The sequence below is a fragment of the Verrucomicrobiota bacterium genome (assembly GCA_016200005.1).
GTDB lineage: Bacteria > Verrucomicrobiota > Verrucomicrobiia > Limisphaerales > PALSA-1396 > PALSA-1396.
Map to the genome: position 1 here is coordinate 1 of JACQFP010000045.1, position 57,671 is coordinate 57,671.

The window sequence follows — 57,671 nt, forward strand, 5'->3', positions numbered from 1 at the left end:
GCGCCTGATAAATCGGGACAGTGCCGATGGGCACGGGTGAGTTGCGGAGAATCCATTCGCGCGTGGCGTGGATGTTCTTGCCGGTGGAGAGGTCCCTGACGGTGTCCGCGCCCCACTTGGTGGCCCAGCGCATCTTCTCGACTTCCTCTTCGATGCTCGACGCCACGGCGCTGTTGCCTATGTTGGCGTTGATCTTCACGAGGAAGTTGCGCCCGATGATCATCGGCTCGGATTCGGGGTGATTGATGTTGGCCGGGATGATGGCGCGGCCGGCAGCGACTTCGTCGCGCACGAATTCGGGGGTGATCTGCGCGGGAATGCGCTGGGGAAATTTGCGGAAGACGGAGGGCGTGTAGGGATTTACGATTTCCGAATTACGATTTACGAGTTGGCTGCTGCCCGCATGCTGCTTGGCGAGATCGTTGCGCTTCGTGTCGACGCGTAAATCGTAAATCGTAAATCGTAAATCGGCCCGGCCCATGTTCTCGCGGATGGCGATGAATTCCATCTAGGGCGTGATGATGCCGGCGCGGGCGTAGGCGAGCTGGGTGACGACCTTGCCCGCCTTCGCGCGGAGCGGCTTGCGACGCTGGCCTAACAAGCCGGGGAATTCCACGAGCCGATTCTTCTCTGCCTTGCTGGCGAACTCCGCGTGCTTCCCAGAGAGATAGCCGTTGTCCATCGGCTTCACTTCGCGACCATCGATCTCCTCCACGTCGCCGCGCTTGAGAATCCAGTCGCGGCGCAACGCGGGCAGGCCCTGCTCGGACGTGCCGGTGAAGGCGGGATCGCCCCACGGACCGGAGCAATCATACACGCGCACGGGTTCATTCGTTTCGACCGTGCCGGTGTAAGACTTGGTCGGCGTGAGTTCGATCTCGCGCATCGGCACGCGGATATCAGGATAAATCGTGCCTTCAACAAGAATCTTTTTGCTGTTGGGCAATTGTTCGCTGCTATGCGGTTCAAACGAATCTTTGGTCGCGATCATAGGACTATCTTTCAGTAGCCGATGGTCGAGGTCGAATCCCGAGACATCGGCAGTCCAGGAAGCTTGGTGAAGTGAACGTCCCTTCGCCAGCATTACCTGGAGCAGGTTCAACGGGTCTGCCGCGCTCCCGCACAGCACTCTCAGCCTTTGTCTCCCGCGACTGCGGAAGGCCGGTTGGCTCCCCTTACACGGTTGAAAATAGATTCGTAATACCAAAGCGTCAAGGAAACGAAATGGTATTATTGGAGCAAGGTATGGCGCAAAATCTGGTAGGCGACATTGAAGTAAATGATTATTCCGGTGACATCAACCAACGTCGCAACAAACGGAGCGGAGGATGCCGCCGGGTCGAATCCCAAGCGGCGAAGGACAAACGGCAACATCGAGCCAACGACGCTGCCCCACAAAACCACACCCACCAGGCTGATGGATACCGTGAAAGCCACGAGCGCGTAGTGCTCGGTGTAAAGCGTTTCCTTGTGCGGCCATAGGAAAATACGAATCAGAACAATCGTGGCGAGCACGGCGCCCAGCGCTACTCCAGCAAGCAGTTCGCGCCGTAACACCCGCCACCAATCGCGGAGGTCAACATCACGCACCGCCATAGCCCGAATGATCAGAGAAGTAGCTTGCGAACCCGAGTTGCCACCGCTCGAAAGAATTAACGGCAGAAAAAGCGCCAGCACCGCCGCTTTGGCGATTTCACCTTCGAAGTAGCCCATCGCCGTAGCGGTGAACATTTCGCTGACAAACAAAATGGACAGCCAGCCGGCGCGCTTCTTGATCATCGAGAGCAGACCGATCTTGAGATACGGCGCGTCGAGCGCTTCCATACCGCCGAGCTTTTGGATGTCCTCGGTGGCCTCCTTTTCCGCCAGATCCAGCACGTCATCGACAGTGACGACGCCTACCAAAACATCTTTCACATCCATCACGGGGAGAATCGTAACGTCGTATTTCTTAAACGCCGCAATGGCGGTTTCCTGGTCATCGGTGGCGCGTAGAGCAATGTTGCGGTTTTCAAGAAGCTCCACCACCGGCGTTGACGGTTCGGCCACCACCAGATTGCGCAGGCGCACCCAGTCCACCAGTTTTCCCTTTTCGTCCACGACATAGAGTTGATTGAGCGATTCGCGCCTCCGCCCTTCCCGGCGCAAGTGGGCCAGGACTTCTTCCACCGTCCAGGTTTTCTTGATGGCGACATACTCCGGCGTCATCCGGCGGCCGATGGAGTCCTTGGGATAGCCGAGCAGATCAGCGGCGATCTTCCGTTCTTCCGGCGAAAGCAGATTCAAAAGTTTCTGCGTTGCCGCGGCCGGCAATTCTTCGAGCAGCGCAGTGCGGTCGTCCGGCGAAAGGTCGTTTAAGATTTGCGCCACTTGCTCGTTGCCCAATGCATGAACGAGTTGTTCCTGATCCTCCAGGCTCAGATACTCGAAAACGTCCGCCGCAAGCTCATGTGGCAAGATGCGGAGCAGGACGGCCTCTTCATCCGGTTTGAGGTCAGTGAAAATCTCAGCGAGGTCCGGCGGCTTAAACCCGCAGAGGATCTCGCGGAGTTGATTGAAATTCCGTTGTCGAATCAACTCGGCAAGTTCCGGCTGGAGCAGGTTGCCAATCATACCGCTGCCGATTAAAGCCGCAGTTGAACTCGGATGCCAAGAATCAAAAAAGCCGTTCCGCATCACACGGAACGGCGTTGTTAAGCCGCGGCAGATTTGCTATCCTGTCCCGGCTTCGAAAGATTTACCGCAACCACAGCTTTGGCGCGCGTTGGGGTTGGAGATCTTGAAACCACCGCCGGTCAACGCGTCGGAAAAGTCGATCACGGTGCCGCGCAGATAATTGGCGCTGAAGGGATCAACCAGCACGGAGACGCCGTGAAAAGCACTGACCAGGTCGTCGGCCCGCGGTTCGTCGAACACCATTCCGTATTGCATGCCGGAGCAGCCGCCGTCCTCCACGTAAACCCGGAGAGATTTGCCGGCGTTTTCCGGTTGCTCCTGCAACATCTCTTTCACGTGGCTGGCCGCGCCTTCCGTCAGACTGACAGCGGATTCATTTGAGGTCACGGTTTCCATTGCAAGGAAAATTAACAGTCGAGGTTGCCGGTGTCAATCTGAGCAGTAAACAAATTTTACTTTTTTTGGAGCTGAAAATGTTCCTCGGCTTTTTTAATTTTAATTTCCAGCGCGGTCCGCATCGGTGGCAATAGATCCAGCATGCGCTGGTAGAGCTTCACAGCCTGTTCCCATTGCTTCGCTGCCTCGGCAAGATTACCGGCGGCGAGACCGGCCTGCTTGAGCCAATAAAGATCGGGCTTTTCTTCTCCGCGCAGATTATGTCCGTAAACCACGTTGAGATAGCGGTTCAGCGCGAGTTCCAACAGTTGCTCCCGTTCCGCATCAGATTTAAGAGCTGCCTGCTTTTCGAACACCATCGCCAGCTTCACTTCCGCCTGACTGCGCACTGTGGCGTCGGCATACGCGTTGGTCAATACCTGCTGAAAGTAGCTGGCGGCCAGATCGTAGCGCTTGGGATCATCCGCCCCGAGTTGGAAACAGCACTCGCCAATCTGGCCCAGCGCCAGAGCCGCCAGGTTGGTTGGAAAATCCTGCACCACACGTTTGTAAGCATTGATTGCTTGGGTGAAATCATCCGGCGATTTCACCTGGTCAGTCTTGAACTTCTCAAAAATCGTGTCTCCCAGTTTCAGATACGCGTCGGCCAGCAGTTCCGGTGGGCTGTTGGTTTTTTCCACCAGAACATTGATCAACTTGGAAAAATAGGCGCTCGCTTCGGAATAATTCTGGCGGGCAAAGGCCGCCTTTCCCGCGAGCATGCGCGCCCGAAAGATCAACTCCGAGGGCGGCCATTTCTGGTTTTGGTACAAGAGCTGGGCATTATTCTCCGCATTTACGAAATCGCCGGCATTGAAGTAATGGTCAGCGACCCAATACTGGGCGAGCGGGGCGAGATCATTTGTTGGAAAGCGGGCGACAAAACCGGTGAACAGCGTCAGCGCATTGGTTTCGTTGCCGGCCTTGTAATTTGCGCTGGCGCGGGAATACTCCGCGCCCGCGCGCGCTGCGTGATTGGTGAATTCGGTCAGCCAGGCGTCATATCGGCTGATCGCCGCGGGCCAGTTGCCTTCCTGTTCGTAAGTACGCGCAATCGCCAGCTCCACTTCTGGCAGAAGGGACGAATGGGGAATCAGTTTCTCAATTTGGGAAAACAACTCGCGCGCTTTGGCGGGATCACCCTGGCTGTTTAAAGTCTGACCGACCAACAACAATCCGCGATCAACGTAAAAACTGGCCGGATACTCGGTGAGGATTCTCGTCAGCGCATTGGTCGCACCGATCAGATTGGTGGTCGCCAGACTGGCCCGCAACAGTTGGTAAAGCGCCGGTTCGAACAAATTGGTTTTGACCTGTGGCAGCGAGGTATATCGGTCGATGATCAAATTGTAGTTGGTTGCGGCGCCGGCAAAATCTTTAATCTCGAATTGAGCGTCCGCCAGTTTGAAGCGAGCGACGGCCTGATCGTAGGACGCGGGCAATTTTTCAACCGCACTTTGGAACGCCGCCTTGCTTTCCGGCACCTTGCCTTCCTCCCACAAACACCAACCGCGATCCAACTGTGCTTTGCCAAAAAACTCGCTGTTGGTGAAAACCGTGACGAGCCGGTCGAAGTGCGAGTGCGCCTGCTGGAGCAGATTGGTGCTGGTGGCGCGCAGTCCGGGGTCTCCGGACTTCGCGTCGCGCTCCCGCAACGAGCCGTACTCCTTGAGGCGCAACTCGCCAAGAGTCAGCAGGGCCATGTCTGACAGGGCATCGTTGGGATATTGATTCAAAAATTTTTCCAACCGGCTGATTGTGTCCGCGATCTTATTTTGCGCCAGTGACAACTCGACGACTTTCAAGAGGGCCTGTCGGCGCCGTTCAACTGGGAATTCCGGCGCTATGTTTTGATCATAAACTGCCACGGCTTCCGCCAACCTGTTCATGCCCTCTAAAGTCTCCGCGTGAAATGCCACACTCTCCGCCTGCAAAACCGGCTGTCCAGAAGCCGTGGCGAGGGCCACCAGATTGGTAGTGCTGGCCAGCGATTCCGCCGTCCGCCCAGCCGCCCGTTGGATGCGGCACAGCAAGAATTGCCTGCGCCAGTCGAGGGTCGGGTTCATTTTGATTTTAGAAAGTGGTTGAACCGTTTCCTCGGCGGACTTGAATTCCTTTAGCGCCAGCAGCGCCTCACTCAGCAGCAAATCACCGCGCACCACGGATTCGCTGTCCGGCCTGGCCTTGGCCGCCTGCTGAAAGACGCCATTGGTCTGGCGCAGCCGGTTGGTGACCCCGGACCAGTCCTTCAAATTAAAACGCGCCGCGGCTTCACCGATGCTTGCCTCCAGACGATTTGTCGAAGCAGGAAAATCATTGACCACTTTGGCGAAAGCATCGGCGGCGGCCTGATAATTCCCACTTTCGAACGACGCCTGCGCCAACCAGTAATGATATTGGTCGGCCCAGGCGCCCGCTTTGCCCAGATTCGCGGCCAGCAGGTCGATGACGCCAGTGTAGAGCTTGAGTTTGAAACGAGCCTCGCCCTGTAACAAGATGGCTTCCGGCTTGCGCTCGGAGTTTGGGAATTGGATCGCGAACTCGCCAAACTGTTTTTCCGCCCGATCCCACCAGTGACCATCAAACGACTTGGCGGCGTCATCAAACGCATGTTTTTCCGCCTGACTCGCGGCAGACAACGGCGCTTCCGCCAAAGCGAGCGTCAACAAAATCGCAATCAACCTGAGCATGGCCACGCGACAAACGTAGGCACAACGAACCGGAAACGGAAGAGTGAAATTGGAAAATGATGCGCTGGTGGAGAGTGTTCATCCTTCGAACCACAAACCTAGATTTCGACAACCACATTCGGCCGCGACAAGAGGACGCGGCTCAAGTACCGGCCGGTGTAGCTCTCAGCGCATTCGGCAACTTTGTCCGGCGTTCCTTGGGCGACAATTCTCCCGCCACCATCGCCGCCCTCCGGTCCAAGGTCGATGACCCAATCGGCGGTTTTGATCACGTCGAGGTTGTGTTCAATGACTAAAAGCGTGTTGCCGGCAGCACGCAGCTTAAAGAGCACTTCGAGCAGCTTCGCCACGTCGTGGAAATGCAATCCGGTCGTCGGTTCGTCCAGAATGTAAAGTGTATGGCCCGTCGCTCGGCGGCTCAATTCGGCGGCGAGTTTGATGCGCTGCGCCTCCCCACCGCTCAACGTGGTCGCGGATTGGCCCAAGCCGATGTAGCCCAATCCGACCTCGGCCAGCGTCAGGCAAATCTCATGAATCTGCGGCACGGCACGGAAGAAATTGACCGCTTCATCGACCGTCATCGCCAGCACATCGGCGATGTTCATCCCCTTGTAAGTGATTTCGAGCGTCTCGCGATTGTATCGCCGACCATTGCATGACTCGCACGTGACATAGACTGGCGGCAGGAAATGCATTTCAATTTTGATCAACCCGTCGCCCTGGCATTTTTCACAGCGACCGCCTTTGACATTGAAACTGAAGCGCCCCGCGCCATAGCCGCGGATTTTTGCGCCGGGCAACCGCGCGAACAGATCGCGTATGTGATTGAACATGCCGGTGTAAGTGGCCGGGTTGCTGCGCGGCGTGCGGCCAATGGGGGTCTGGTCGATCACGATGACCTTGTCGAGGTTTTCAAACCCGCGCAATTCGCGATGCGACCCAGGACGTTCCTTCGAGCCGTGGAACTTCCGAAACAGCGCGCGGCGCAGGATATCATCCACCAAAGTGCTTTTTCCCGAACCGCTGACACCGGTGACACACGTCAGCACGCCGAGCGGGACGCGAACATCGATGTCCTTCAGATTATTTTCGCGCGCGCCGAGAACCTCCAGCCAGCCGCGGTCGGCGGACGGTTTGATTCGTTTTTTAGGAACCGGAATCGACAATTCTCCGGTCAGATATTGGGCCGTGAGCGAATGCGGGTTGGCCAGAACTTCGTCCGGCGTTCCGGCGGCTACGACTTCGCCGCCGCGCACGCCCGCGCCCGGACCGAGGTCGAGCAGATAATCGGCGCGGCGGATCGTTTCCTCGTCGTGCTCCACCACCAACACCGTATTGCCGAGGTCGCGCAAACCCTCCAGCGTCGCCAGCAACCGTTCATTGTCGCGCTGATGGAGGCCGATGCTCGGCTCGTCCAGAATGTAGAGCACGCCGACCAGCCCCGCGCCGATCTGGGTCGCCAGCCGGATGCGTTGCGCCTCACCGCCGCTCAACGTGCCGCTTTCACGGTTGAGCGTCAGATAACCGAGCCCAACGTTTTTCAGGAAACCAAGTCGCGCCCGAATCTCCTTGATGATGTCGCCGGCGATTGTTTGTTGAAACTCGGAGAGCCGAAGCGTGGAGAAAAATTCATCAGCCTTCTCGACGGAGAGGGAGCAGACGTCCATGACTGAGAGTCCCGGTATGCGGAATTTTTTCGATGGTTGTGATTCGCGCTCGCCCTCACCCCGGCCCTCTCCCCCGGGGAGAGGGTGAATCGCGCTCCGTCTCTCGGCGTTTCGAGACGTACCAGATTCGGTGACAGGCTGGGATAGATTCTCCCTCTCCCCGGGGGAGAGGGCCAGGGTGAGGGGAACGTTTGTGTCTCCCAAAGTGACCGCGAGTATTTCCGGCTTCAGCCGCCGCCCGTTGCACGCGTCACAAAAGCGCGGGTTCATGAACGCCTTCAACCGGTTCCTGGTGAACTCGCTTTCACTCTCTTGATAAAGGCGCTCTAGATTGGGAACCACGCCTTCGAACGGACGCGTGATTTTGCTCATCTTGCCGGCGCGCCAGAAATGGAACTCGATCTCCGTTTCGCCCGATCCTCGCATCAACACCTGCTGAAATTCCTCCGATAAATGTTTGTAAGGTGTTTCAACACTCTGCTGATAGTGCTGGCAGATGGCGCGCAACATCGCCTTGTGGTAGGTGATCATCCGTTTCCCGCCGCGTCGCCATGGGAGAATCGCGCCCTGCTCCAGCGATTTCTCCGGGTCGGGCACGACCAGACTCTCGTCGAAGACCATCTTCTGTCCGAGCCCGTGGCAAACCGGACACGCGCCGGCGGGCGCATTGAAAGAAAAATGTTTCGGCGTCAGCGGCTCGTAACTTTTGCCGGTGGCGGGCGAATACGTGCGGTTCGAGTGTAGGGTTTCGAGCCATTGAGAGGAGTCCGTAGTCCGTGGTCCGTAGTCCGTGGCATTTGCGGCGGGCGCGGCTGCTCTTGCTACTGACTTCGAGCTAATGACTGGTAGCTCGTGCAACGTCCGCATCACGCCCTCACCCCATTTCAACGCCGTCTCCACCGAATCGCTCAACCGCACCCGGATCTTTTCGTCAATCACCAGGCGATCCACGACGACTTCGATCGTGTGCTTCTGTTTGGGGTCCAGTTTGATCCGCACGTTGGCGGCCAGCTCCATCAACTCTCCATCAATCCGCGCGCGGACAAAGCCATCGTGCGCCAGTCGCTCCACCACGTCGCGAAACTCGCCCTTCTGTTCGCGCACCACCGGAGCGAGCAGCATCACCTTGGTTTTCGGCGGCAACGCGAGGATTCTATCCACGATGTCGCTGGTGGTTTGCGCCACGATGGGCGCGCCGGTGTCCGGACAATGAGCCTGGCCGACGTGCGCGTAAAGCAGCCGTAGGTAATCATAAATTTCGGTGGTCGTGGCGATGATGGAACGCGGACTGGTGCCGGAACTGCGTTGTTCGATGGCGATGGCGGGAGAAAGTCCTTCAATGTAATCCACATCCGGCTTATGCATCTGGTCGAGAAACTGGCGGGCGTAGGCAGAGAGCGACTCGACGTATTTGCGCTGTCCCTCGGCGTAAATCGTGTCAAAGGCCAGCGACGATTTGCCCGACCCGCTCAAGCCGGTGATGACCACGAGTTTGTCGCGCGGGATGGAGAGCGTGAGGTTTTTAAGGTTATGCTCACGCGCCCCGCCGATCTTGATGAAATCTTTTGCCATGAGTTCCGGGTTTCTCGAATTAAACAATCGACAAGCTTAGGAAAAAACCGGGAGCGTGGAAAGCAAAGAAGTCAGGAAGGCAAACCCGCAAACCCGGTACCGCTTGAAGGCGGGAGTTCAAACCTTCCGGCGTGCGCGGATTCTTGCAGGTTCGCAGGTTTGACTTCAGCTACCCGGACGCGGCGGGCCGCTGTAAGGTGCGGCCACCCGGCGTGAGCTGCTGCGTGATTCATCGGATGTGAGCGCCCGGTTCTGCGTCTTCGGCGCTTCGATGAAGCCGTAATACCGGCCCATCCAGTAATCCTCGAGCCAGCCAATGGGCGGCGTTACCGATCTGTCACCACCGCCGCCATCAAGCTGTATGGCCGGACGACTGCCCCACTTCGCGCCCGACTCCCGCGGCGAAATGGCGCGCGTGCCGCCGCCGTAGGGTACGTAGCCGCGTTGCGGTGCCAGGTCGCTGCGGTGGGAGTTGTGGTAGCTGTGGTTCACCAGGTCCAGCGACCACTCCCGCAGATGTTGCACAGCCTGGGGCGCATCGCAATCGTTGCCGGTGAGCGCACCATAGATGAAATTAAAGAACGGCAACTGTTGCATCCGCTGGACCTCCCAACTCCGTTCGATGCTGCGCAGGTAAATTGAACGCAACTCCGGGTCCTTCGCGTAGCGGAGCAGCGGATGGTAGCAACGAAAGGCGAGTTCGTCGTCCCACGGCACCACTTGCTCGGGTGGGAAGGTCAGCTTCTGCCGCACCGTGTAGGTGTGATAACGCCACTTCAGGAGTTGCTCGAGTCCTTGCTGAAACTTCGCATCACCGGTCAAGGCGTAAGCCGTGTGCATGTAGGTCTGGGCTTCCATGCCGTTCAGTCCGCGCGACTCGAAACCGTAGGGACGTTGCAGATATTCCGGGTCCCACCGGCCCCAACGGGTCGGCTTGCCGTCCATGTCGCGCAACACCCAGCCGTTGTCGATGATGTGCGATGAAATGTTCGCGATGTGCCTGGCGGCGCGTTCCTTCTCCGGCCCTTTCGCCGCCAGATCGTGGAAGAGGGAGACGGCATACATGTGACCATTCACTTCGTCGCTGGAGGTGTCGCCTTTCCAGAACCACAAACCGTCCGAGGTGGGATACCATTTGGCCGGCAAGCCGCCTGAGCCGCGCGTCGAGCGCTGTCCCTTGTCGCCCTTGACTGACCAGATGGCGCGTGCGATGAAACCCGGCTTGGGCGTGATGTCATCCAGCCACACCATTGCCTTGAACGCTTCGACCGCTTCTTGCCGCGCTTTCTCGTCGCCAGTGGCGGCGTACTTGAACGTCATCGCGGCGAGGTAGTGGGCGGTGTGCCCGCCATCGTTGTCGCTGATCTCGCGCAACCAGCCGTCGCCGTCGCCCGCCCAGTAAAGCAGGTGAATGAAACCGAGTCGCTTGAAACCCCACTCATTCAACTCGCGTTCGAAGTAAGCCGCTTTCTTGAGCAGTGTGTAGGGTTCATAACGAATGATGCCCAGCCCGCCGTCGGTTGCGATGCAAACCAACCGTTCATCCACAGCGATGTCGCGCACGTTGTCACCGGGCAGCCAGTTGTGAGCGCCAAAGTAATGAAATTCGTCGCCAACCTTGCGGATGGCGCCGCGCGTGGTGCCGATCCACAAATCACCGTCGAAGCCGGCGGCAAGACAGGTCGTGTCTTCATACGGGAGACCATCCGGGCCGCGCAACGTCGTCATGGCCATGCCGCGCACGACTGCGAGACCGCGATCCGTGGCGACGTAAAGGCGGCTGCCTTGCGCGAGCATGTCGCGCGTGACCGGCGACGGCAACGCGCCCCAGTCGATTGGGTCGGGTACGAAGATTTTTCCGTCGAGCAGCGAAACCCCGCCCGAACCCAGTAGATAAAGCGTCCCGCTGTAGGAAGCGACGCGTTCCACTGGCCCGATTTGCACCGGGTCGGCGAGCACCTGGCTGAAATCTTCCATCACGACGGTGCTGTCACTGGACAAGTAGCCGCCCGCCGGCTTGATGTTGACGAAGCCGTGGTTCTCGAATCGGAAAAGATCGTCACGCGTCGCGCCATAGACCTGACCGAGGTGCACGCAGAAGTCGGTGAACGGTTGCGTGGCGACGTGCTTCCAGTTGTTTTCCGCGAAGCGATATACGCCGTCCTCGGTCGCGGCCCAGAGCGCGCCGTCGAGCGAACGCAATCGTCGAACGCCTTTCGGTGCGCCAGCCGAATCCTGAAATACTCCCTTTTGCAGTGTCTTGACCGAACCGCCAATAACGGCATGGACTATTTTGTCGTGGATCGCAACCGAAGTGACTGGTTGCGTCGTCGTGATTTTCTCGCCCACTTCCTGAAGGTACGCTTCGTCCGCGACTGGTTTCCACAAAGGACGTCCGTTCGTATTGACCCCCGTGCCTGCGGCGGCCGATAAACTGACGCACACGGCGGCGAGCCACCAGCGCATGACGCGCCATTCGCGGAAGCAGGGAAGCGCCAAAGAAGAACGTCTGGTGTGGTTGCGCGTGGTTAGGATTCGGGAATCCAGCGTCGAAAAGGATTTTGTTTTCATGAGAAGCTGGAGGGTAGCCCTGCTGTCGGTCCTGGGAAAGGCAATAATCGGGCTGCCACGCCGCCAACGCCTCGGATTGAAGGACGGAATAAACTTTATGCCACAGCGTTTTGGCGGTAATCTTCGTTTCCCTGATGAATCGTGGTCAAACAACTTGCGCAGCAACGCCGGGTCGCGTCCAACCTGAGAGCGAAGCATTCCGCCTTCCCGAGTTGCTCGCTCCCGCTGGCGATTGGGAGTGCGCCAAGGCCGCCGTCGAGAACGGCGCGGACGCGATTTACTTTGGATTGGAAAAGTTCAATGCGCGGATGCGGGCGCACAATTTCACCGGTGCCGATCTTCCAAAGCTGATGGAGTTCCTTCACCGGCGCGGCGTGAAGGGCTACGTCACGTTCAACACGCTCGTCTTCGAGAACGAGATGGCGGAGGCCGGGGAGCATCTCCGCACAATGATCGCCGCCGGGGTGGATGCCGCGATCGTGCAGGATGTGGGGATTTGCCGGCTCATCCGCTCGCTCTCGCCAGATTTTCCGATTCATGCCTCGACGCAGATGACGATCACCAGCGCGGCGGGCGTTGAATGTGCGCGCGAACTCGGCTGCAACCTCGTCGTGCTCGCACGGGAGTGTTCGATCAAGGAGGTTGAAAAGATTCGTGAAGCGCAGGTTTCCGTCTCTCAACCTTCAACCCTCAACTCTCAACTTCCGCTGGAAATCTTCGTCCATGGCGCGCTCTGCGTTGCCTACAGCGGCCAGTGTCTCACCAGCGAGGCGCTCGGCGGCCGTTCCGCCAATCGCGGCGAATGTGCCCAAGCGTGCCGCATGCCCTACGAATTGATCTCCGACGGCAAACCAGTTCCGCTCGGCGACCGAAAATATCTCCTCAGCCCGCAGGACCTGGCGGGACTGGAAGTGTTGCGCGAGTTGGTTCGCACCGGAGTGGCTTCGCTGAAGATTGAAGGCCGGCTCAAGACGCCGGAATACGTGGCGAACATCACGCGGATTTACCGCAAGGCGTTGGATGATTTACGATTTACGAATTACGATTTGCGCGACGACCACAATGACGCTCGTCAATCGCAAATCGTAAATCGTAAATACGAAATGGAAATGGCCTTCTCGCGCGGCCTTTACACCGGCTGGCTCGGCGGCATCAACAACCAGGAGCTTGTTCACGCCCGCTTCGGCAAGAAACGCGGGGTTTATCTTGGCGAAGTGCAGAAAGTCTTGCGCGACGCCGTAATCGTGAAACTCGAAGGTTCCCTCAAACCCGGTGACGGCGTGGTGTTCGACGCGGGCCATCCGGACCAGGAAGAAGAGGGGGGGCGGGTGTATGAAATCAGAAACCCGAAATCCGAAATCCCAAACGCGGAGCTACGCTTCGGTCACGATGACATTGATTACTCGCGTGTTCACAGCGGCGACAAGTTGTGGAAGACGGACGATCCAGAGTTGAATCGCAGATTGCGCCAGAGTTTTGCGGGCGAGGCGCCGAAGTTTCAGCGACCCATTGAAATGGAAGTGCACGGGGTCGTCGGCAAGCCGCTCACCCTGATCGCGCGGGATGAGTTTGGCCACGTGGCAAAGTTAGAATCCGCCATGCCGTCGACGCAGGCGGAAAAGCAGCCTCTGACAACGAATCGACTGCGTGAACAACTTGGCCGGCTTGGCGGAACACCATTTAAGCTCGGCGAACTGGAAAATAATCTAGCCGATGATGTGATGCTGCCGGTCAGCGAGTTGAATCGGTTGCGGCGCGAGGCGGTGGTGGAATTGGAACGACAGCGCACGCAGCCCAAGCGGTGGATGCTGACTGGAAAATCCGAAATCCGAAATCCGAAATCCGAAATTGACCAGAGCCTCCTCACGTCGGCTGCTACGAACGCGGAGTTGATCGTCCTCGTCCGCAACCTCGCGCAGCTCGAAGCCGCGCTGAAGTGCGGCGTCACTACGATCTATTGCGACTTCGAGAATCCGAAAAAATATCGCGAAGCCGTGGCCAGTGTGCGGGAGCGGAATCTCTCAACCCGCAACTCTCAACCCTCAACTATTTTCGTCGCTCCACCGAGGATTTTCAAAACGGGCGAAGAGTGGACGCTCCAGCAAGTCCGTTCATGCAACGCCGATGGCTACCTCGTCCGCAACTACGACCACCTGAAATTCTTCGCCAACGAACGGCGCGTTGGAGATTTTTCGTTGAACATCGCGAATTCTTTGAGCGCGGACTATTTCAAGAACAAGTTTGGCCTGGAGCGCGTGACGGCGAGTTACGACTTGAATTTCCAGCAACTTGAAGCGTTATTGCGGACCGCGCCGCCGGAATGGTTTGAGATCACGATTCATCAGCATATCCCGATGTTTCACATGGAGCACTGCGTCTTCTGCGCGTTTCTTTCGAGCGGCAAGGACTATCGCGATTGCGGTCGCCCGTGCGATGTGCACGACTTGAAGCTCCGCGACCGCGTGGGCGCGGAGCATCCGGTGAAGGCGGACGTGGGCTGTCGAAACACCGTGTTCAACTCGCTGGCGCAAACCGGCGCCGAGTATGTGGAGCGAATGTTGGTGCTGGGCGTGCGCCACTTCCGCGTAGAGTTTGTGAATGAAACGCCGGAGCAAGTCACGCAGACCGTCACGAAGTATCGCCAACTGTTGCGCGGCGAAATTACCGGCTCACAACTTTGGCGAGAGTTGAAATTGTTCAATCAACTTGGCGTGACGCGCGGGCAGATGGCGGGTTAGCGGCGGTTGCGCGCCAGTTGCTTCGCCAACCGGATCGCCGAGATCATGCTGGAAGGATTCGCCTTGTTCTGTCCTGCGATGTCGTAAGCCGTGCCATGGTCTGGCGAGGTGCGGATGAACGGCAGGCCGAGTGTCCAGTTCACGCCGGTTTCGAAGGCGATCAACTTCAGCGGTGCCAATCCTTGATCGTGATACATCGCTACGACCACGTCGTAATCACCGCGAAAAGCGTGGTGAAACAATGCGTCCGCGGCGAAGGGGCCGGCAACGTTTAGTAGCCGTCGCCGAGCAGCGTCAACGGCGGGAGCGATGATGGTTTGTTCCTCATCGCCGAGTTCGCCGCCTTCGCCGGCGTGCGGATTGAGGCCGCAGACACCGACGCGCGCGCGCGACAATCCAAGATCCCGGCAGGCTTGTGACGCCAGTTCAATCGCCAGTTCGACTTTTGTCTGCGTCAATTGCCCGGCGACCAATTTCAAAGGCAGGTGGGTCGTCGCCAGCACAACGCGCAGCCAGCGGCCGCGGTCATCATGACCAAGCAGCATCATGGCGGTGCGCTCCGTGCCCGCGAGTTGGGAAAGAAATTCAGTCTGGCCAATGAACGGTTGGCCGCTGCGCAGGATCGATTCCTTGTTGAGGGGCGCGGTGACCAACGCGTCCAGTTCGTGGCGCAGACAACGCTCGGCACCGTCCTTCAACCACGCCAACGCCGCCCGTGCTGCGGCCGGTGAACCGGCGGTCAAACCGGCGGGCAGCGGTTCAGGCAGGGGGTTGTGCAGAATGAAGCGGTCGCCCGCGTTCGCGTCGGAAAGCAGTTGGAGCGGTAGCTTCAGACCGAGCTGGTCATTGAGTCGGCGGGCGCATTCCAGGTCTCCGATCAACAAGTAACGAGTGTCATCCAGTCGTGATTCCGACGCCAACGCCTTGAGCGTGACCTCGGGTCCAATGCCGGTCACGTCGCCCAATGAAATGCCGATCCAGCCAGTCATGGTGAGGGTGATGCGCAGTGCGTGTTGCGCGAATCAAGCTGAAGCAAATCCGTGAAAGTTTCACGTTTCACGCTTCACGTTTCGCGTTTCAAAAATATCTGACGAACGATTTGTTCTTCAGGCGATCGATCCACTTCTTTTGCAGCCGGGCGCGTTCCTGCACCAGGAGGTTCTTCTCAATTTCATCGCGGACTTCACCGAGCGACTTGGTGTGAGCCGGACGCCGGTCCTCCACGAGCATCAGGTAACAAGCGTCAGCGGTCTCAATCACCCCACTGCGCTGGCCGGCTTTGAGCGCGAAGGCGACGTCGAACAATTCCTTCCGCAACACCGGCGAACCGTCCTTGTTAAACTTTTCCACCCAACCCCAATCGCCTCCTTGTTTGGCCTGCGAGCCTTCGGAATGAATCGTCGCCATTTCAGCGAACGAGGCTCCCTCTTCGATCTTGGCCAGGATTTCCTGCGCCAGCTTTTTGGTCGCACCCGCATCATCAGACGAAGCACGGTTCAGCACAATCATGCGCAGCTTGACCTGGTCCTCGACTTTGAAATCGTCCTTGTGCTGGACGTAATATGTTTCGATTTTGTGCGGGGAAATGATGATGGCCGAAGAAATATTCTTCGCCCGGAGCGCCTCAATGATGAACTGTTCGCGAACCCGTTGGCGAAAAGTTTCAGACGTGATGCCCTCGGCTTGAAGGGTCTTGGTCAGAGTCATCCGGTCGCCGTAACGTTTGCGGATGCGATCCTGGATTTCTTCGTCGATGATGCTTTCGGGCAGATTGTAACCGGCGGTCTTGAAATCGTGCAAAATGAGTTGGTGCTCCACGAGTAGTTCGGTGCGGTTCTCTTTGAGCTTGCCGACCTTTTCCTCAAGAAGTTTAGGCTGGGTGCGGTACTGTCGTATCAATAAATCGACTTCGGGGGCGACCGAACTTTCCACCTCGTCCATTGTAACGATGGCGTCGTTGACGATCACGGCAATGGCGTTCACCAATTCCGCCCGGACACCTGGACCAGAGGCAAGAATAATTCCGGTCAACAGCAGGATGTAAAGAATTCTCATGCGCAATATGCTTGAGACTAAGGAACGTTCCTGTTCGGGTCAAGAAACGTACAGAGGGAATTTCTGTCGCCTTTTGCGATCCGAGATTCAACGTTGACGCCGGGCGGCGCTCTGTTAGCTTCATTCCATGAATTCAGGCACTCCTCGATTTAGCAGCGCGTGGGCCGGGATGTTCTATCATCTCCCGGCCCGTTGCTGCTTGTGGCTGTGTTAGACTAAACACTCAACCTTTGCCGCAGGTCGCCACCTGCGGTTTTTTTGTGGAGACCCGGCCAGCACCCAAAAAATTATGATCATTGTCCTTCGCCCGAACATTCCGAAAAAAGAAGAAGCCGCCGTGCTTAAGGAAATCCGCAAGCTCGGCTACAAACCGCACATCATGCGAGGAGTGGCGCGGACGGTCATCGGTGCCATCGGCGACGAGCGCACCCACCAAAGCCTGGAAACCCTCACCTCCTGGAAGCAGGTGGAGAGCGTCATGCCGGTGCAGAAACGTTACAAACTGGTCAGCCGCGAGGCGCATCGCACCGGTTCGACCATCAATGTGCGCGGGAACATCATCGGCGGAAAGAAAGTCCAGATCATGGCCGGACCTTGCTCGGTGGAGAGTGAAAGGCAACTGCTCTCCACGGCCAAAGCCGTGAAGAAGGCCGGCGCGACCATTCTGCGCGGCGGCGCTTTCAAACCGCGCACCTCCCCCTACGAATTCCAGGGACTCGGCGAGAAGGGATTGAAGCTGCTGGCGAAGGCGCGCCACGAAACCGGCCTGGCCATCATCACCGAACTGCTTTCCGAAGACCACGCCGACATGATCGCCGAATACGCTGACATCATTCAGATCGGCACACGCAACGCCCAAAACTTTCAACTGCTCATCGCCGCCGCACGCACCGGCAAACCCGTCTTGCTCAAGCGCGGCCTTTCGATGCGCATTGAGGAATGGATGCTGGCCGGTGAATACATCCTGGCCAACGAAAATCCGAATTTAATGTTTTGCGAACGCGGCATTCGCACCTTCGAATCTTACACGCGCAACACGCTCGATCTGTCCACCATTCCCATCATCAAACAGGAATCGCACTGTCCCATCGTGATCGATCCCAGCCAGGGCGCGGGCCGCTCCGACCTGGTGTTCGCCATGTGCAAGGGCGCCGTCGCCATGGGCGCGGACGCGCTATTGATCGAAGTGCATCCCAACCCGGCCGAGGCTTGGAGTGATGGCGCGCAACAACTTTCCCTCGATGGCTTTGCCAGGCTGATGCAGGAGTTGAAGCCATTCATCAGCGCAGCCGGTCGGGAGTAAATCCAAAATTCAGACGGCTTGTCGAAGCGGACGGATTCGGATCGCGAAATGCAGTTGCAAAAACATTTAGTCCCCTGCCAGGGAAGCGGTCTGACGCCATCGCGCGCAGCGCATTCCCCCAGCAAGGGACTTTTCCTAACCGATGGTTTTCCGGCAACGCCGAGGCGGTGACGGACCATGTTTAGTTCTTTCCTGTCAGGACAAATTTGAATTGGCATCGATCAGACTGGGAGCTGACCGCGCCTGTTTCTCAGCTCGGGTTTTCCCACTGCCCGTCAGCAACGGACTCAGAGACCTGCTCGCCAACATGAAACCCGCGCTCGTCCTGATAACCCACCGGAGCCGACACAACCGCAAACAACTCGGCAATCAGCCCGCTGGCGAAGATCGTTCCGGCTACGATTATCAAGGTCTCGTTCATCTCAGATCCTTTACCAGCAACACGAGTGCCAATGTGAAAAGTGAGTAAATCTGCGAGTGGCGACTGGCGTCGTGTCCAGTTTCGGAAGATCGGTTTCGTGTTCAAGACAGCGCAATCCCTCCCAATCGCGTTCAAGGAAGTGAATGTGGGTTTACAGAAGTTGCCGGAGGGACACAGCAAAGCATGTCCGCTTGTCGTTACAAAGAAAAGGGCGGCAGGGAGATCTGCCGCCCGTTGAAAACAACTCGTGTTCTATTTCGCCCGCAAGATGTCGCGGATCTCGGTCAGAAGTTTTTCCTCTTTGGTCGGCTCTGGCGGTGCGGCGGGAGCGGGGACCGGTTTTTTCATCAACGTGTTCATGCCTTTTACAACCATGAAAATACAAAACGCCACGATGACAAAGTCGATTACGGTGTTAATGAACTGGCCGTAGGCGATGACTGCCGCGCCAGCGTCGGTAGCGTCAGCCAAGGTTTTGACTGCGCCTTTCACCTTGGTTAACTTGTCTGGATCGAGGTTGATGAAAAGGTCTTTGAAATCCACTCCGCCCATCATCTTGCCGATCGGCGGCATCAAAACGTCCTTCACTATCGAAGTAACAATCTTTCCGAACGCGCCGCCGATGATGACACCTACCGCCATATCGACGACATTGCCCCGCATAGCAAACTCTTTGAATTGTTTAAGCATAGACATAGTTGGATTCCTTTCGCATTGGAGGTCCGCGCGTAGCATGCGCAAAAGGTCATGGGGAAGCAAGCCCTGAACAAGGAAAGTTGGATTCTTTGGCCCTGCCGCGCAGCAATTACTCAGTTGGTTTCCGATCCAACAACACGACACGCACGCCGCCTTCTTTCGGTTTGGCAAAATTATTAAGCAGGTTCGAGTTGGAAGCAGGAGCGCCTGGTTGTTGCGACTTTGCCTGGCCGCTTTCAGGATCGAGCGCCGAACGCAATGCGCCTTCGACGAGTTGCGCGCAATGAATTTTCATCGGCGGCAACGGCCCTAGTTCGCCGGCCAACTCTTCGGTTTTCATTGCCAGTGCCTCTTCCGCAGTTTTACCGCGAATCAACTCCGTGGCGAGACTGGCCACGGCGATGGCGGTCTCACAACCGAAGGACTGAAACGTGGCGCGGTCGATGACTTTCTTGCCCTTCTCTTCCTTGTATTTGATCCACATCCGCAGCATCTCGCCGCACTCGGAATTGCCCACCGTGCCGATGGCGTCCGCGTTCGGCAGTTCACCCATGTTCTGCGGGTTTGCTATCGCCTGCTGAATTCGTTTCTGTAGATCGTCGTTCATTTTTGAAATGGAGTGTTGGAGTATTGGAGTGATGGAACATTGGCAAAGCAATGCTCCACCACTCCATCACTCCACTACCCCAGCTTGTATCTCCGCATCGTCGTATCCACTTCCTGCGCCCAGGCGTCGATGCCGCCGCGCAGACACCTCACGTTGGTCAGACCGTGCCCCATGAAATAGGCCGCGGCGTCCAAACCTTGCTTGCCCTGATGGTCGATAACCACTAGCGGACGTGAGTTCGTTCCTTCCGCCATGATTTCCTGCGTCACAGGTTGCGACATCAAAACCGCGCCGTTGATATGCACCGCTTCGAATTCCTCGCGCGACCGCACGTCGAGCAAACGGACCGTTTTGTCGCGTTTCAGCAACTCGGCTAGTTCCTTTGGCTCGATCAGAATCTTCGCGTCCTGCTCATGGCTGGTTTTGATGTGCTCCAAAACCTCGTCCACGTTCTTGATACTGTTTCGCTGACAAACTTGCTCCAACGTTTCCGTCGGTTGAAACCCGCAACTGGCGCATCCGCCGATGTGGTAACGGCGGAACAACGCCCGTTGCGCGCCAGGAAATACTTCGAGCACCTCGCTCATGGGCGACTGCGGACCGATGGGTTCTGTTGTCATGGCTTTCTGTTACACAATTCAATCAATTTCCAAAAAACTTCTGAATCTCCTGCACCACTTCCACAAAGCGATCTACCTCGGCTTTGGTGTTGTAAAAATAAAAACTCGCTCGCGCCGTTGATTCGACGCCGAGTTTCCGCATAAGCGGCTGAGTGCAATGATGTCCGCCGCGCAACGCGATGCCGCGTTGGTCTGCTACGGTCACAACATCGTGGGCATGCACGTCTTTCAATAGGAAGCTCACCAGCCCAGCCCGGCCGGTCTTAGGCCCGAACAGTCGAATCGCATTGATGCTCCTCAGTTTTTCGTAGGCGTAGTTGGCCAGTTCCTGGTCGTGCTCGAAAATATTTTTGCGCCCGAGATTGTCCAGGTAATCCATCGCCGAGTGCAAACCGATGGGGCCGGAAATGTCCGGCGTGCCGGCCTCGAACTTGTGCGGCGCGCGTTTGAACGTGGTCTTGTGGAAATCGACGCTCAAAATCATTTCGCCGCCGCCTTGCCACGGCGGCATGCCGTCGAGCAGTTCCTGCCGCCCATACAGCACACCGATGCCGGTCGGGCCGCAGATTTTGTGACCGGAAAACGCGAGAAAGTCGCAGCCGATCTCCTGCACATCTACCGGGCAATGTCCGGCACTCTGGGCCGCATCGACCAGCGTGAGGATGCCACGCTCGCGGGCGCGCTCGCAAAGTTTCGCCACGGGATTCACGGTGCCGAGAGAATTGGATATGTGCACCATGGCGAACAGCTTGACCTCGCTCGTCAAAAACTCGTCGATCTCGCGCAGATCGAGATGACCTTCGTCACCGGTGACAGGCAGGTAAACCAGTTTGGCGCCGGTGCGTTCGGCGAGCAGTTGCCACGGCACGATGTTGCTGTGATGCTCCATCTCCGTGAGCAGGATTTTGTCCCCGTTCTTGATGTTCCTCGGTCCCCAGGCTTGCGCAACCAGATTGATGCTTTCCGTGGTGCCGCGGGTGAAAACAATTTCCTCAGCGTTGCGGGCGTTGATGAATTCGGCTGTGCGCGTGCGGGCCGCTTCAAATCCCGCCGTGGCGCGATTGCTCAACTCGTGAATGCCGCGATGCACATTGGCGTTATCGCGCTCGTAATAGTTGGTCAGCGCTCCAATAACCGCGCGCGGTTTCTGACTCGACGCCGCGTTGTCGAAATAAATCAGCGGATGGCCATGGACTTTCTGGTTCAGAATCGGAAAGTCATCGCGCAACGATTCCCAATCGATCGTTTTCTTCACGGTTCTTGGTTCTGTTGTTTCGGCGATCATCGGTCCATTTCTCCATCACTCCAATCCATCACATCAACCCCAACTGCAACTTCGCCGCTTCCGTCATCATGCCCTGATTCCACTGCGGCTCCCACACCAATTCCACATTGGCTTCGTCGATTTCCTCGATCGACAGCAGCCGGTTCTGCACGTCTTGCGCGAGCGTCGGCCCCATGCCGCAACCCGGCGCGGTCAACGTCATCTTCACGTCGGCCTTGTAACTGTTGCTCGCGCCGATGGGCGTCAAATTGCAATCGTAGATGAGGCCGAGGTCCACGACGTTGACCGGGATTTCCGGGTCGTAACACGTTTTGAGCTGGTTCCAGACTTCCTTTTCCAGATCCTCTTTGCCGCGCGGCGCGCCGGCAGACGCGGTCGGTTTGGCCGCGATTTCAAGACCGAGTGCGTCGGCGTCCTTGCCGTCGATACGGAACATGTTGCCGTTGACGACGACGGTGTAGGCGCCGCCGAGCGATTGCGTGACGTAAGCCTGCTCGCCCTTTTGCAGCGTGACCTTTGTGCCGACGGGGACGACGGCGGCCTCAACGTCGCGGCTTAAGATTTTTGAATCGTTGTTTTGCATAATCGAAACATAACAGGTTCGTCGTGCTCTGTCGTTTAATAATCACGATTTAAGTAGAGCCGCCACATAAAGTCTCGGTCGCGACAAGTCTGTTTCCAGCAATTCCATGTTGTCAAATATTCCAACGATTCTGAAGTTCTTTTCCGCCAATAAATGTTCAAGTTCGGCGGGAAAAAACAAACGGTACTCGCAAAAGTCCTCGGCAGCAACCTGGCCGGAAATGTTCCATGTTCGACTTCTCACTAAAAGTTGCCTAGGGCGGTCAAAGCTATTCACTGAAACAGCATGCGCTGAAAAATCCAGCGAGTTCACTTTGAACTCGACGTACTTTTGAAAATGGTCGCTGCCAAGATAACTCGATCCATTGTTGATATCGAGGAAGAGCAAGGTGCCGGCGTGCGAATGCACCACGAAGGTTTCAAGAGTTTTCTCAACGTCGGCGTTTGACAGCGCGTACATGAAGGTCGAACCCATGCACAAGATGGCATCAAAAGTCCGCCCCAAACGTATGGTGCGCATGTCGCCAACCTGAAGACGCAGGTGCGGCCGTCGTTGCTGAGCGTACTCCACCATCGCCTTGAGGTAATCAACTCCCCAACATTCTCGATAATCACGAGAAAGCGCATCCAAGTCTCGTCCTGTTCCGCAGCCGATGTCCAAGATTGAAGTTGGTGGTTTTCGCAAGAAGCGTGAAAATATGCGCCGGCACATATTCGGCGTTTCCTCATTTGGTTCCGGATAAACCAACTCGTAATACTGCGGATTTCTGTAGAGGAAATTCTTTACCTTTGCGTCCATGCGCGATCGTTCATAAAACTGAGCTTAGCCATCTCGTCACATATCCTCCGTCTCCGTGCTCACCGGCTCCTGCTTGCCTTCGACCGCCGCGACCACCGCGTGCCACGGCAGGATGGCGCATTTGACGCGCGCAGGAAACTTATGCACGCCGGCGAACACTGCCAGCTTGCCAATATCACCGCCGTTGACATTCCCAGTCGTCACCATGTCGTGGACTTTGTCGAACAGCGCCTTCACTTCGGCCTTGGTTTTGCCCTTTAATGTGTCGGTCAGAATCGAAGCAGACGCTTTCGAAATCGCGCAGCCCGAACCTTGGAAGCTGAGGTCTTTGATCACGTCGCCATCCATCAAGGCATAAATCGTGTAGTTATCGCCACAAAGCGGGTTGTGGCCTTGCGCCGCGCGGTTCGCGTTTTCCAGCTTGTGGAAATTGCGCGGGCTTTTGCTGTGGTCAAGAATGACCTGCTGATAAAGGTCTGTTAAATCGTCGAACATGGTGGAAAAGCATCCAAGCACCCAAGCACCCAAGTACCCAAGTACAAAGTTTGGGTGTTTGGGTATTTGGGTCCTTTGGTATTTTGGTAATTCATTTCTTCTCCGCCAGATGCGGATTTGCCTCCAGCCGCTCCCACACGAGCTTGTCCAATTCCTCGCGCGCCGGTTCGCATTTCACGCGGTCGATGATTTCGCCGGCGAAGGCGTGCATCAACATCCGCCGCGCTGTTTCCAATCCAATGCCGCGCGCGCGCAGATAAAAAATGGAATCCTCGTCCATCTGGCCGACCGTCGCGCCGTGTGTGCATTTCACGTCGTCAGCGTAAATCTCCAATTGCGGTTTGGTATCGACGGTCGCCTCGTCGGAGAGCAGCAGATTCTTGTTGGTTTGCTTCGCGTCGGTTTTTTGCGCGATTTGCTGCACGAGAATGCGTCCGTGAAATACACCCTTCGATTTGTCGTCGAGAATGCCGTTGAAATACTCGTGGCTGGCGCAATGCGGTTGTGCGTGCTCGACGATCATGTGATGGTCGGCAAGCTGTTCGCCCTTGGTCAGATAAAGCCCGTTCAAAATACATTCGAGGCCTTCGCCAGCGAGGTTTGTGCGAATGTCGTTGCGCGAAAGCCGCGCGCCGAGGGCGATCGAATGTGAAATGAAACTGCAGTTCCGGCCCAGGTGCGAATGGAGCGTTGCCAGATGAAACGCAGCGAGACTTTCATCCTGAAATTTCAAGTGCTCGACCACGGCATTGTCGCCAATGACAAACTCGGTGACGGCGTTGGTGAAGTAAGGCGCGTCCACGGTGCTGACGTAACTTTCGATGACGGTCAGCCGGCTTTGTTTCTCCGCGATGATCAAATTGCGCGGATGCGTCGTCGCACCGCTCTCTTTGGCCGTGGAAATAAAAACCAGTTGGATGGGTTCGGTCACGATCTGTCCGGCGGGGACGTGGATGAATGCGCCGTCCTGAAAAAACGCCGTGTTGAGCGCAGCGAAGGCGTTCTCGTCGCTTCGGGCGTAACGGGCGAGGTGTTTTTCAATCAGGCTGGAATCGCCGGCCAGTGCCGCGGTGAGGCTGCTGACTCTTACGCCATCGGGCAGCGCGCCAACCGTGGATAGCTCTTTTGAGAAATGGCCGTTGACGAAGACGAGCCGACTGCCGCTCAGACCAGCGAATGTAAACCGGCTCAAGGTTTCAGTCGTGACGCTGATGTCGCCGTCTTGCAAAACTGGTTTGAACGGGAGTTTGGTGAGGGGAGCCACATTGGTGAAGCGCCAATCCTCGAGCCGGGTGGTGGGAAACCCGAGTTCGGCAAAGCGGGCGATGCCGGCCTTGCGAATCGGGAAGAGCCACGAGGGGTGTTTCGCCTCCTTCTCGAATCGCTCGAATTTCTCCAGGAACGGATCGGTCGCCTTCATGTCCAGTCTGTCAGTCGCTTGAACCATATTGCTGCGCGTTTCAATTGTGTTTCGCAAGCTTGTTAACTTGCAGTATTCATGTTCCCACGCGGCACCGCGCAACGCAAGCAGATAGCCGTTTAGATTTTTCACCCAGGGGGAGTCGTGAGTAAGTGATTTCGATTGAGGCGCTCGATGGAAATGAAATTGGCGCTCCAAACACCGCTCCGTCGATCAACGAAACCGCCTTCTGACCATTCGAAAGTCAAGGAATGTGAATCTGGTAGAAGGCCAGCCAGCCGGTCGTATCTTTGGAGCCGACGTCCACTTCGCGCGAGCGATACCAACTGACGTGCCCATCTTCGAACAGGAAATTCCCACCGAGCGGTTCGCCACTTCGGATTGTGTGACTGGAAAGCGATGCCGAGCCGCCCCACCCCCCCGGATTTACCTGGGCATTTTTCCCATCCGAGCCGACGGTTCCTGCGGCCAGTTTCAGGTCCATGAGCACGGGCGCGTTTTTGAAATCAGCACCCAACTTCTTTTTGTAGGCCCAGCCTCCCAGACCCAGGCTGTTGTAATTCCACTTGGAACCGTCAACTCGATGGGGCAAATAGAAAAATCCACACAGGACCCGCCCATTACCGTCAACTATGACACCATCGGCATCCCGGAGATACTTTTGCGTTGGGCAAAAAATCACGTGGAACTGGCTTTTGTCAGCGCCGCGTTCTTGTTTGATAAGGTAGTCGGCCCAAAACTTCTGAACCGTTTTGCCGCACCAACTCACATCGATCCCATCGGTGTTATCCGGGAAGAAAGTCCGATTATCGTTCCCATACAGATTCAACGCGACGCCCCATTGCCGCATGTTGCTTGTGCAAAGCGCCTTCTTTGCCGCAAACCTGGCCTTGGCCAGAGCCGGTAAAAGGAGTCCAGCCAGAATGGCAATGATGGCAATGACGACCAACAACTCAATCAACGTGAAGCCTCCGGTCGCGGACGAACAAGTTGCGGGCCGCTCGGGCGTTATCAGACGAACGCTTGGTCTCTGGGTGGCGCTCATATCAATCTGGTGCCGGGTTATGAGACTCTATAACATGCCCCGTGCAAAGGTGTCAATCTCCTGACCAATTTCTTGTCGCGCTCAATGATCTTTGCTACGCGACGGGAATCATGAAATCAAAGTCGCCTTGCCAGACGTTCGGCAAGCCGTTGCATGGCGGGGGAGTGATCGAGCGGGTCCAAACGCACTTCCAACAAGCAAAATTCTTCCGCATGAGCTTCAGCTTCGTTGAGCGCGAGGTCCAATTCCTCCTCGGTGCGGACAATGAACCCGCGCCCGGCCCCGAGTATTTCCGGAACGCGACTGTAATGCCACGGCCAGAGGTCGTTGTAGGCTCCGTCCTGCATGTGGCGTTCAGTGCCATATCCGCGATTGTTCAACACGATCACAACCGGATTGAGATTGTAGCGCGCGGCGGTGGCCAGCTCCATGCCGGTCATTTGAAATGCTCCGTCGCCCACCAGCACCAGCGGTCGCAATTTGGGATTGGCCAGTTGCGCGCCAATGCTCGCCGGCACCGCAAACCCCATCGAAGCGTAATAAGCCGGCCCAAGAAATTCCGTGCGATGGCGGATGAACAGATCGGCGGCGCCAAACAACGCATCGCCGACATCGGCGACCACGACGGTGTTGTCGGACAAGAAAGCGTTGAGCCGTTGAAACAACCGTTGGACGGTGAGTCTCCTTTCTCCACGTTTCAACTTAAAGTCGTTGACCGGCGTCGGACGCGGAATTTTGTTCAGCGACCTGCGACGCAATCCGGCGCGCAGCAGTCCGCGCACGAAATCCTTGAAGCGCACATTCTCGTAAGTGTGATAGCGCAGCGCCAACTTCTCGCTCGTGGCGTAAATCGATCGGGCGGGATCGAGTCGCGCGGTGAACACGCCGAGATTGATGTCGGTCATGAACGCCCCCAACATGATGACGCAATCACTGTCTTCGACATAGCGGCGCACATCGTCGCGACCCATCGCGCCTTCATAGACGCCCAGGTAAAAGGGATTTTGTTCACCGATGACGGATTTCCCGAGCAACGTGGCTGCCACGGGAATGTTGGTTTCTTGAGCGAGCTTCAGCAGCGCGTCTTGAAGGCCGAACCGATGCACCTCCACGTCGGCGAGGATGACCGGTTTGCGCGCGGAGTTGATCATCGTTCGCGCTTCGGCCAGCGCCGCGCGCAAAATCTGCGGATCGCTGGCTTCATGGATTTCCGGCGGCCGGTGATGCGGGATGCCCGGCACGGAGACGAGGTCACGCGGCAATTCGATATAGACCGGCCGCTTGTAACGCAACGCCGTGTGCAACACCCGGTCGATTTCCTGAAACGCCGTTTGCGGATCGCTCAACACCGTTGAAGCCGCCGTGAGTTGTTCAAAAACTTTCTTTTGCGTGTCGAACTCGCGCACCTTGTGATGCAGGAGTGGATTTTTTTCGCGCTCCTTCATCCCCGGCGCGCCGCTGATGACGACGACGGGCGACTTCTCCGCAAACGCCTCGGCGGTAGTGTTGGCCACCTTCAAACCACCGACGCAGTACGTGACGCATACGGCACCGAGGCCCTTCACGCGCGCGTAAGCGTCGGCGGCGAAACCGGCGCCCTGTTCATCGCACGTGTTGATGATTCTCAGCTTGCTGTGTTCCAGCAGGTCGTAGAAGCCCAGCACGTAATCGCCAGGAATGCCGAACACGTGACGCACGCCGTGCGTGTGAAGTTGTTGGATAAGATACTGGCCAATCGAAATGGAGTTTCTCATCGGGCTCTTGCAGGAAGACTAACATACCCAGCCTCAGAGGTCAAAGCGCGCCGTGAATCAGATTTTCAACGCGCGGCCTTGCCTTCGTGCCGGCATTCCGCAATGGTTATTGCGTAATTGAATCATGCTCACTGAAGACGACATCAAGAACGCGCTCAAGACGGTGAAATATCCCGGCTACAACCGCGACATCATTTCCTTTGGACTGGTGCAACAAATCGCGGTGAGCGGCGGCGCCGTCAGCGTGACGCTGCAATTGACCACCGCCGATCCGAACGTCGCCCAGCAAATCAAAGCCGACAGCGAGCGCGTGTTGAAGGCATTGCCGGGCGTCAATCAAGTGATCGTCGAGATCATGCGGCCGGCCGGACAGCAGGCAGCCGCTGCGGCGCAAAGCCCGTGGTCACAGCAGAACAAAGTGCCCGGCATCAAAAAAATTGTCGCGGTGGCCAGCGGCAAAGGAGGCGTCGGCAAATCGACCGTTTCCGTAAACATTGCCTGCGCCCTCAAACATCTCGGCGCGCACATCGGCCTGCTGGATTGCGACATCTACGGTCCGAGCATTCCATTGATGATGGGTATTCGCGAACGGCCGACCATCAGCGCCGCCGAAAAAATGGTGCCGCCCGTCAACCACGGCGTGAAATTGATGAGCATGGGCTTTCTGCTGGACGGCGATGCGCCGGTGATCTGGCGCGGGCCAATGATCGTGAAAACCATCCAGCAGTTCTTCATGCAAGTGGAATGGGGCGAGTTGGATTATCTGCTCGTTGATCTTCCGCCCGGCACCGGCGACGCCCAACTCACGCTTTGCCAGACCGTGCCGCTGGACGGCGGCGTCATCGTGACAACGCCGCAGGAAGCGTCGCTGGGCGTCGTAAGGAAAGGCATCGCCATGTTTGAAAAAGTCAACGTGCCCATCCTGGGCATCGTGGAGAACATGAGTTACTTCACCACACCTTCCGGTGAGCGCGTGGAGATTTTTGGGCACGGCGGCGGGCGGGCGGAAGCCGAGCGCAAGAAAGTTCCCTTCCTCGGCGAAGTCCCGTTGTTTACCGAAATTCGCGTCGCCGGCGACAAAGGCGTGCCGCTGGTGGTTTCAGCGGCAAACGAACCGCCCGCGCAAGCGTTTGTCCGCGTTGCCGAAGCGCTAAGGCAAGCACTGGGGACTTAAACCTTAATCTTGATGTTTACGCCATGTTCGACTCTCTAAGCGGCAAGCTCCAGAATGTTTTCAAGAATCTGCGCGGCCTCGGAAAAATTTCTGAGGCCAACGTCAGCGATTCGTTGCGCGAAGTCCGGCTGGCGCTCCTCGAAGCCGATGTGAATTTCAAGGTTGCCCGCGACTTCATTGAGCGCGTCAAAGCGAAATCGCTCGGCGCGGAAGTCGTTCAAAGCATTCAGCCCGGCCAGCAAATCATCAAAATTATCCATGATGAACTGGTGGAGTTGCTCGGCTCGGCCAACGCCGGAATCAATTTGAGCGGCAATCCGGCTTGCGTCCTGATGGTCGGCCTGCACGGTTCGGGCAAGACCACCTCCAGCGGCAAGCTCGCGCGGCTGCTCCATAAGCAAGGCCGCCAGCCGTTGCTGGTCGCCGCCGACGTTAACCGCCCGGCCGCGATGGATCAGCTTGAAACGCTTGGCAAACAAATCGACATTCCCACATTCGTCAAACGCGGCGAGCAGGACGTTTCGAAAATCGCCCGCGAAGCGCTCGACTTCGCCCGCGCAAACAACCGCAATACCTTGATCTTCGACACGGCGGGCCGGTTGCAGATTGACGAGCCGCTGGTGCAGGAACTCGTCCGCCTGCGCGATCTCGTGAAGCCGCAGGAGATTCTGCTCGTGCTCGATGCCGCCACTGGTCAGGAAGCAGTCAACGTCGCCACGCATTTCGATAAGGCGCTGAACATCACCGGCTCCATCCTTACCAAACTCGATGGTGACGCGCGCGGCGGTGCTGCACTCAGCATGAAAGCTGTCACCGGCAAGCCGATCAAGTTCGCGGGCGTGGGCGAAAAGCTGGAGGACTTCGAACCGTTTCATCCCGAGCGCATGGCCTCGCGCATTCTCGGCATGGGCGACGTCGTCAGCCTGGTTGAGCGGGCGGCTGAGGCCGTGGATTTAGACGACGCCAAGCGCATGGAAGAAAAAATGCGCAAGGGGCAGTTCACGATGGAGGATTTTTTGGAGCAACTGCGCCAGATGAAAAAGCTCGGCTCGCTCGAAAGCATCGTGGGCATGTTGCCCGGTGGCGATCAACTGCTGAAAGGCGGCGACCTCAGCAAACAGGAAAAAGAATTCCGGCGGATGGAGGGAATGATCTGCGCGATGACATTGCAGGAGCGGCGCAATCCGCAAATTCTCAATGCCAAACGGCGCATCCGCATCGCCAAAGGCAGCGGCGTTTCCGTGACCGAGTTGAACACCTTGCTCAACAAGTTCGGTCAGATGCAGCAGATGATGAAGAAGATGGGGAAGTTCTCGAAGATGATGGCCCGCATGGGCGGTGGCCTGCCGGGGATGTTGCGGAGGTGACCAACTCAAGTCGTAGCTGCTGACCTCAGCCGGCAGGATCTCCAGTTGCAACTTCTCCTGGTGCCGAATCAGTTTCGGCGGCGAACTCACGCCGATCTGAGCGCCCTTGAACCGCTTCGCCATCGGACGTTTCTTCAACTGCTAAAAAAAAACCACGTTGGTCAAATTAAAATAGACTCCTCCGACACTCGCCCTCATCCGTAAATCAGAGGTTGGCTTTGAATGCTTTGAAATTGAGTCGTTTAGGCCCCAAGTGCGCAAACCAAGTCAAGTCGTGGCATCGGCGCTGCTAAAGCGGCATGGCTCGGTTTCAAACGGAGTTCGCATTCCATTGTGATGCCAGCGTTTTGTTTGTTTTCGGGACGGGCGACAGCCGTGCAGTTAACCAGAGAAAAATTGTTTGTTTCAGCCTATGAAAAAAATCGAAGCGATTATCAAACCTTTCAAATTGGAAGAAGTCAAAGACGCCTTGGGGGAGGAGGGGATCGAGGGGATGACGGTCAGTGAAGTCAAGGGGTTTGGCCGGCAGAAGGGCCATACCGAAATTTATCGGGGCAGCGAATACACGGTGGATTTCCTGCCCAAGATAAAACTCGAACTGGTCGTGGCGGATGGGAAAGTCGATTCGGCCGTCGCCGCCATCGTGAAGGCCGCGAAGACCGGCAAAATCGGGGATGGCAAGGTCTTCGTTTCTCCAGTTCAGGAAGCCATCCGCATCCGCACCGAGGAGAAAGGCGAGCAAGCTGTTTAATCCAACCAACTTCAGAATTCACAACAACCAACCATGAAAAAAATATTTCTCTTCCTTAGTTTGGGCGCGGCCCTTTTATCCAGTGGCCTGACTTCGCGCGCCGCCGATGCCACCAATGCTCCCGAACGCACCGTTCAGGAGCGCCTGGAAGACCTCGAAGCCTACGTCAATAACGGGGCGCGCAATGCCAGCACGAATACGACGACGAAAATCGCCGGGCCAGGCCCGGGCCATAACGGGTTCCAAATGGTCTGCTCGGCTTTGGTGCTCTTCATGACCTTGCCGGGCCTGGCGCTGTTCTACGGCGGACTGGTTCGCCGGAGGAACGTGCTTTCCGTGTTGGCACAATGCCTTGGCATCGCCGGACTGGTTACGATTCTCTGGTGGCTGTGCGGTTACAGCATGGCATTTCACAGTGGCAATCCGTTCTTTGGCAATTTCGACTGGAAGTTTTTGCGCGGCGTAGATTCAAGTCCCAACACCGATTACGCCGCCTGGGTTTCTCATAACGTCTATTCCATGTATCAACTCATGTTTGCCATCATCACGCCGGCGCTCATTATCGGCGCGATCGCCGAGCGCATGAAATTTTCCGCCATTCTGCTCTTCATGACGTTGTGGATGTTTGTCGTTTACTTCCCGCTCGCCCACATGGTTTGGGGCGTGGACGGCTTTATGAACGGTGTCTGGAATCCCAAAGCCACGATCAAAGCCATTGACTTCGCTGGCGGCACGGTGGTGCACATGTCTTCCGGGTGGTCGGCGCTGATTCTTTGCATCATTCTTGGCAAACGGCTTGGCTTTCCCAAGGAGCCGATGCCACCGCACAGCATGGTGCTTTGTATGGTGGGCACCGGCATGTTGTGGGTAGGCTGGTACGGTTTCAACGCCGGCAGCGCCGTGGCGGCCGATGGCATCGCGGCAAATGCGTTCACCACCACCACACTGGCGACGGCCGTGGCTTCGTTCGTCTGGGCGATGGCGGAATATGTCGTCCGCGGCAAACCCAGCATCCTGGGTTTTTGCTCCGGCGCGGTGGCCGGGTTGGTGGTGATTACGCCGGCGTGTGGTTTTGTCACCGCCAAGGGTGCTGTTTGCATTGGTATCGCCGCAGGGCTGATTCCATTCTTTGCGGTTTGGAAACTCAAAGCCTGGTTTGGCTACGATGACGCTCTGGATACTTTCGGCGTTCACGCCATTGGTGGAACTTTGGGTGCATTCATGACTGGCTTGCTGGCAACCGTGACCGCAAATCCCAATCTGGCAGGCGACCCCGCCAAAGCCAACGGCCTCGCTGGATTGGTTCGCCATGGTCTTTGGTTTGAACAGGTCAAGGCCATTAGCGTGACATTGGTGCTCGCAGTTGTCGGCACCGCGATCATCGCCTTCATCGTAAAAGCGGTCATTGGCCTGCGCGTCAGTGAAGAGGTTGAAACCATCGGTCTCGACCTTGCCGAGCACGGCGAAGAAGGTTATCAGGGCTGATCAACCTCAGGAACTTTTCGACGCTGTGCCAATAATGGCGGACGCGATCCGTCTTTGGCACAGCGTTCGATTCGACAAAACCTCAAATAATAATTGTTAAAAAAATTACTATGGCAACAAATGCATCAACAACGGCGACCCCAAAAACCGCGATTGAAATTGGGAAGAAGGGTGGGGCGAAGATGGTGGACGTGAAGTTTGTGGACACGTTTGGGACGTGGCAACACTTCAGCGTGCCGGTCAGCGAGCTGACCGAGGAAGTGTTCGAAGACGGCTTTGGGTTCGACGGGTCGTCGATCCGGGGTTGGAAGAGCATTGAAGCCTCCGACATGCTGGCGATGCCCGATCCGGCCACCGCGTTCATCGATCCGTTCTGCGCCGTGCCCACGCTCAGCCTCACTTGCACCATTGCGGAAACGGGGACCAAGGAAGCCTACACCCGCGATCCGCGCGGGATTGCGCAACGGGGAGAGAAGTATCTGCAATCGACCGGGCTGGCGGACGCTGCGGTATTCGGGCCGGAAGCGGAGTTCTTCATCTTCGACGACGTGCGGTTCTCCCGTGGCACCCATTGACACGCAACAGGACATCCGCACCGAGATGTGCCTGGTGATGGAAGAATTGAGGATCAAGATCGAGCGGCAACATCACGAAGTGGCGACGGCGGGCCAGGCGGAAATTGATTTCCGGTTCGATACGCTGGTCAAGACGGCCGACAACATGATGCTCTACAAGTATGTGATCAAGAACGTGGCCAAGAAGCATGGCAAGACGGCGACGTTCATGCCCAAGCCCTTGTTTGGGGACAACGGCAGCGGGATGCACACGCACCAGAGCTTGTGGAAGAAAGGCAAGCCACTGTTTGCGGGCAAGGAGTACGCGGGCCTGAGCCAGATGGCGCTCCACTACATCGGCGGGATTTTGAAACACGCCAAAGCGCTGTGCGCGATCTGCAGTCCGACGACCAACAGCTACAAGCGGCTGGTGCCCGGGTATGAAGCGCCCGTGAACCTGGCGTACTCAGCGCGCAACCGTAGTGCGGCCATTCGGATACCGACCTTTAGCGAGAGTCCGAAAGCAAAACGGATTGAGTATCGCCCACCCGATCCCTCGGCCAATCCGTATTTGTGTTACACGGCGCTCTTGATGGCGGGACTGGATGGGGTTTTGAACAAGATTGATCCGGGCGAGCCGATGGACAAGAACATGTATGAATTGCCACCGGAGGAACTGGCGCGGGTGCCGCAGATTTGCGGCAGTCTGACCGAAGCGCTGGAACATCTGGAGAAAGACCATGCGTTCTTGTTGAAGGGCGACGTGTTCACGGCAGACTTTTTGGAGATGTGGGTCAGCCACAAGCGCAAGGAACATGACGCGCTGCGCCTGCGCCCCCATCCCTACGAGTTCTTCCTCTATTATGATGTGTAGGAGACAAGGAATCTCAAAACTCTAAAACAAACCGACGGCGCGGATTGTTCGATCCGCGCCGTTTCATTCTTGCCGGGAGGGAGTTTTCTGCGCTGCGGTCTTTCAACACGAACTTTCAAGTTGCGGGGATCACGCCCGCCCCGGGCGTCGTGGGACGCGCCTTCGCGTCCCACATCCGACCCGCCTTGCTCGCGCCCCCGTCGCGGCAGGCGCGTGATCACTTAAAAAAGGTGCCGGAAAATTCCGTACATCAGTTGTTTTCTGCGAAGGCGCGGAAAACAGCGCCCGAGGCTGGCGCGCTCCCTTTTCTACTTCGGAGTTCAACACAATTGGCAGTGCGCATGTGATCCGGATGCAATCACTACGGGAGGACGCGGACGCGATAGAGCCGGTTGCTTGGCGTCAAAGCGTCCAGTTTGCTCGCCGTGTTGCTGAGCGTGGTTACGTCGCCCGGAACGGCGGTCCAGTTCGTGGAACCCACGCCTGCATTGTTTTCCAGCCGATACGTGACGTTGGAAGTTGCCGTCCACGTGAGCAAGGCATTCGAACCAACAAGTTGCGGAGTCAACAGAACCGGCTGCGGGATGGGGAAAACGTCGGTTGCCCGGAGGATCACCGAAGTCGGCGAGTTGCTTAAGAGCATCGTGACGCGGTTTGACGGATAAGAAAAGCTCGTGAACGTGTTGTTGCGTGAGCCGGCAGTCAGAACCGTAAACGTGTCGTTCGTCGCCGGCGTGAAACCAGCGAGGAGATCCACACTCAGCGCGCCATTCAGCGTGACTGTGCCCGCGACCTGTAGCTGGCCGTAGTTCGTGCCCGCCGTCGTGCCACCGAGGGCGCAGTTGAGCAAGGCGCTGGACGAAGAAACGTAGCCGCCGCTCGCCGCGAGGATTCCGCTGCGGATGTCCACCGTGCCGTAGTTGTTGAAGCTCATGCCGCTGGCGACAGCGGTGATGCCGGCGCTGACGGACTTGCGGAACGTGCCGGCGTTGTCCAACCGTCCGTTGGCGATGCCGCCACCAATTCCGGCAGCGTTTTGGACGTGGAACAACGCCCCCGCCCGGTTGGTGATGACCGCGCCGCTGATTACACCAATCAATCCCACGTCGGTCCAAAGTACTGTTCCGCCGTTTTCCAGGGTCCGCGTGTCCAAAATAACGCCGCTCGCGGTGGCAATGTTAAGCGCCGCGCCCGGAAGAATGATAGTTCGCCCGCTGCCGCTCATTCTTCCAATGTTGGCCCAATTCATCGTATTGTTGACCGTCACCGTGCTTGTGCCCGTCAGTGTGCCGCTGCTCAGATTCAACACCGCCGGCGACACCAGGCCGGTGCCGCTGAAGTTGGCCGTGCCACCCGAAATGGTCACCGTGTTGTTCGTGCAGATGGTATTGCCGGTCAGGTTGGACGTGCCGCCGCTGAAGGTGTTGCTCCCGCTGACGTTGACCAATCCCGCCGAGGACAAGGACCCGCCGCTGACAGTAAGCTGCCCTGCGCCCGTGATGCTGGAACTCCCGTCCGCCGTGTGCGCGCCGCCAGACAGCGTGAGCGCGGTGCCGACCGGCACGGTAAAGCTGCCGCTGTGCGTGCCGCCGCCACCGAGGTCGAGTGTGCCGCTCTGAATCTCCACCACGCCAAAATTGTTGAAGCTCATGCCGCTGGCGACAGCGGTGATGCCGGCGCTGACGGATTTGCGGAACGTGCCGACGTTGTCCAATCGGCCATTCGCGATGCCGCCACCGAGTCCAACAGCGTTCTGGGCATGAAACAATGCCCCCACGCGGTTCGTGATGACTGCGCCACTGATCACACCGAAGATTCCCGCGCCGGTCCAGAGAACCGTCCCTCCGTTCTCCAGCGTGCGGGTTTCCAGAATCACTAAGCTCGGAATGGCGGCGTTGACCGTCACGCCCGAGGGGATGATCGTTCGTCCGCTGCCGCTCATCCTTCCTCCCGTCCAGTTCATCGCGGTGTTGACCGTTACCGTGCTGGTGCCAGTCAGTGTCCCGTTGCTAAAATTCAACACCGCCGGCGAGACCAGCCCCGCGCCGCTGAAATTGGCCGTGCCGCCCGAAATGGTCATCGTGTTGTTCGTGCAGATGTAATTGCCGTTTAGATTGGCCGTGCCGCCGCTGAAGGTGTTGCTGCCGCTAACGTTGACCAACCCGGCCAACGTCGCCGTGCCGCCGCTGATCGTGAACTGTCCAGCGCCGATAACGCTCGAACTGGCGCCCGCACTGTGGCCGCCGCCCGACAGGGTGAGCGCCGTGCCGGCTGGCACCGCGAAGCTGCCGCTGTGTGTGCCCCCGCCGCCCAGGTCGAGCGTGCCGGTTTGAATCTCCACCGTGCCGGAGTTGTTGAAGCTCACACCGCTGACGACGGTCGTCGTCCCGCTGTTGGCGGACTTGCGGAATGTGCCGGCGTTGTCAAAGCGGCCGCCGGTGCCTCCGGAACTGAGAAAAGCGGCGCTCTGGACGTGGAACAACGCCCCCGCCCGGTTGGTGATGACCGCGCCCGAATTCAGACCGATGTTTCCGGCACCGGTCCACAGCACCGTCCCGCCGTTTTCGAGAGTTCGTGAGTTCAAAAACCCCAGGCTCGGAAGGGCGGCATTGAGCGCCACGCCTGCCCGAATAATCGTCCGCCCGCTGCCGCTCATCGTTCCCCCCGTCCAATTAATCGCGGTGGCGATCGTTACGGTGCCACTGCCGTCGAGCGTGCCGTTAATCAAGTCCAGATTCTCGACGGCGAGATTCGCGTTAGCGGTGACGACCGAGCTGAGGTTGATTCGGTAAAGTCCGGCACCGTTAAGTTGCGCGCCTGGGTTCAACGTGAACGTGCCGCCGGTCCATTCCACCAGAGCGGTGGCCGGCGCGTTGAAGGTGCCGCCGCCCGCGCCGCACGCCGTCAGACGGTTCGTGGTTCCGGGCGAGAGAGTAACCGTGCCGTTGTTGTTGAAGCTCCCGTTGCAGAGCAGCGTGTCCGCCTCAATCTCCACCGTGCCGGTGTTGTTGAAGTTCAGACCGCTGTTAATGGACAGAGGCCTGGTGCCGGCGGCCTTGCGAAAGTCGCCGGCGTTGTCAAACCGTCCAGCCGCGATGCCGCCGCCGAGTGAGGCGTCAGTCACGTTTTCGGCGCGAAACAACGCTCCTCCGCGGTTGGTGATGACGGCGCCGCCGATCACACCGAGAAATCCACCGCCGCTCCACAGAATCGTCCCGCCGTTCTCCAGGGTGCGGGTGTTCAATGTGACTCCGCCTGCAAGATTGAGGGTGGCATTCGTCTCCAGGATCGTCCGTCCGCTTCCGCTCATGGTTCCGGCGGTCCAGAAGAGATTTCCTCGGACCGTCAGTGTTCCGCTCCCGGTCAGGGTCGTGAAGGTGGATCCCAGAGTGACATCGGCGCAATCAGCGGGAGTGCTCAGCGTGACGGTGACGCCGCTGGTGATGAGCGCGATGTCATTCAAGCCGGGCGCGAGATTGGGCGTCCAGTTCGTGGCCGTCTCCCAATCGCCGCTGGCCGGACTCGTCCAGGTGAAAACGATGGGAGTGAAACGGGCGTGCACCGTCTTGTCGTTTGTCATCACCACGCTGACCGGGTTGCTGCGCGAGACGATGTCCCCGAGCCAGGCATGAAAGAGTTCGTTGGAGGAGGCGGTGGCCGTCAGCATGACCGTTTCGCCTTTGTTATAGCTGGGCTGGTCCGGGTTCTTGATCACCGCGCCGCCTTCGCGAATCACCAGCAGGCGATAACGGGCGGAGTTTGGATCGGTCGGGTCGGTGCCGTCGAGAAACTCGCGGAGATTTGAAAGGCCGTCGTGGTCGAAATCACTCGTGGCGTTCTGATTCAGGTTGCCGAAATAGGTCAACTCCCAGGAATCGCCCAGTCCATCGCCGTCGTTATCAATCCAGAGCATCGCGGGCGCGCTGGTCACGCTGCCGGAGGGATTCGTGAGCACGACTTGGTACTGGCCCTCATTGTTCGTGCTCACGTTGTCGAGCAACAAGGAATTTCCGTTCTCGCCGCCGAGGTTGGCGCCGTTGAAGCGCCATTGGTAGGAGAGCGCCCGCGGATCGGCCACCACGACGGAGAACGCCGCCGATTCGTTCGTCGCGGGAGTCTGGTTCTGTGGCTGGCCGGTGATTTGTGGCGGGAAGATGGTGTCGGCCATCTGCACGGTGAGATTTCCATTGGGGTCGAAAAGGAATTGGGAGTTCTGGGCGTGGGCGAAAGTGGCGAGCAGGAGAACAGTGACCGCCAATTGTGCCTCAACGCAAAGGCGCAAAGGCGCAGCGCGGCCGAGCCGCAACCAAAGGAGCGCGGACAGCTTTGTCCGCGTGTTTCTTCCTCCACGGTTGTTTCGCGCGGACAAGGCTGTCCGCGCTCCGGGAAAATCTTCGCAGGACGCGACGAAGTTGGGAGATAGCACTGCAAAGACGCGGAGCGGAACGGAAGGAAAACGAAACGCCGTGTTCAAGAGTGAACTTACCAAACGGTGGCGCATGACACTCCGGGCGAAGCTTCCTAAAATCCTTGCGTCTTTGCGTCTTTGCGTCTTTGCGTTCAAGCGCCACCGCAGGGCTGACACCGCTTTGGCTGGTTCGGTGTTCGATGTTCGAGGTTGGATGTTCGATGTTTCCTCCTCCCGAAAGCGGTGTGTGCCCTCACCCCTCACCCACCGCGCTCCAAAACCTGGCGGACTTTCGGACGGTTCAGGGAAGGACGGCGGCATTGGTTTGGGCGGACGCCCACAGTCGTGACTGATGCAGGCCGGGGCGGCCCGCGCTCCGACAAACAACTTCCCAGCCCAAGCGCGCGCTTTGGAGGGCTTCGGAAGGAAATGAAACGCAATGAAGTTCATTGGCAGAAGTCACCTACAAATTTGATTTCGCGGCTGGCCGATGATTTGGGGCGGCGCGGTGGTGCCAGCCATCTGCGCGGTGAGATTGCCAATGTGGCGAGCAGGAAGATCACAGCCGCCACGCAGGATCCGCGGACGCATCGTAGCGCAGGTTTCCAAACCTGTTGTATCGCCGATTTCCAAATCGGCGCGCAAGCCGTCTTTGTAAGGCCAGCGGGTTTGAAAACCCGCGGCACGGCAGACTTGGAACTGTGCTCCGAGGTTTCCATTTGCGACAAACACGGCCATGCTAAAGAAGTCCACGGTTCCTTCACGGCGCGACTGGAACCGAGGCGTCGGCCGTTTTAACGTTTTTTGCATAGTTTATGACAGAGTGGGCGACTAAAACCCGAAAATCGCAGCGAGTAATTGCCGAAAATCCGTGGCTGAGCTGCCAAAGTATGTAGCGAGTGGCACAGCGATTTCGTCCAAAGCGATTTCGATGTCATACACGATCTCTGGCGAGGCAGGATAAGGAATCATGTAAACTTGCTGACCAGCCCTGTTGACAAATTCGACACCGTAATTGAGCACCCGATCCGTCGCAGGCAAGTCAGACTCTATTGTCTGGATGTAGTTTTGCCACTGCGTCCGCGCCTCAGGGAGTCTCTCAATAACAGCCTGAAGGCGGCCCGCCACGGCGGGAAGTTCGACTTCACAGGTTACTACAATAGCCTCGCCAGCCGCCGCTAGTTCTTCCCCGTGTTCTGCACCTTGTTCCGCAACTATGCCGGCCGCCGCACACGCTTTCGGTTGACGCGAACAAGTGCAATCCACTGTCGTTAGGCATAACCCTTCGGGGTCAATGCGGTTGACCGGTTCGTTGCCTACGTAAGCATACAAGTTCGGTCCCTGTGACAGTTCCGCACCTCGGAGCGGATCGCGAGAGAGCCAGCGTCCGAGTCCCGAATCGTAAGCCCGATAGTGGGTCAATGAAAGATTGGCCTCGGCGGACTGGAACATACCGGCAAAGCTGAAGTCAGTATCCATGTCGCCCGTCAGCTTGGTTCGGCGGCCATACGGATCATACGCGTAACGCGCCCGCACGTTACCGCTCGTGTCGGTGAGTTCGCGGATGGAACCGAGATGATCGCGCGTGTAGAAGAACCTGCCGCTAGCCGGGCCGGTTTCCACCTTCACGCCTTGCGGGAAGAACCGCTTCGTCACCACGCCGGACGCATCGCGTTCCTCGCAAATCCGCCCACCACACCATACAAATCGTCGGCGCGAGACTTCGGACCCGTTCAGGAGTTGTCGAATTGCCACCATTCGACTGAGGCCGTCGTACGTGAACTCGGTCCGCTGGTTTCCAACGTTGACGGCGACGAGGCGATCCACAGCATCCCATTCGTTGGTGCGCGTGGCGCCGGGCGCGGTCGTGGTCCTGATCTCGTTCAGGCCGTTGTAAGTGGCGGTGTAATTTGACGCGCCGACTTGCTCGGTCAGGCGATTGCCGGCGGGGTCATAGGCATAGGCAAACGTGTTGACGAGGTTGCCGGCGTTGGTGACGGTGGCCGAGAGCAATTGATTCGCGGCGTCGTAGCCGAAGGCGAGAAGGTTCGGCGATTGTGTGCCGGCTTGTTGAGACCACGTCGTGATGCGACCCTTGGGAACATCGCGGCCATAAAGGAACTCGGAAATCGGCGTCGCCCCCGCCGTGTGCGTAATCCGCTGGAGCATCAGGTCCTGGAGGTTGTTTCCGTAACTCCGTTCTGTAGTCTGGCCGTTGGGAAATGATTTGGAGACGAGGCGGCGTGAACTTCCGTCGTAGGCGTAAGCAAAAACCCCTAGGGCGTTAGTTACGCCGACCAGTCGCCATGCCGCATCAAAAATCATCGCCGAATCCACGCCGTTGATGGCACGGTGAACAGGCCGGCCTAGTTCATCATAGCTGTAGGTAACAGTGTCATTGAGCAGCGGGCCATCCACGCTCGCCAGCGCTCCGGCGCCCAAAGTCGGAGTGCCGGTGATCGGGTTGTACGAGTACCGCGTGGTCCCGGTGCCGTCGGTCATGGAAACGACCCGCTCATAATCAGGATCGTACTGCAAACTGACGCCGGGCGTCGGAATGATTGCGCTGCCATACGCGATGGACTTGAGCGTGTTGTCCCGATTGTAAGCGAACTGGGTGACCTGCTGTTTTTCATCAATCGCCAGACGCAGACGGCTGGTGGTGTTCTCATATTGGTACGTGGCTTGGGAACCGTCCGCGTACTGTTTGCTGGTGGGCCGCCCTTGCACGTCGGTGAGCCAAGACGTGGTGCGGCCCATGGGGTCGGTCAGGCTCTTGATTTGTCCGCAGCGGCACCAATCAAAGCGCGTCACGCGGCCCAACGGGTCCAACGGGTCCGTTCGCTTCTTCACTTGCCCCACGTTGTCGTACTCGAAGAAGGTCTGCCGCCCGGCGCGGTCCCGGAAGGTGACCATATCCAATCGGTTGTAAGTAAACTGCTCGAACGTGGAATCGGGGTGCGTGATTCTGGTGACCCGATCCATGACGTCGTAATCAAACGTCAGCCTGTAGCCGCTCACGCTGGTCAGGGTGCGGATTCGGCTGAACACATCAAACTGGGCCGTGACCGTGTCGTTGGTTCCCGGCAGCGGCCCGTCCACGGCGAAGAGATGGCCATCCGCGTCGTAGGTATAAGTGGTCGTTTCGCCTTTGGCATCAGTGGCGGTCAGCCGTTGGCCGCGGGCGTTGTACGTGAAGGTGTTGGTCTGGCCGGCGGCGTCAACCGTGGTGAGGGGCCGGTGCTGCGCGTTGTAGGTCGCGCGGAACAGCAACTCGTTGTTGACGGCGCGAGTCTGGCGGACTTCCAACAGATCAATGCCGTTTGTCGCGTACACGAAACTGAACGCGCGCCCGAGGGGATCCACCGAATTGATCAGGTGGCCAAACTGATTGTAGGCCTGGGTCTGAAGCTGGGTTTGTCCATCGTCGAGCACGCGTCCGATGTGAGTTGGCTGGTCACTTGAACCGACGATTCCATTGAAGCTGCCTGCATAAGTGTACCAGACGCGGCCCTCCAGCGGTTCCTTGGTGCTCTCGAGAATTCCCGACGTCACGTTCAGGTCCGCCGAGTGCAGCCAGTGGTAGATTTTCGCCTTGGTATAATCGCCCTGGCTGCTCGCGTTGGCCGTCCGGCTCCAGTAATACGTGTTGCGCGCGTAAAGAAACCGGTTGTAGAGGCCCGTCATCCCCACTGGAACCGAGGCGATGGGATCGGAAGCGGGGATGGTGTTGGTGGACCGTGAGTACTCCACGCGATCCGCACTGCCGTCCGGGTACTGGGTTTCCGCAATACGGGTTGCGTTCGTTTCCGTCGGGCCCGATGTAATGAAGCTAGTAATGCCGTAGGGGGTGACCATGATTTCGATGATGTCGCTGAAGAGCGTGATGGACGTGTTGTTCGAGCACGAGGTACCCGCTTGCATATAATCGAACTGAGACTGGAGACCGAGGACGTCGGTGATTTTGACCAGGAACTCAGTGTGGAAAAAGCTTGGAAAGTTTGTGCACTCCGGGTTAGGCATCGGCAAAGGAACCGCCAACCGGTCATACTCGAAGGTGGCGAAGCGTCCAAATGGATCGGTCACTTTGGTGATCAGGTTGGGATTCGTCGGATGCTGGTATGAAATCGTCGTCACCTGGCCGATGGCGTCGGTGAGAGCAACCAGTCGCCCCTGGTCGTACGTGAGCGTGACGGCGTTGCCGGAGGAGTCCACCACTTGCCTGAGGGCAAGTCCAAGCGCGCCGATATCCGGGCCGAAGATTTTTTTCGAGCCGTCGGGCCAGACCATTTCGTACGTGTTCGTGCTGGTGCGCTTGAGCAGGGTTTGGTCGTACTGATTGGGAGCGTAGCTCTGCGTGCTCGTGTCGAAACCGGTGAAGATGCGCGCGCCGCCGCCGCCGACGAAATAGGTGGCGGTTGCCGAATTAGCCACAAGCGCCTCGTTCCAATCGTGCGTCCACTTCGGGCCGAACATAGAGGCAACGGCGCTGGCCGGTTGAAGGTAGTCCCGGTGATTGTAGCGGACGGTGAACCGGACGGGCGGACCAACCGGCGGCGTGTAACCCACCGGTGTGTCCCTGACCTGCAAATTGGCGAGCATGAGATGCACGCTGGAAACGGCCATGCCTGTGGCAAAGGGGAGTCGACAACTTCCCGTTTGAAGATCATTCAGCGCATAAATGTTGGGATCGCTGAGGCTCGGGTCGCCCTTGCCCCAGACCGACTGGCCTTCCTGGGCGTCAACGCTCCGCCAGCCACGCGGCAAGTCTCCCGGTGGGATTAGAAAATAGCCGCTCGTCTCGGCTTCAAGTGCCTGCCTTGTCGCCCAGACCGTGGTCGCGAAGGTTGGGTCCTCCACCAAATACCGGTCGCCCTCCTGCCGCACGATCGCCGCGTAATGGCCGACCTTCCAATGCACGACGGAGGGAACGGGAAAAAAGTTAGCGAGTTTGTGAGTTAGTGATTTAGTGAGTGAATTCACTGATTCAGACTTCACTGATTCACTGACTGTCCTGAACGCCATCTGGTAATTCAGCCCAACTTTCTTCGAGAGTTCGGCCACCTGCGGCAGCGAGAAACCTTTCTGGGTCGAGGCCGACTTGAAAATTTCCATTTCGACTGGCGCTTGCGGGTCGAGCGAACGTTTGATGGACTGCAACGCCAGCGGCCCGCAACGGAAAGAAACCTCGGGCTCATTTTGCATACTCCAGAGCGCATCCCGCGCGATGTTGATTCGCTCGGTCGCCCCGCCAATGAACCCGCGCTTCTCGACCGATTTCAGCAGCGCCGCCAATTCGTTCATCCGACCAAGCCGGGAATAGAGGCCGGCCAGTTCACACACGGCCCGGTCCGCGAGGAATTTGCCCCGGGCATCCGTGGCCTTCTGCCCCAGCGACCACGCCTCTTGCCACGCCTCCAGTGCCAGCGAGTAATGAGCGGTGTTGTAGTATTCCAAGCCCAAGTCCGTGAGCAGCGCCGCCCGCCACGGAGACCTGGGATGCTTTTCCAAAAACCCCGTAAGGCTGGCGAAGTCATCCGGCCCGCTGCGCTTCGCGTAACCAAGCAGCGCGGCGGCCAAAGCAGTGTTTTCCTCGGCACTCGGCTCGCCGCCAATCGGAACCAGCGGCTCCTCAAACAACCGGGCGCGGAAAAGCTCCTGTGTCGTCGGGGTCGAAGAGAAAGCGAGCGAGGCTTGGGGCGGCTCTACCTTCGGCACGGTCTTGTTCACGACAACCCGGCCTGGCGCTTCGGCGCAAACGCCGCCCAGCCGAAGACAAAAGAACATCGTGATGGTGGCAGCGGACAGTCCGTATCGAACGAATTTCCCAAGACCCGCGAATAGCCTTTCCATATGAGAAGTTTTTTGTGTCGGAATTCGCATTATTTGTTCTCTAATTCACAAGTTTGGTCAAGTCTTTATTGAATCCAATCACGCGACTTCTTGCGCACTTCCGAGCGGTCTGGCAGCGCCGTTGATGAGTTTCCCAAGATTGACCTTTGAAGTTAAAACGTCGCTGTCTATAACCAGCGCGTGTCCGACGCCGAAGTCACCCCGATAAATGCGGCGACGCGCTACTGCGCGGTGTTCGGTCATCCCGTCAAACATTCCGCTTCGCCAGCGATGCAGAATGCCGGCATTGCCGCGCTGGGTTTGAACTGGCGTTACCTCGCGTTTGAAGTTTCTCCTGACGATTTGCGCGCGGCCTTGGACGGCGCGAAGGCGATGCGCTTTATCGGCGTGAATCTCACGGTGCCGCACAAGCTGCTGGCGGTGGACATGGTGGATGCGCTCGATGAGTCCGCCCAGGTTTGGGGCGCGGTGAATACGATCCGGTTCGAAGGTCGTGATGATCGCGGCGAATGGCGGCCCTTGGACCAGTTCGAAATCGTGCCGGGCGAAACCCGTTCCCACGGATTCAACACGGATGCCGACGCCATCACGCAAGCGCTGCGCGAGGATTTGGAACTGGAAACTCGCGGCGCAAAAGTATTGGTGCTGGGCGCGGGCGGGGCCGGGCGGGCCGCTGCCCTGAAGCTGGCCGCGGACGGCGCCGTCGAACTCTGGCTCGTCAACCGCACCCAAGCGAAGGCGGAAGCCGTTGCCGCCGAGATCCGCCAACGGCATCCCGGTGTGCGCGTCAACGTCGGTTATCCGAAAGCAGACATTGATCTGGTGCTGAACGCCACTTCGCTCGGTTTGAAAAGCGACGACGCATCGCCGTTGGACGGAAAAGAACTTTCCCTCCGTGAGGCCCGCGCGGTTTACGACATGATTTATCGTCCGGCAGAGACGCCGCTGCTGAAATCGGCCAAGGCTGCGGGTTGTCGCACCGCCAACGGGTTGGGCATGTTGTTGTATCAAGGCGCGAAGGCGCTGGAATTGTGGAGTGGCCGGCCCGCTCCCGTGCCAATCATGCGCCGCGCGCTGGAGGGGAATGTTTATGGGCATTGAACCCATCTTTGATTCCCGGAACTGGGCCGCGGTGCCATTCCATTTCTGGTCGCTGCTGTTTTTTGTCCTCGGCTGCATGTGGGGGAGTTTCTTGAATGTTTGCATTTACCGGATGCCGCTGGGCCAGAGCGTCGTTACCCCGCCGTCACATTGTCCGCATTGCAACCACTCGATTCCCTGGTATCTGAACATTCCGCTGGTTACCTGGTTGTATTTGCGAGGTAAGTGCAAGAACTGCGGCGCGCCAATTTCAGTGCGGTATTTTCTGGTGGAGTTGTTGACGGGTATCACGTTTTTGGGGTGCTGGCTGATGTTTGGCGACCGGTCAGCGCTGCTGGCTTTGATTTATTGCCTGCTTCTCGCGGGTTTGATTGTGGCCACGTTCATTGACTTCGAGCACTTCATCATTCCGGATGAGATCACCATCGGCGGAATCGTGGTGGGGATTCTTTGTTCGTTTGCGGTGCCGATGTTGCACGGCGCCCAGTCGCCGGCGGCGTCGATGAAGGAAAGTTTCTTGGGCGCGCTTGTGGGTGGTGGACTGATTTATGGTATTTTGCGCGGAGGAAAGATTCTCTTCGGCAAGCTCAACCTCGACCTTGATCCCTGCTCGCGCGTGGTTTTCACCGAAACTGCCCTGCTCGTACCGCCCAAACGTCTCCTGTGGGAACAACTCCTCCAACGCACATCCGGCTGCTTCGCCTTTCATGCAGAGAAAGTCGAATTGGCCGATCGCTGCCTTCGGGACATCGTCGTCGGCATCTCACACGAAAAGGTTTTCCTCGGCGACGATACCCTCGACCGCGCCGCCACGCCGCACCTCGAAGCCGTCGTGGACCGCTACTTGTCGCCTCACGAGACCGCACGCCTGGCTGGCGTGCGCGTGACTCCCTTGCAACTGTTCGCCGACTGGATACGGTCGCTGTTTGATCTGCTAAGAGGACGGCGCAAGACACACCTTCCACCCGGCGCCCACCTAGTGTTCGATTCTGCCGACGCTTGGTTCTGCCCCGATCAAATTCCATTCGAAGACCTGTTCTATCGCAAGTCTGACGCCATCCGCTGCGAGGCTAGGCTGGTCAAAACCCAGTTCGACGTTTGGAGCGACGTGACTTTGCGCTTGTCGCCGGCCGAGTTGAAAATCGGCGAGTCCTCCTACAATCCCGAGACTGTGCCGCACATGGAAGTTGTCACCGACAAAATGACCCTGCCACGTGAAGCGATGGGCTTGGGCGACGTGAAATTCATGGCGGCGATCGGCGCGTTCCTCGGTTGGCAGGCGGTAGTTTTTTCGCTGATGGCGAGTTCACTCCTTGGGGCGGTCGTGGGAGTGACGTTGATTGCGCTCAAGAGGGGAGCCTTGGGCAGCCGCCTGCCGTATGGACCCTACATCGCCGTCGCGGCAGCACTGTGGATTTTCCTGCCGGCTTACCTGCAGGAAGCCTGGATTTGGAATTTGCGGATGGCGGGCTATCTACTTTTCAGAATTCCGTTGCCGGAGTCGTCACCGCATGGAATGTAAAATCGTTTCAACTCGAACTTTTGACGGCTCTGAACCAACCGCGTCAGCCGGTTTCGCTACACTGCGTCCTTCATCCCGGTGGGGCGAGGGAAGTGCGGCGTCGGCTCGCCGGGAAACGTTGACTCGCTTCAAATTAACATCCACATTTTTCGCGTCATTTTCTCAGACCCATTCGGCAGACATTTTTCCCGCTGCGTATCCCGGCTTGAGACGACAGCATTCGACTCTTGGTAACAAAGTCCGGTCGAACGGGTGAACAGGCTGTGGGTGCAGCGCGCATCGGATTTGCGGTGGATCGCAACCAAACCCGCAAGCGAGTATCCCGGACACGGGGTTGCGTGCATAGTTCATCCAGCCGTCTTTCAAGGGCTTGAGAAAAGCCGCCGAGCGCAACTTGGTTGAGAGGTAGTCGTCGCCTACCAACTCACCCGTGGCGGCGTCGAGTTTCTGAGTAATCAACGTCTGGCCGGTCAAAAGCAGTTGCACATGTTTTCGGTCGAAGCAAAGATAGGATGCTTGGAAATGAAAAGTACCGACGGCCAAGAGCACGGGATAACCGAGGTTCGAACACTGTCGCGTCTTTTCCTTTGATGCGTGGAAGATCGCATCATTCAGCGGCCCGATCCCCGAAAAGTTGGTTAGGTGCGTTAAACCAGTTTGCTCTGCTGTCTTCTCCATCGAAACGCAAGTGACCTCGACGAAGAATAACTTGTCTCCTTGCGAGCAGCGAAGATCTGGCGATTGTCTTTTTCCGTCCAGTGTCTCGTTCGGTTCGGCGTGGTTCCCGTTTTCTTCGAGAAGACGCCGCACCGCTGCCACGCACATAGCGGCTTCAGGATTATGCTTCTTCAGTTTTTCCCAGTTGCAGCCGAATTGCGGGTTGAATTGACCCAACCACGAACGATGCTCGCCAATGAGCTTGGGATCAGGTATGAATGTCATTGGCCTCTTGTCAGGTCTTGAAGGCGCTGCCGGGCAAGCGCGATCAATTTCACATCATCTGCAGGTGACAATTGGACAAACTTCCGATAACTACTGATCGCTTCTTCCCCCCGACCAACGGCATCCAACGCGGCACCCATGCCCATCCAACCCTTCGCGTTAAGCGGGTCAATCGCCAAGGCCTTGTCGTAGCAGCCGATCGCCTCTCCGTGGCGACCGAGTACACAGAGCGCGATGCCCTTGTTGTACCATGCGTTCGCGTTTCGTGGTTCAGTCGCCAGCGCCTTGTCGCAGCATTGAATACCCTCTTCGTAGCGACGGAGTGCAAAGAGCGTGTTGCCTTTGTTGTACCAGGCGGCCGCGCAGCGTGAGTCAATTGCCAGCGCCTTGTCGAAGCATCCGATTGCCTCCGTGTGCCGACCGAGGCCATCAAGCGCGCCCCCCTTGTTAATCCAAGCGGGAGCGGAGTATGGGTCAATGGCCAGGGCCTTGTCGTGGCAGTAGATCGCTTCTTCGTGCTGCCCAAGGTCATTGAGAGCGTTACCTTTGGTGTACCAGGCAGGTGCGAAGAGAGGATCCATCTCAAGTGCCTTGTCATAGCAGCCGATCGCCTCATTGTGCCGACAAAGGGCACGGAGAACGTTGCCCTTATTGACCCAAGTCCCACCATGACGCCGGTCAATCGCCAGCGCTTTGTCGTAGCAGGCGATCGCTTCTTCGTGTCGCCTTAAGGCATGGAGGCCGTTGCCCTTGTTGTCCCATACGCGCGCGTTTCGCGGGTCAGTCGCCAGCGCCTTGTCGAAACACCCATTAGCCTCCTCGTGCCGACCGAGAGCACAAAGCACGTTGCCCATGTTGTTCCAAGCGGAAGCGTCTCGCGAGTCGATTGCCAGCGCTTTGTCGAAGCACCCAATCGCCTCCTCGTGCTGACCGAGGGCTTCGAGGACCCCGCCCTTGTTAACCCAAACTTTGGCGTTTTGCGAGTCAATCGCCAACGCCTTATCGAAACACTCAATCGCTTCATCGTATCGGCCAAGGGCATCAAGGGCACCGCCTTTGTTGTTCCAGGAAATTACCGTCCACTCTTCCAGCTTCGGGATCTCGAGCTTCTTTCCAGTCCTACGCTCCCAAATCGGCTCCAGCACATCGCGCAATTCTTCAAAACTGCCGTAGCGCTCCGAGGGCTTGGGTTGTAGGCATCGCTCGATCACTGACTCCAAAGAACCTCCCACCCGCGTCACACAATTCGCCATTTGCTGCTCGTAGATCCCTAGCAAATAGCCTCCCATATCACCGCGGTAGGCCACCAGAAACGGTGGCACCCGACTCCCGGCAGCCATCTGCCACAACACCAAGCCGAGGCTATAAATGTCGCTCCTTCTGTCCGACGAGTCTCCACGTAACACCTCGGGCGGAATATATCCGGGCGTTCCGCACAGCTTCCTACCATGTGTCTCGATCAGGCTAAACCCGAAGCTTAAGTCGCTACCAAGCGCGGCCAGCATTGCACAGTGCCCGTTTCGCAGGCGCCAAGCCGCTTCCGCAGCCGACGCTAATCCAAAATCGCTAATCTTCAGGATTCCATCGCGGGTGATAAGAATGTTCGCGGGTTTAATGTCGCGGTGACATTCAATCCCACGCGAATTCGCGTGTTCCATGCCCATGCAAAACTCGATCCCCCACTTCAGAATCTGGTTCGTATCTAGCCGTCCGTCTGCATGAGCAAGGTGGTCAGCTAGGCTCACCCGACCTTCGGCATCGGGGGCGATGTAGTCCATCGACACAAACAACCGACCAAACGCCTCTTCGACCCAGCGTGCGGCCAGAATGAATGGATGTTCCTCCAGATTCACCCATAAAAGGGCTTCCTTTTTGAATGCCTCGCGAGCGGTTGGATTAGCGAGCAATTCGTCACGGAAGGTTTTCAAGGCGCACACCTCGTGTGTATCACGGCAATACACGAGGAGAACGACGCCGAAGCCACCTTTCCCCAAAGTGCCAAGAACCTCAAACTTGCCCCCAATCACATCGCCCTTCGTGTAAAGTTCCGGTTCTTGCCGTTGAGGCTCGTTGCTCGATGCCGCATTAACGAGTTGATCACTTTCACGCGGTTCTAGGTTCTTGCCAAAGAGTTTGCCGAAGAAGCTTTTCATGCCAGCAACACGTTTAGCATTGTTTTGCGTCGAGCGTCAAAACAGTGACTGCGTTTTTCTGTGGTTCATGGCAGCGAAGTCGTTTTTATCGACACCAAAATCAGTTCACCCACACTGCGCTTTATGCCTTAAGGCGTGATCCACGAGCACAAGGGCGGTCATGGCTTCGACCATCGGGACGGCGCGCGGGAGAACACAAGGATCATGACGACCGCGGGCTTTGATTTTTGTGTTTTGAAATTTTTCATCCACTGTTTCCTGTTCATGCATGACGGTAGCGGTCGGTTTGAAGGCCACACGAAAGTAGATCGTCTGCCCGTTGGAGATGCCGCCTTGAATGCCGCCGGAGCGGTTGCTGGTCGTAACGGCTTTGCCCGCTTTGGCGCGGAACGGATCATTGTGCTCGGTGCCAGTCAGCAAGATGCCTTCGAAACCTGAACCGATGTCGAAACCTTTTGACGCCGGCAGACTCAACATACCTTTGCCGAGGTCGGCTTCGAGTCGATCAAAGACCGGCTCGCCCCAACCGGGCGGCACGCCGCGCGCCACTCCTTCAACAATGCCGCCGACGCTGTCGCCGTCCTTGCGCATCTTTTCAATGAGCCGAATCATCTTCTCCGCGGTTGGCTGATCCGGACAACGAACGATGCTGGCTTCGATCTCGTCGGCTTTCACGGTTTCAGGGTTCACCTCAGCAATGAGGCGTTGGACTTGTTTGACGTAGGCGAGGATTTCGACGCCGTAGCGCTCGCGCAGAATTTTTTTTGCGATGGCCCCGGCAGCAACGCGGCCGATGGTTTCGCGGGCGCTGGTGCGTCCGCCGCCCGGCCAGGCCCGGATGCCGAATTTGGCGAAGTAAGTGTAGTCCGCGTGTGAGGGGCGGAACTTGGTGGCCATTTCTTCGTAGGCTTCGGGACGCGCATCCTCATTTCGCACCATCATACTGATCGGTGTGCCGAGGGTCTTACCCTCGAAAGTGCCGGAGAGGATTTGCACGGTGTCGGATTCTTTGCGCGGCGAAACGATTTTTGATTGACCGGGCCGGCGGCGATTCAAGTCCGGCTGGATATCGGCTTCGTTCAGTTCGAGACGCGGCGGGCAACCATCCACGACGACGCCCACACCGCCGCCGTGCGATTCGCCCCAGGTCGTGATGCGGAAAAGCTGACCGAACGTGTTCGCCATGCGGAGAGAGTGGAGCAAAAAGCTGGCCGGGTCAAACCTGTCGTGGCGCGGCAATTCGCCGTGGGCGCAACTATGACCCTACCACGGGCCACGAAGAACACCCTGAAGGGTGGACACCGAACTGTCGCGGCCTTGCTTGGTGTCCACCCTTTAGGGTGTTGCAGCGGCACCAAGCGAATGTGGCTGTGTGAAGATTCTCCAATTCGCCGTCCAGCCGGAAGCCGACGCTACGGAACCAGGGAGACGCGGTAAAAGCGCTGTGTCTCCGGGTCAATGATGTCGAGCTTGGTGGCGGTGTCACTGATGGCCGTGACGTCGCCGCTAAGATCATTCCACGTGAGATCGTCGAGGTTGGTCTTATATTGCACGCGGTAGGTTTTTCCGGCGATGGCAGTCCAGGTGAGCGTGACGCTGTCGTTGGTTCTGGAAATACTGACGAGCGGACGAGTTACAACGGTGACCGTGAATGATTTCGCATCGCTCAACGGGGGCGTGCCATCGTCTGTGACCACGACCGTGATGATGTTGGTGGCTGGGCTTTGATCATCGGTCGGTGTCCAAGTGAACAAACCGTTCGTTGGATTCATCGTGGCGCCGTTTGGTGCGTTGGTGAGACTGAATGTGAGTGTCTCTTGGGGGAGGTCCACGTCGGTGGCGGTGTTGGTGATGGTCAGGGTGCTCTGCGCGTGCATGATCTGGTCGGGGATGGGTGTCAACACCGGCGCATTATTCACGGGAGTGACGGTGATGGTGAAAGTCTGGGCGGGACTGGTGTCGCTGCCGCCATTGTTCGTGCCGCCATTGTCATGGAGTTGAACGGTCAAGGTGGCGGTGCCGTTGGCGTTTGTGGCTGGGGCGAAGGTGAGTGTGCCGTTGGAGGCGATGGATGGCTGCGTCGAAAACAATGCGGGGGAATCGTTCGTCACCACGAAATCCAATATCTGACTGGATTCATCCGGTGGACCGGCGCTGATCGCTGTAGCCCAACCTGTGACGGTTTGCGCTCCAGAATCTTCCGGAACGGATTGATCAGCGCCTTTGACGAAGCTCGGTGCGTCATTTACCGGAATGACGGTAAGAGCAAAATTGTCGCTGGCAGTGCCGCCGTTGGTGTCGGTGACTGTGATTGTGATGGTCGCCGTTCCGTTTTGATCGGGCGCGGGAGTGATGGTGACGGTTCGGTTGGAGCCGGCTCCGCCAAAAACGATGTTTGTGCCTGGCACAAGGTTGGTGTTTGAAGAACTGGCGGAGAGAGTCAAGCTGACGGCCGGAGTCTCCGTATCGCTGACCGTGAATGCAATTAGGCTCGTGGGTATGTCTTCCAATGTGGATTGGTTGGTGATGCTGGAAATAACCGGAGGTGTGTTGTTGCTGCTGAGTATCGTCAGTATGCCGGTGGAACTCGTGGCGCTTTGTCCATCAGGGTTTGTGACCGTAATTGTTCGCGCGCCAATGGGCGCGGCTGGAGAAACACTGAGGTTAAGAGTGACATTGGTCGGATTGTTAAAGGTGACCGAAGCGACCGTGATACCACCACCGTTGACGATGGCTGAAAGACGGTTGGAAAATCCATTGCCGGGATCGTAAAACCCGGATCCACTCACCGAATTTCCAGTTACGGCGACACTGATGTTTGATGAACCGGCGGAGAGAGAGGGGGGATTACAACTGGCGGGTGTCGCTGGCGGAGGCGCGAGGAGCTTGACGACTTGAACAGCGTAAGAATTCTGAGCGTTGCAGAATTCCTGGATGGTCCACATCGTCATGTCGTCGGCCGGATCAAGGCTCGTGTAGGAATAATCACCCCAACGGCGGCCGCTCGAGCCACCCGGATCGCTGGGCGGGTTATAGTCGCTTGCGCTGGCCGTATAGAGTACGGGAGTTTGCGTGGTTCCGAGCGGGTCTCCGGCAAGTCGGCCCACGGTGCCTGCGTTGATACGCTCGTTGGCACCGGCGAGGCTGAAGCCCATCGCGGCGTGTCCCTGACCCGAAACCATGACGGTGCCCATCCAGTAATTGCGCTGGTCCGTGGTATTGCCGGCGGAAGGTTGGAAGACGGTTCCCGACTGCAACAGACTGGGCGTCTGTCCGGTGGCTATCCCCTGCAATTCATACCAACGGACGGCCATTCTGGTGTCGGTGCCGCTGGAAGCACCTGTATTGTCCACGGCGATGTTTTCGGAAGTCCACAATCTGCCATTGCGAAAGTGCGCCGCGAGAAGTCGATAATCCAGGCCGTCGAGGTAGCCGGCCGTCCCGCCTGTGTTACCCAGATGCGGGACGTTGATGGTGGCGCCGTTCAGAGGGATGGTGATGTCGATGTTATCGGAGATCAATGGCGTGCCACCGGGATCGCTGACGCGGCGCAACTCCAGCAATCCATAGAAGCGGCTGTTGACACCGATGAAGTAACCTTCGGTCGCGGCGGGATCGTAGTTGTCAACGCCTTGAGGCGTGAACGGCCCGCCGCTGTTGCCGTGCGGAATCAGATCGCGGAACGCCGTCACGACAATCGGGCCGGCGCCCAGAACGGAGCTTTTTCTCACGACAAACGCAGTCGTGTTGGCGAATGACGATCTCAATCCGCGCGAGCCAAACAGGTTCACGCCGATATAAAGCGCGTTGGCATCGACGCCGAGCGTCGGGTAATCCGCAAATTCGCCCGTGTCCCCGGCCGGCGAAACCAGATCATGTTGAAAGAAGAAAAACGTCCAGACCGTGGAAGAAGTGAGAACGCCGCCATTGCTGACGGCAATGAGCACCCGGTTGGGCAAGTTGCCAGCCTGACCGGGCACATCAATGATGATAACGATCCACCGGCCGGAAAGACGATCGTATCGAATTCGTGGATCGCTGGTGAAGTTGTTGGCGGCGGGTGGCGTCATCACGGAATTGAAGAAGTTGTCCATGTCCGCATTGAGCACGCCATCGGCGAGGCCGGTGCTTTTGTTGAAGGTGCGGAGGCGTCCGTTCACAGCCACCACAAACTGGGACGGGCCGGCCGCGCCCATCGAATCCGGAGGGAACGCGCCGGTGTCGTTAAGGGTGGCGCCCGTAAAATTGATCGACAACGTTTGTGGCGTGTTAGGCGAGGCGGGGCCGTCGGCAGGACTTCCGACAGCCGGCCAACTGGCCACATCCGGTGACTCCGGATTCTGCTGAAGGTTTTGGAAGTCTGGACGGAAGCGCGGTAATCTTCTTTGCGAGGTAGCGGAAGCGTCCGGCCTGCTCTCTCGCGCCATGATGTCGGCATTGCGCTCCTGGATGCCACGTGATCCGATCCACGGCGTGCCGGGCGCAAAACCTGCCGGGATGGTGTTTTGCTCAGCGCCCGCCACCGCGCTGAAGGAGGCGAGCAAAAGGAATGATAGGAGACCGATGATACTTTTCTCCTGGATCCGATTACTTGGTGGGAGGTGATACATAAGAAAGTTTGGCCATTTGACGTCGCCTACCGTAGGTGCTCGCAACCAAATGTTCAAGCCTGCGTTCGAGCCGGCTCTGCGCGCCCGGGGGAATCATAGGAATTGGCTCGCAGGTGGCGCTATCATTCGTTAATCTTCAGCCTGAATTGACGAGGCGACATTATGGGGAATCTCAAAGGCAAAACGTTATTCATCACCGGCGCCAGCCGGGGAATCGGCAAGGCGATCGGTTTGCGCGCGGCGCGGGACGGCGCCAACGTCGTCATTGCCGCCAAGACCGTCGAGCCGCATCCCAAATTGTCGGGCACCATTCATAGCGCAGCGGAAGAAATGGAAGCCGCCGGTGGAAAGGCGCTGGCTTGCGCGGTGGATATTCGCTTCGAAGACCAGATTGCCAGGGCCGTTGAAAAAGCCGTCAAGACGTTTGGCGGGATTGATATTCTGGTCAACAACGCCAGCGCGATCAGCTTGACCGGCACGCTGGACACGCCGATGAAACGCTTTGATCGGATGCATCAGGTCAATGCGCGCGGAACGTTCGCCTGCTCGCAAGCGTGCATCCCGCACTTGTTGAAATCGAAAAACCCGCACATTTTAAACATCTCACCACCGCTAAACTTGCACGCGCGCTGGTTCGCGCCACACGCCGCCTACACGATGGCGAAGTACGGAATGAGCCTGTGTGTCCTTGGCATGGCAGAGGAATTTCGAGCGCAAGGACTGGCGGTCAACGCCCTCTGGCCGCGCACCATCATCGCCACGGCGGCAGTGCTGAACCTTTTGGGGGGTGACGCTGCCATGCGACGAAGCCGCAAGCCCGAAATCATGGCTGATGCCGCGCACGCGATTTTGACGCGCCCCAGCCGCGAGTGCACCGGGCATTTTTTCATTGATGAGGAAGTCCTGGCTGAGGAAGGCATCACCCAACTGGACGAATATGCCTTCGAGCCGGGGAACAGTCTGATTCCCGACCTTTTCGTGTGATCCACTGGCGAGCTCGTTAATATTTCTGTAACTTTTTTGACAGTATCTTCGTTTTGAGTATAGTTCGGTTCGACTTCCATCGGTCGTTATGGTTCGCTCAACAGGCTTGCTGCGGATCTTGGACAAGGTGGTGAATAAAACAGCAAATGAGACGGTTGATTAACCATGGGATTTATCTATGAAAAAAATCGTTCTAACCCTAACGCTCATCATCATCGCGGCCGCCTTCGTGGTGGGCATGGTTTGGGTCTTCAGCCCCAATACCATCAAGAAAACCAGTCCCAAGCTGGCGGAGAAACTCAGCCAGACGGGAAGCAGTCAGGAAGCCGGGCCGGCCAAAATCGAGGACTTTCACCTCCTGGACCAGGCAGGCCGTTCGCACTTCCTCCACCGCCAGACCAAAAGCAAAGCCGTGGTGCTGATTGCCACCGCCAATGGTTGCCCCGTGGTCAAGGAAGCCGCTCCACGCATCAAGGCTTTGAGCGATCGCTTTGCCAGTCAGGGCGTCACGTTCTGGTTGGTTGATTCCAACCCGCAGGATGATCGCGAGAGCATTGCCAAGGAAGCCAAGGCGCTCGGCCTGAATCTGCCGGTCCTCGGCGACAACATTCAGTTGGTCGCCAGTGAAGTGGGGTTTGCGCGGACGTGCGAAGCGGTTTGCATCAATACCACGGATTGGACGGTCGTTTATCGCGGCGCCATCGATGATCAACTCGGTGATGCCGCCAAGAGCAAGCCGTCAAAAAATTATCTGGAGAGCGCGCTGAGTTCGTTCCTCGCGGGCAAGAAGGCTTCACCTAATCGGACCATGGCCAAAGGCACGGCGATAAGCTTTGGGTTGGCGGCGGATGCATCGAAGAAAACAATTTCTTACGTGAACGAGGTAGCGCCCATTCTGCAAAAGAGCTGCGTCTCCTGTCACAGCCCGGGCAACATCGGCCCGTTTGCGATGGGGAGCTATGAGAAGGTAAAAGGCCGCGGCTCGATGATTCGCGAGGTGCTGTTGGCGCAACGGATGCCCCCGTGGCATGCGGATCCGCATTACGGAGCTTTTGCCAATGAGCGCGGCCTCTCCTCCGAACAAGCGCATACTCTGGCGCGGTGGGTCGAACAAGGTTGTCCGCGCGGCGAAGGCGAAGACCCGTTGGCGGCCAAACCGGCGCCGCCCGCCGAAGACTGGCCATTGGGCAAACCGGATTACGTGGTGAAGTTTCCCAAGCCGGAAGAGATCGCCGACAACGGAGTTTTTGATTACCGCTATATCTACGCCAGATCACCGTTCCCCAACAATGTGTGGTTGCGCGCGGCAGTGGTCAAGCCGGGCAATCGCAAAGTGGTCCACCACGTCCTGGTGATGACCATGTCTCCGCAGGAATTGCAGGCCAGAAGGGCGGGCCAAGGCCAATTCGGCGGCGGGATTGATGGCTTCTTTGCGGCGTACGTGCCGGGTTATGATTCCGTGCCGTTCCCCGAAGGCACCGGCAAATTGCTGCCCGCCGGCTCCGTCATCGTATTCCAGATGCACTACACGGCGACTGGCAAACCGGAAACCGACGCGACTGAAATGGGACTCTATGTTTGCAAGGAAAAGCCGAAGGTAGAATTGAAAACCAAGTCGGCGTTCAATGTTCAGTTCAGGATTCCACCGGGCGAAGCAAACGCAGAAAGCGTGGCGGAGTACCGATTTGCCAAGGACAGCATGCTTTACGAATTGATGCCGCACATGCATTTGCGCGGGTCCTGGTTCAAATTTGAGGCTGCTTATCCCGACGGCAAGCACGAGATGTTGCTCTCGGTGCCAAACTACGATTTCAAGTGGCAACACCTGTATCGGTTGAAACAACCCAAGCGCATGCCGGCGGGGACGCGGCTCATCTGCCGTGGTGCGCACGACAATTCAACGCAAAATCCGGACAATCCCGATGCCAGCAAGGAGATCCACTTTGGCGAGCAGACGTTCGATGAAATGTTCATCGGCTACATCAACTTTTCCGATATTCCGGTCTCGACCGTGGCCCAAAACAGCGGCGGCTGATCTACAGTCTCTTCACCCGACCAGTTGGACCAATGACGGCCCGACCGGTCGGGTTTTTTTATTACAGCTCCAGAAAGTTGTTTCGTCCGTTTTGGACGGGTAAGATTCTGCCATGCCCATCGTCGCGCAGTCCACTTACGTGCCGCCGCCGTTTCTCTCCAACGGCCATCTGCAAACGCTGATCCCGACTTTGTTCCGAAGAGTCAGGGGGATCGTTTATCAACGCGAAAGAATTGTCACACCCGACGGCGACTTTCTTGATCTTGATTGGGCTGCGAAGGGTTCGCGACGCCTGGCAGTAATCGCTCACGGCTTGGAAGGAGATTCCAGGCGGGCTTATGTGCTGGGCATGGTCAGCGCGCTGGTGAAAAGCGGATGGGACGCCATCGTGTGGAACGCGCGCGGATGCAGTGGCGAACCGAATCGC

35 protein-coding genes, 4 pseudogenes and 1 riboswitch (1 of these 40 running past the window's edge) are annotated in these 57,671 nt (G+C 57.7%); of the genes and pseudogenes, 13 read left to right on the forward strand and 26 right to left on the reverse strand.

The window, feature by feature from the left end; genetic code table 11:
- From HY298_15635 to HY298_15665, 7 genes and pseudogenes are all read right to left on the reverse strand, one after another.
- Window positions 1-991: pseudogene (locus tag HY298_15635) on the reverse strand (phosphomethylpyrimidine synthase ThiC).
- Between the two features lie 59 nt (window positions 992-1,050).
- Window positions 1,051-1,186: riboswitch (TPP riboswitch) on the reverse strand.
- Between the two features lie 44 nt (window positions 1,187-1,230).
- Window positions 1,231-2,613, reverse strand: coding sequence for a magnesium transporter (gene mgtE / locus HY298_15640; protein ID MBI3851689.1), 1,383 nt, complete (start codon window positions 2,611-2,613; stop codon window positions 1,231-1,233).
- A 99-nt stretch (window positions 2,614-2,712) separates the two neighbouring features.
- On the reverse strand, window positions 2,713-3,072 hold the full coding sequence (locus HY298_15645; GenBank protein MBI3851690.1) for an iron-sulfur cluster assembly accessory protein: 360 nt from the start codon (window positions 3,070-3,072) through the stop codon (window positions 2,713-2,715).
- Window positions 3,073-3,128: 56 nt separating this feature from the next.
- Window positions 3,129-5,801 (reverse strand): tetratricopeptide repeat protein, encoded by a 2,673-nt coding sequence (locus tag HY298_15650; GenBank protein MBI3851691.1) that lies wholly within the window; start codon window positions 5,799-5,801, stop codon window positions 3,129-3,131.
- A gap of 98 nt (window positions 5,802-5,899) precedes the next feature.
- Window positions 5,900-7,510, reverse strand: a pseudogene (gene uvrA / locus HY298_15655) (excinuclease ABC subunit UvrA).
- Between the two features lie 153 nt (window positions 7,511-7,663).
- Window positions 7,664-9,040, reverse strand: a pseudogene (locus HY298_15660) (excinuclease ABC subunit UvrA).
- 165 nt (window positions 9,041-9,205) lie between these two features.
- Window positions 9,206-11,428, reverse strand: a complete 2,223-nt coding sequence (locus HY298_15665; GenBank protein MBI3851692.1) for a hypothetical protein — start codon at window positions 11,426-11,428, stop codon at window positions 9,206-9,208.
- Between the two features lie 317 nt (window positions 11,429-11,745).
- Between HY298_15665 and HY298_15670 the strand changes: the two genes are divergently transcribed.
- Complete coding sequence (locus HY298_15670; GenBank protein ID MBI3851693.1) at window positions 11,746-14,349, forward strand: U32 family peptidase; 2,604 nt, start codon at window positions 11,746-11,748, stop codon at window positions 14,347-14,349.
- On the opposite strand, the gene pdxA is transcribed toward HY298_15670, so the two are convergent.
- Together pdxA and HY298_15680 are read right to left on the reverse strand one after the other, a co-directional pair.
- Entirely contained in the window at window positions 14,346-15,338 is a 993-nt protein-coding gene (pdxA, locus tag HY298_15675) for a 4-hydroxythreonine-4-phosphate dehydrogenase PdxA (protein MBI3851694.1), read from the reverse strand. The two genes, HY298_15670 and pdxA, sit on opposite strands and share 4 nt — an antisense overlap.
- An 88-nt stretch (window positions 15,339-15,426) precedes the next feature.
- Entirely contained in the window at window positions 15,427-16,404 is a 978-nt protein-coding gene (locus HY298_15680; protein ID MBI3851695.1) for a peptidylprolyl isomerase, read from the reverse strand.
- A gap of 289 nt (window positions 16,405-16,693) precedes the next feature.
- On the opposite strand from HY298_15680, the gene aroF reads away from it, so the two are divergent.
- Window positions 16,694-17,707, forward strand: coding sequence for a 3-deoxy-7-phosphoheptulonate synthase (aroF, locus tag HY298_15685; protein MBI3851696.1), 1,014 nt, complete (start codon window positions 16,694-16,696; stop codon window positions 17,705-17,707).
- A gap of 250 nt (window positions 17,708-17,957) precedes the next feature.
- Here the strand turns inward: aroF and HY298_15690 are convergent, their stop codons facing one another.
- The 11 genes from HY298_15690 to HY298_15740 form a co-directional block, all read right to left on the reverse strand.
- A complete protein-coding gene (locus tag HY298_15690; GenBank protein MBI3851697.1) occupies window positions 17,958-18,128 on the reverse strand; it encodes a hypothetical protein in 171 nt (56 codons plus the stop codon).
- A 252-nt stretch (window positions 18,129-18,380) separates the two neighbouring features.
- Complete coding sequence (mscL, locus tag HY298_15695; protein ID MBI3851698.1) at window positions 18,381-18,818, reverse strand: large-conductance mechanosensitive channel protein MscL; 438 nt, start codon at window positions 18,816-18,818, stop codon at window positions 18,381-18,383.
- 115 nt (window positions 18,819-18,933) lie between these two features.
- Window positions 18,934-19,431 carry an iron-sulfur cluster assembly scaffold protein gene (locus HY298_15700; GenBank protein ID MBI3851699.1) on the reverse strand — a complete coding sequence of 166 codons (498 nt, stop codon included), beginning with the start codon at window positions 19,429-19,431 and terminating at the stop codon, window positions 18,934-18,936.
- 74 nt (window positions 19,432-19,505) lie between these two features.
- Complete coding sequence (locus HY298_15705) at window positions 19,506-20,018, reverse strand: rhodanese-like domain-containing protein (protein ID MBI3851700.1); 513 nt, start codon at window positions 20,016-20,018, stop codon at window positions 19,506-19,508.
- Window positions 20,019-20,073: 55 nt separating this feature from the next.
- Window positions 20,074-21,294: a cysteine desulfurase gene (locus tag HY298_15710; protein MBI3851701.1), complete on the reverse strand. Its 1,221-nt coding sequence runs from the start codon at window positions 21,292-21,294 to the stop codon at window positions 20,074-20,076.
- A 70-nt stretch (window positions 21,295-21,364) separates the two neighbouring features.
- A complete protein-coding gene (gene sufT / locus HY298_15715; protein MBI3851702.1) occupies window positions 21,365-21,919 on the reverse strand; it encodes a putative Fe-S cluster assembly protein SufT in 555 nt (184 codons plus the stop codon).
- A gap of 42 nt (window positions 21,920-21,961) precedes the next feature.
- Entirely contained in the window at window positions 21,962-22,717 is a 756-nt protein-coding gene (locus HY298_15720) for a class I SAM-dependent methyltransferase (protein MBI3851703.1), read from the reverse strand.
- A 36-nt stretch (window positions 22,718-22,753) separates the two neighbouring features.
- Entirely contained in the window at window positions 22,754-23,212 is a 459-nt protein-coding gene (locus HY298_15725; protein MBI3851704.1) for an SUF system NifU family Fe-S cluster assembly protein, read from the reverse strand.
- Window positions 23,213-23,303: 91 nt separating this feature from the next.
- Window positions 23,304-24,659 (reverse strand): Fe-S cluster assembly protein SufD, encoded by a 1,356-nt coding sequence (gene sufD / locus HY298_15730; protein MBI3851705.1) that lies wholly within the window; start codon window positions 24,657-24,659, stop codon window positions 23,304-23,306.
- 217 nt (window positions 24,660-24,876) lie between these two features.
- Entirely contained in the window at window positions 24,877-25,677 is an 801-nt protein-coding gene (locus HY298_15735; GenBank protein MBI3851706.1) for a prepilin-type N-terminal cleavage/methylation domain-containing protein, read from the reverse strand.
- A 116-nt stretch (window positions 25,678-25,793) separates the two neighbouring features.
- Window positions 25,794-27,431 (reverse strand): alpha-keto acid decarboxylase family protein, encoded by a 1,638-nt coding sequence (locus HY298_15740; protein MBI3851707.1) that lies wholly within the window; start codon window positions 27,429-27,431, stop codon window positions 25,794-25,796.
- Between the two features lie 124 nt (window positions 27,432-27,555).
- On the opposite strand from HY298_15740, the gene HY298_15745 reads away from it, so the two are divergent.
- The 5 genes and pseudogenes from HY298_15745 to glnA all read left to right on the forward strand — a co-directional run bounded on the left by HY298_15745 (window position 27,556) and on the right by glnA (window position 33,636).
- Entirely contained in the window at window positions 27,556-28,605 is a 1,050-nt protein-coding gene (locus HY298_15745) for an Mrp/NBP35 family ATP-binding protein (GenBank protein ID MBI3851708.1), read from the forward strand.
- A 23-nt stretch (window positions 28,606-28,628) separates the two neighbouring features.
- A complete protein-coding gene (ffh, locus tag HY298_15750) occupies window positions 28,629-29,972 on the forward strand; it encodes a signal recognition particle protein (protein MBI3851709.1) in 1,344 nt (447 codons plus the stop codon).
- Window positions 29,973-30,384: 412 nt separating this feature from the next.
- Entirely contained in the window at window positions 30,385-30,723 is a 339-nt protein-coding gene (locus tag HY298_15755) for a P-II family nitrogen regulator (GenBank protein MBI3851710.1), read from the forward strand.
- A gap of 33 nt (window positions 30,724-30,756) precedes the next feature.
- Window positions 30,757-32,208, forward strand: a complete 1,452-nt coding sequence (locus tag HY298_15760; GenBank protein MBI3851711.1) for an ammonium transporter — start codon at window positions 30,757-30,759, stop codon at window positions 32,206-32,208.
- Between the two features lie 110 nt (window positions 32,209-32,318).
- Window positions 32,319-33,636 (forward strand): annotated as a pseudogene (gene glnA / locus HY298_15765) (type I glutamate--ammonia ligase).
- A 361-nt stretch (window positions 33,637-33,997) separates the two neighbouring features.
- Here the strand turns inward: glnA and HY298_15770 are convergent.
- Window positions 33,998-37,894: a hypothetical protein gene (locus tag HY298_15770; protein ID MBI3851712.1), complete on the reverse strand. Its 3,897-nt coding sequence runs from the start codon at window positions 37,892-37,894 to the stop codon at window positions 33,998-34,000.
- 579 nt (window positions 37,895-38,473) lie between these two features.
- On the opposite strand from HY298_15770, the gene HY298_15775 reads away from it, so the two are divergent.
- Window positions 38,474-38,842, forward strand: coding sequence for a hypothetical protein (locus HY298_15775; GenBank protein ID MBI3851713.1), 369 nt, complete (start codon window positions 38,474-38,476; stop codon window positions 38,840-38,842).
- 33 nt (window positions 38,843-38,875) lie between these two features.
- On the opposite strand, the gene HY298_15780 is transcribed toward HY298_15775, so the two are convergent.
- Complete coding sequence (locus HY298_15780) at window positions 38,876-43,897, reverse strand: hypothetical protein (protein MBI3851714.1); 5,022 nt, start codon at window positions 43,895-43,897, stop codon at window positions 38,876-38,878.
- Between the two features lie 270 nt (window positions 43,898-44,167).
- Between HY298_15780 and HY298_15785 the strand changes: the two genes are divergently transcribed.
- Both HY298_15785 and HY298_15790 read left to right on the forward strand, forming a co-directional pair.
- Window positions 44,168-44,998, forward strand: coding sequence for a shikimate dehydrogenase (locus tag HY298_15785; GenBank protein MBI3851715.1), 831 nt, complete (start codon window positions 44,168-44,170; stop codon window positions 44,996-44,998).
- Window positions 44,988-46,520, forward strand: a complete 1,533-nt coding sequence (locus HY298_15790) for a prepilin peptidase (protein ID MBI3851716.1) — start codon at window positions 44,988-44,990, stop codon at window positions 46,518-46,520. The genes HY298_15785 and HY298_15790 overlap by 11 nt, the downstream gene beginning before the upstream one ends.
- A gap of 162 nt (window positions 46,521-46,682) precedes the next feature.
- Here HY298_15790 and HY298_15795 read toward each other — a convergent pair whose 3' ends face one another.
- The 4 genes from HY298_15795 to HY298_15810 all read right to left on the reverse strand — a co-directional run bounded on the left by HY298_15795 (window position 46,683) and on the right by HY298_15810 (window position 54,225).
- On the reverse strand, window positions 46,683-47,462 hold the full coding sequence (locus tag HY298_15795; GenBank protein MBI3851717.1) for a hypothetical protein: 780 nt from the start codon (window positions 47,460-47,462) through the stop codon (window positions 46,683-46,685).
- Window positions 47,459-49,615: a tetratricopeptide repeat protein gene (locus HY298_15800; GenBank protein ID MBI3851718.1), complete on the reverse strand. Its 2,157-nt coding sequence runs from the start codon at window positions 49,613-49,615 to the stop codon at window positions 47,459-47,461. Before HY298_15800 ends, HY298_15795 begins: the two co-directional genes overlap by 4 nt.
- A gap of 105 nt (window positions 49,616-49,720) precedes the next feature.
- On the reverse strand, window positions 49,721-50,800 hold the full coding sequence (aroC, locus tag HY298_15805) for a chorismate synthase (protein ID MBI3851719.1): 1,080 nt from the start codon (window positions 50,798-50,800) through the stop codon (window positions 49,721-49,723).
- A gap of 227 nt (window positions 50,801-51,027) precedes the next feature.
- Entirely contained in the window at window positions 51,028-54,225 is a 3,198-nt protein-coding gene (locus HY298_15810; GenBank protein ID MBI3851720.1) for a hypothetical protein, read from the reverse strand.
- A gap of 162 nt (window positions 54,226-54,387) precedes the next feature.
- Between HY298_15810 and HY298_15815 the strand changes: the two genes are divergently transcribed.
- From HY298_15815 to HY298_15825, 3 genes are all read left to right on the forward strand, one after another.
- Complete coding sequence (locus tag HY298_15815) at window positions 54,388-55,209, forward strand: NAD(P)-dependent oxidoreductase (protein ID MBI3851721.1); 822 nt, start codon at window positions 54,388-54,390, stop codon at window positions 55,207-55,209.
- Window positions 55,210-55,387: 178 nt separating this feature from the next.
- Window positions 55,388-57,244, forward strand: coding sequence for a redoxin domain-containing protein (locus HY298_15820; GenBank protein MBI3851722.1), 1,857 nt, complete (start codon window positions 55,388-55,390; stop codon window positions 57,242-57,244).
- Window positions 57,245-57,356: 112 nt separating this feature from the next.
- Window positions 57,357-57,671: the 5' portion of an alpha/beta fold hydrolase gene (locus HY298_15825; GenBank protein ID MBI3851723.1), read on the forward strand. 645 nt of this gene lie beyond the right edge of the window; the window shows 315 of its 960 coding nt (coding positions 1-315); it begins with the start codon at window positions 57,357-57,359; the stop codon falls past the right edge of the window.

Excerpts from the sequence above, each read along its gene's own strand:
- mgtE (MBI3851689.1), bottom strand. The coding sequence starts at position 2,613 with ATGATTGGCAACCTGCTCCAGCCGGAACTTGCCGAGTTGATTCGACAA.
- HY298_15645 (MBI3851690.1), bottom strand. The coding sequence starts at position 3,072 with ATGGAAACCGTGACCTCAAATGAATCCGCTGTCAGTCTGACGGAAGGC.
- HY298_15650 (MBI3851691.1), bottom strand. The coding sequence starts at position 5,801 with ATGCTCAGGTTGATTGCGATTTTGTTGACGCTCGCTTTGGCGGAAGCG.
- HY298_15670 (MBI3851693.1), top strand. The coding sequence starts at position 11,746 with ATGAATCGTGGTCAAACAACTTGCGCAGCAACGCCGGGTCGCGTCCAA.
- pdxA (MBI3851694.1), bottom strand. The coding sequence starts at position 15,338 with ATGACTGGCTGGATCGGCATTTCATTGGGCGACGTGACCGGCATTGGA.
- HY298_15680 (MBI3851695.1), bottom strand. The coding sequence starts at position 16,404 with ATGAGAATTCTTTACATCCTGCTGTTGACCGGAATTATTCTTGCCTCT.
- aroF (MBI3851696.1), top strand. The coding sequence starts at position 16,694 with ATGATCATTGTCCTTCGCCCGAACATTCCGAAAAAAGAAGAAGCCGCC.
- HY298_15690 (MBI3851697.1), bottom strand. The coding sequence starts at position 18,128 with ATGAACGAGACCTTGATAATCGTAGCCGGAACGATCTTCGCCAGCGGG.
- mscL (MBI3851698.1), bottom strand. The coding sequence starts at position 18,818 with ATGCTTAAACAATTCAAAGAGTTTGCTATGCGGGGCAATGTCGTCGAT.
- HY298_15700 (MBI3851699.1), bottom strand. The coding sequence starts at position 19,431 with ATGAACGACGATCTACAGAAACGAATTCAGCAGGCGATAGCAAACCCG.
- HY298_15705 (MBI3851700.1), bottom strand. The coding sequence starts at position 20,018 with ATGAGCGAGGTGCTCGAAGTATTTCCTGGCGCGCAACGGGCGTTGTTC.
- sufT (MBI3851702.1), bottom strand. The coding sequence starts at position 21,919 with ATGCAAAACAACGATTCAAAAATCTTAAGCCGCGACGTTGAGGCCGCC.
- HY298_15720 (MBI3851703.1), bottom strand. The coding sequence starts at position 22,717 with ATGGACGCAAAGGTAAAGAATTTCCTCTACAGAAATCCGCAGTATTAC.
- HY298_15725 (MBI3851704.1), bottom strand. The coding sequence starts at position 23,212 with ATGTTCGACGATTTAACAGACCTTTATCAGCAGGTCATTCTTGACCAC.
- sufD (MBI3851705.1), bottom strand. The coding sequence starts at position 24,659 with ATGGTTCAAGCGACTGACAGACTGGACATGAAGGCGACCGATCCGTTC.
- HY298_15735 (MBI3851706.1), bottom strand. The coding sequence starts at position 25,677 with ATGAGCGCCACCCAGAGACCAAGCGTTCGTCTGATAACGCCCGAGCGG.
- HY298_15740 (MBI3851707.1), bottom strand. The coding sequence starts at position 27,431 with ATGAGAAACTCCATTTCGATTGGCCAGTATCTTATCCAACAACTTCAC.
- HY298_15745 (MBI3851708.1), top strand. The coding sequence starts at position 27,556 with ATGCTCACTGAAGACGACATCAAGAACGCGCTCAAGACGGTGAAATAT.
- ffh (MBI3851709.1), top strand. The coding sequence starts at position 28,629 with ATGTTCGACTCTCTAAGCGGCAAGCTCCAGAATGTTTTCAAGAATCTG.
- HY298_15755 (MBI3851710.1), top strand. The coding sequence starts at position 30,385 with ATGAAAAAAATCGAAGCGATTATCAAACCTTTCAAATTGGAAGAAGTC.
- HY298_15760 (MBI3851711.1), top strand. The coding sequence starts at position 30,757 with ATGAAAAAAATATTTCTCTTCCTTAGTTTGGGCGCGGCCCTTTTATCC.
- HY298_15775 (MBI3851713.1), top strand. The coding sequence starts at position 38,474 with ATGAAACGCAATGAAGTTCATTGGCAGAAGTCACCTACAAATTTGATT.
- HY298_15780 (MBI3851714.1), bottom strand. The coding sequence starts at position 43,897 with ATGGAAAGGCTATTCGCGGGTCTTGGGAAATTCGTTCGATACGGACTG.
- HY298_15785 (MBI3851715.1), top strand. The coding sequence starts at position 44,168 with ATGCAGAATGCCGGCATTGCCGCGCTGGGTTTGAACTGGCGTTACCTC.
- HY298_15790 (MBI3851716.1), top strand. The coding sequence starts at position 44,988 with ATGGGCATTGAACCCATCTTTGATTCCCGGAACTGGGCCGCGGTGCCA.
- HY298_15795 (MBI3851717.1), bottom strand. The coding sequence starts at position 47,462 with ATGACATTCATACCTGATCCCAAGCTCATTGGCGAGCATCGTTCGTGG.
- HY298_15800 (MBI3851718.1), bottom strand. The coding sequence starts at position 49,615 with ATGAAAAGCTTCTTCGGCAAACTCTTTGGCAAGAACCTAGAACCGCGT.
- aroC (MBI3851719.1), bottom strand. The coding sequence starts at position 50,800 with ATGGCGAACACGTTCGGTCAGCTTTTCCGCATCACGACCTGGGGCGAA.
- HY298_15810 (MBI3851720.1), bottom strand. The coding sequence starts at position 54,225 with ATGTATCACCTCCCACCAAGTAATCGGATCCAGGAGAAAAGTATCATC.
- HY298_15815 (MBI3851721.1), top strand. The coding sequence starts at position 54,388 with ATGGGGAATCTCAAAGGCAAAACGTTATTCATCACCGGCGCCAGCCGG.
- HY298_15820 (MBI3851722.1), top strand. The coding sequence starts at position 55,388 with ATGAAAAAAATCGTTCTAACCCTAACGCTCATCATCATCGCGGCCGCC.